Source organism: Pseudomonas sp. GL_139_B (assembly GCF_057834475.1).
In genome coordinates this window covers 3,285,422-3,343,092 of the sequence record NZ_CM174403.1, presented here as the reverse complement: position 1 = coordinate 3,343,092, position 57,671 = coordinate 3,285,422, and the positions used below count along the sequence as shown (strand labels likewise).

General features: G+C 60.0%; 46 protein-coding genes (2 of these 46 running past the window's edge). 24 read left to right on the top strand and 22 right to left on the bottom strand.

The window, feature by feature from the left end; all coding sequences use genetic code 11:
• Nucleotides 1-306: the 5' portion of an Lrp/AsnC family transcriptional regulator gene (locus AC3ISI_RS15165; protein WP_059182827.1), read on the bottom strand. The gene continues 132 nt to the left of window position 1, outside the view; 306 of the gene's 438 nt are visible here — the first part of the coding sequence; its start codon is at nt 304-306; its stop codon lies off the left edge, out of view.
• 135 nt (nt 307-441) lie between these two features.
• Here AC3ISI_RS15165 and AC3ISI_RS15160 point away from each other — a divergent pair, with 135 nt between their 5' ends.
• Nucleotides 442-1,335 (top strand): DMT family transporter, encoded by an 894-nt coding sequence (locus tag AC3ISI_RS15160; protein WP_489332652.1) that lies wholly within the window; start codon nt 442-444, stop codon nt 1,333-1,335.
• A 3-nt stretch (nt 1,336-1,338) separates the two neighbouring features.
• Here AC3ISI_RS15160 and AC3ISI_RS15155 read toward each other — a convergent pair whose 3' ends face one another.
• Complete coding sequence (locus AC3ISI_RS15155) at nt 1,339-2,382, bottom strand: FUSC family protein (RefSeq protein ID WP_489337722.1); 1,044 nt, start codon at nt 2,380-2,382, stop codon at nt 1,339-1,341.
• 41 nt (nt 2,383-2,423) lie between these two features.
• On the bottom strand, nt 2,424-4,049 hold the full coding sequence (locus AC3ISI_RS15150; protein ID WP_489332651.1) for an NADP-dependent glyceraldehyde-3-phosphate dehydrogenase: 1,626 nt from the start codon (nt 4,047-4,049) through the stop codon (nt 2,424-2,426).
• Nucleotides 4,050-4,629: 580 nt separating this feature from the next.
• Between AC3ISI_RS15150 and AC3ISI_RS15145 the strand changes: the two genes are divergently transcribed.
• The 9 genes from AC3ISI_RS15145 (at nt 4,630) to AC3ISI_RS15105 (ending at nt 13,085) form a co-directional block, all read left to right on the top strand.
• Entirely contained in the window at nt 4,630-5,517 is an 888-nt protein-coding gene (locus AC3ISI_RS15145) for a Dyp-type peroxidase (RefSeq protein ID WP_489332650.1), read from the top strand.
• Nucleotides 5,518-5,737: 220 nt separating this feature from the next.
• A complete protein-coding gene (locus AC3ISI_RS15140) occupies nt 5,738-6,484 on the top strand; it encodes a GntR family transcriptional regulator (RefSeq protein WP_489332649.1) in 747 nt (248 codons plus the stop codon).
• A gap of 1 nt (nt 6,485) precedes the next feature.
• Nucleotides 6,486-8,231: a fumarate reductase/succinate dehydrogenase flavoprotein subunit gene (locus AC3ISI_RS15135; RefSeq protein WP_489332648.1), complete on the top strand. Its 1,746-nt coding sequence runs from the start codon at nt 6,486-6,488 to the stop codon at nt 8,229-8,231.
• Between the two features lie 25 nt (nt 8,232-8,256).
• Nucleotides 8,257-8,502, top strand: coding sequence for a 4Fe-4S dicluster domain-containing protein (locus tag AC3ISI_RS15130; RefSeq protein WP_007946457.1), 246 nt, complete (start codon nt 8,257-8,259; stop codon nt 8,500-8,502).
• 226 nt (nt 8,503-8,728) lie between these two features.
• Nucleotides 8,729-10,135 (top strand): ABC transporter substrate-binding protein, encoded by a 1,407-nt coding sequence (locus AC3ISI_RS15125; protein WP_489332647.1) that lies wholly within the window; start codon nt 8,729-8,731, stop codon nt 10,133-10,135.
• A gap of 70 nt (nt 10,136-10,205) precedes the next feature.
• Nucleotides 10,206-10,988: an ABC transporter permease gene (locus AC3ISI_RS15120; protein ID WP_489332646.1), complete on the top strand. Its 783-nt coding sequence runs from the start codon at nt 10,206-10,208 to the stop codon at nt 10,986-10,988.
• On the top strand, nt 10,988-11,836 hold the full coding sequence (locus AC3ISI_RS15115) for an ABC transporter ATP-binding protein (protein WP_489332645.1): 849 nt from the start codon (nt 10,988-10,990) through the stop codon (nt 11,834-11,836). The genes AC3ISI_RS15120 and AC3ISI_RS15115 overlap by 1 nt, the downstream gene beginning before the upstream one ends.
• Nucleotides 11,833-12,795 (top strand): HEAT repeat domain-containing protein, encoded by a 963-nt coding sequence (locus AC3ISI_RS15110; RefSeq protein WP_489332644.1) that lies wholly within the window; start codon nt 11,833-11,835, stop codon nt 12,793-12,795. The genes AC3ISI_RS15115 and AC3ISI_RS15110 overlap by 4 nt, the downstream gene beginning before the upstream one ends.
• The gene (locus AC3ISI_RS15105) at nt 12,792-13,085 is read left to right on the top strand and encodes a DUF971 domain-containing protein (RefSeq protein ID WP_489332643.1); all 294 of its coding nucleotides are present in this window, start codon (nt 12,792-12,794) and stop codon (nt 13,083-13,085) included. The genes AC3ISI_RS15110 and AC3ISI_RS15105 overlap by 4 nt, the downstream gene beginning before the upstream one ends.
• Before the next feature lie 92 nt (nt 13,086-13,177).
• Here the strand turns inward: AC3ISI_RS15105 and AC3ISI_RS15100 are convergent, their stop codons facing one another.
• A complete protein-coding gene (locus tag AC3ISI_RS15100; protein WP_489332642.1) occupies nt 13,178-13,915 on the bottom strand; it encodes a TorF family putative porin in 738 nt (245 codons plus the stop codon).
• Nucleotides 13,916-14,021: 106 nt separating this feature from the next.
• A complete protein-coding gene (locus AC3ISI_RS15095) occupies nt 14,022-15,764 on the bottom strand; it encodes an amidohydrolase (protein WP_489332641.1) in 1,743 nt (580 codons plus the stop codon).
• Between the two features lie 103 nt (nt 15,765-15,867).
• Between AC3ISI_RS15095 and AC3ISI_RS15090 the strand changes: the two genes are divergently transcribed.
• From AC3ISI_RS15090 to AC3ISI_RS15060, 7 genes are all read left to right on the top strand, one after another.
• Nucleotides 15,868-16,785 (top strand): LysR family transcriptional regulator, encoded by a 918-nt coding sequence (locus AC3ISI_RS15090; RefSeq protein WP_489332640.1) that lies wholly within the window; start codon nt 15,868-15,870, stop codon nt 16,783-16,785.
• Nucleotides 16,786-16,823: 38 nt separating this feature from the next.
• A complete protein-coding gene (lexA, locus tag AC3ISI_RS15085; RefSeq protein ID WP_489332639.1) occupies nt 16,824-17,441 on the top strand; it encodes a transcriptional repressor LexA in 618 nt (205 codons plus the stop codon).
• Nucleotides 17,441-18,058: a translesion DNA synthesis-associated protein ImuA gene (gene imuA, locus AC3ISI_RS15080; RefSeq protein WP_489332638.1), complete on the top strand. Its 618-nt coding sequence runs from the start codon at nt 17,441-17,443 to the stop codon at nt 18,056-18,058. The genes lexA and imuA overlap by 1 nt, the downstream gene beginning before the upstream one ends.
• Nucleotides 18,059-18,065: 7 nt before the next feature.
• Nucleotides 18,066-19,481, top strand: coding sequence for a Y-family DNA polymerase (locus AC3ISI_RS15075; RefSeq protein WP_489332637.1), 1,416 nt, complete (start codon nt 18,066-18,068; stop codon nt 19,479-19,481).
• The gene (locus AC3ISI_RS15070; protein WP_489332636.1) at nt 19,457-22,555 is read left to right on the top strand and encodes an error-prone DNA polymerase; all 3,099 of its coding nucleotides are present in this window, start codon (nt 19,457-19,459) and stop codon (nt 22,553-22,555) included. The genes AC3ISI_RS15075 and AC3ISI_RS15070 overlap by 25 nt, the downstream gene beginning before the upstream one ends.
• Before the next feature lie 273 nt (nt 22,556-22,828).
• Complete coding sequence (locus AC3ISI_RS15065) at nt 22,829-24,940, top strand: hybrid sensor histidine kinase/response regulator (RefSeq protein ID WP_489332635.1); 2,112 nt, start codon at nt 22,829-22,831, stop codon at nt 24,938-24,940.
• Nucleotides 24,941-25,015: 75 nt separating this feature from the next.
• Nucleotides 25,016-27,652 (top strand): excinuclease ABC subunit UvrA, encoded by a 2,637-nt coding sequence (locus tag AC3ISI_RS15060; protein WP_489332634.1) that lies wholly within the window; start codon nt 25,016-25,018, stop codon nt 27,650-27,652.
• A gap of 94 nt (nt 27,653-27,746) precedes the next feature.
• On the opposite strand, the gene AC3ISI_RS15055 is transcribed toward AC3ISI_RS15060, so the two are convergent.
• The 7 genes from AC3ISI_RS15055 to AC3ISI_RS15025 all read right to left on the bottom strand — a co-directional run bounded on the left by AC3ISI_RS15055 (nt 27,747) and on the right by AC3ISI_RS15025 (nt 34,009).
• Nucleotides 27,747-29,690, bottom strand: coding sequence for a response regulator (locus AC3ISI_RS15055; protein ID WP_489332633.1), 1,944 nt, complete (start codon nt 29,688-29,690; stop codon nt 27,747-27,749).
• Entirely contained in the window at nt 29,680-30,555 is an 876-nt protein-coding gene (locus AC3ISI_RS15050) for a sensor histidine kinase (protein WP_489332632.1), read from the bottom strand. The genes AC3ISI_RS15055 and AC3ISI_RS15050 overlap by 11 nt, the downstream gene beginning before the upstream one ends.
• Nucleotides 30,548-31,558, bottom strand: coding sequence for an ATP-binding protein (locus AC3ISI_RS15045; protein WP_489332631.1), 1,011 nt, complete (start codon nt 31,556-31,558; stop codon nt 30,548-30,550). Before AC3ISI_RS15045 ends, AC3ISI_RS15050 begins: the two co-directional genes overlap by 8 nt.
• Nucleotides 31,555-31,959, bottom strand: a complete 405-nt coding sequence (locus AC3ISI_RS15040) for an anti-sigma regulatory factor (protein ID WP_489332630.1) — start codon at nt 31,957-31,959, stop codon at nt 31,555-31,557. The genes AC3ISI_RS15045 and AC3ISI_RS15040 overlap by 4 nt, the downstream gene beginning before the upstream one ends.
• Nucleotides 31,956-32,318: an STAS domain-containing protein gene (locus tag AC3ISI_RS15035; RefSeq protein ID WP_123431873.1), complete on the bottom strand. Its 363-nt coding sequence runs from the start codon at nt 32,316-32,318 to the stop codon at nt 31,956-31,958. The genes AC3ISI_RS15040 and AC3ISI_RS15035 overlap by 4 nt, the downstream gene beginning before the upstream one ends.
• A 4-nt stretch (nt 32,319-32,322) precedes the next feature.
• Nucleotides 32,323-33,174: an STAS domain-containing protein gene (locus AC3ISI_RS15030; protein ID WP_489332629.1), complete on the bottom strand. Its 852-nt coding sequence runs from the start codon at nt 33,172-33,174 to the stop codon at nt 32,323-32,325.
• Between the two features lie 313 nt (nt 33,175-33,487).
• Nucleotides 33,488-34,009 (bottom strand): DUF4142 domain-containing protein, encoded by a 522-nt coding sequence (locus AC3ISI_RS15025; protein WP_489332628.1) that lies wholly within the window; start codon nt 34,007-34,009, stop codon nt 33,488-33,490.
• A gap of 218 nt (nt 34,010-34,227) precedes the next feature.
• On the opposite strand from AC3ISI_RS15025, the gene AC3ISI_RS15020 reads away from it, so the two are divergent.
• Together AC3ISI_RS15020 and AC3ISI_RS15015 are read left to right on the top strand one after the other, a co-directional pair.
• Entirely contained in the window at nt 34,228-34,470 is a 243-nt protein-coding gene (locus tag AC3ISI_RS15020) for a DUF465 domain-containing protein (protein ID WP_489332627.1), read from the top strand.
• Between the two features lie 119 nt (nt 34,471-34,589).
• Nucleotides 34,590-34,754, top strand: a complete 165-nt coding sequence (locus AC3ISI_RS15015) for a hypothetical protein (protein WP_489332626.1) — start codon at nt 34,590-34,592, stop codon at nt 34,752-34,754.
• A 115-nt stretch (nt 34,755-34,869) separates the two neighbouring features.
• Here AC3ISI_RS15015 and AC3ISI_RS15010 read toward each other — a convergent pair whose 3' ends face one another.
• From AC3ISI_RS15010 to AC3ISI_RS15000, 3 genes are all read right to left on the bottom strand, one after another.
• Complete coding sequence (locus AC3ISI_RS15010) at nt 34,870-35,949, bottom strand: SMP-30/gluconolactonase/LRE family protein (protein ID WP_489337721.1); 1,080 nt, start codon at nt 35,947-35,949, stop codon at nt 34,870-34,872.
• A gap of 8 nt (nt 35,950-35,957) precedes the next feature.
• Nucleotides 35,958-37,103 carry a sterol desaturase/SRPBCC family protein gene (locus AC3ISI_RS15005; RefSeq protein WP_489332625.1) on the bottom strand — a complete coding sequence of 382 codons (1,146 nt, stop codon included), beginning with the start codon at nt 37,101-37,103 and terminating at the stop codon, nt 35,958-35,960.
• A gap of 97 nt (nt 37,104-37,200) precedes the next feature.
• A complete protein-coding gene (locus AC3ISI_RS15000; RefSeq protein WP_489332624.1) occupies nt 37,201-38,064 on the bottom strand; it encodes a LysR family transcriptional regulator in 864 nt (287 codons plus the stop codon).
• A 132-nt stretch (nt 38,065-38,196) separates the two neighbouring features.
• Here AC3ISI_RS15000 and AC3ISI_RS14995 point away from each other — a divergent pair, with 132 nt between their 5' ends.
• Nucleotides 38,197-40,827 (top strand): MGH1-like glycoside hydrolase domain-containing protein, encoded by a 2,631-nt coding sequence (locus AC3ISI_RS14995; RefSeq protein WP_489332623.1) that lies wholly within the window; start codon nt 38,197-38,199, stop codon nt 40,825-40,827.
• 81 nt (nt 40,828-40,908) lie between these two features.
• Here AC3ISI_RS14995 and AC3ISI_RS14990 read toward each other — a convergent pair whose 3' ends face one another.
• The 3 genes from AC3ISI_RS14990 to AC3ISI_RS14980 form a co-directional block, all read right to left on the bottom strand.
• Complete coding sequence (locus tag AC3ISI_RS14990; RefSeq protein WP_489337720.1) at nt 40,909-42,756, bottom strand: amidohydrolase; 1,848 nt, start codon at nt 42,754-42,756, stop codon at nt 40,909-40,911.
• Between the two features lie 295 nt (nt 42,757-43,051).
• Nucleotides 43,052-43,366: an SCP2 sterol-binding domain-containing protein gene (locus tag AC3ISI_RS14985; protein ID WP_053160904.1), complete on the bottom strand. Its 315-nt coding sequence runs from the start codon at nt 43,364-43,366 to the stop codon at nt 43,052-43,054.
• Nucleotides 43,367-43,430: 64 nt separating this feature from the next.
• Nucleotides 43,431-44,141 (bottom strand): histidine phosphatase family protein, encoded by a 711-nt coding sequence (locus AC3ISI_RS14980; RefSeq protein ID WP_489332622.1) that lies wholly within the window; start codon nt 44,139-44,141, stop codon nt 43,431-43,433.
• 203 nt (nt 44,142-44,344) lie between these two features.
• On the opposite strand from AC3ISI_RS14980, the gene sohB reads away from it, so the two are divergent.
• Both sohB and AC3ISI_RS14970 read left to right on the top strand, forming a co-directional pair.
• Nucleotides 44,345-45,367, top strand: coding sequence for a protease SohB (gene sohB, locus AC3ISI_RS14975; RefSeq protein ID WP_489332621.1), 1,023 nt, complete (start codon nt 44,345-44,347; stop codon nt 45,365-45,367).
• A gap of 184 nt (nt 45,368-45,551) precedes the next feature.
• Complete coding sequence (locus AC3ISI_RS14970) at nt 45,552-49,289, top strand: dermonecrotic toxin domain-containing protein (RefSeq protein WP_489332620.1); 3,738 nt, start codon at nt 45,552-45,554, stop codon at nt 49,287-49,289.
• Nucleotides 49,290-49,341: 52 nt separating this feature from the next.
• On the opposite strand, the gene AC3ISI_RS14965 is transcribed toward AC3ISI_RS14970, so the two are convergent.
• Together AC3ISI_RS14965 and AC3ISI_RS14960 are read right to left on the bottom strand one after the other, a co-directional pair.
• On the bottom strand, nt 49,342-49,836 hold the full coding sequence (locus AC3ISI_RS14965) for a DUF934 domain-containing protein (RefSeq protein WP_489332619.1): 495 nt from the start codon (nt 49,834-49,836) through the stop codon (nt 49,342-49,344).
• Nucleotides 49,820-51,478 carry a nitrite/sulfite reductase gene (locus AC3ISI_RS14960; RefSeq protein WP_489332618.1) on the bottom strand — a complete coding sequence of 553 codons (1,659 nt, stop codon included), beginning with the start codon at nt 51,476-51,478 and terminating at the stop codon, nt 49,820-49,822. Before AC3ISI_RS14960 ends, AC3ISI_RS14965 begins: the two co-directional genes overlap by 17 nt.
• Before the next feature lie 521 nt (nt 51,479-51,999).
• Between AC3ISI_RS14960 and AC3ISI_RS14955 the strand changes: the two genes are divergently transcribed.
• A complete protein-coding gene (locus tag AC3ISI_RS14955; RefSeq protein ID WP_489332617.1) occupies nt 52,000-53,073 on the top strand; it encodes an ABC transporter substrate-binding protein in 1,074 nt (357 codons plus the stop codon).
• Here the strand turns inward: AC3ISI_RS14955 and AC3ISI_RS14950 are convergent.
• Both AC3ISI_RS14950 and metH read right to left on the bottom strand, forming a co-directional pair.
• Nucleotides 53,070-53,288 carry a DUF2970 domain-containing protein gene (locus tag AC3ISI_RS14950; protein WP_046820154.1) on the bottom strand — a complete coding sequence of 73 codons (219 nt, stop codon included), beginning with the start codon at nt 53,286-53,288 and terminating at the stop codon, nt 53,070-53,072. The genes AC3ISI_RS14955 and AC3ISI_RS14950 overlap by 4 nt on opposite strands.
• 202 nt (nt 53,289-53,490) lie before the next feature.
• Complete coding sequence (metH, locus tag AC3ISI_RS14945; protein ID WP_489332616.1) at nt 53,491-57,201, bottom strand: methionine synthase; 3,711 nt, start codon at nt 57,199-57,201, stop codon at nt 53,491-53,493.
• Nucleotides 57,202-57,356: 155 nt separating this feature from the next.
• Between metH and AC3ISI_RS14940 the strand changes: the two genes are divergently transcribed.
• Nucleotides 57,357-57,671, top strand: the 5' portion of a protein-coding gene (locus tag AC3ISI_RS14940) for a fatty acid cis/trans isomerase (RefSeq protein WP_489332615.1). It continues 1,983 nt past the right edge of the window; 315 of the gene's 2,298 nt are visible here — the first part of the coding sequence; the start codon lies at nt 57,357-57,359; the stop codon falls past the right edge of the window.

The window sequence follows — 57,671 nt, the reverse complement described above, 5'->3', positions numbered from 1 at the left end:
GAAGCAGTCGTCGCCCGTGACTTTGTCGCACTCGGTGAATTCGGGGATGGCCTGAATCTGTCGCTCCACTTCCTGTAACTGACCAGGCAACGGGCGAATCCGCACGATGGCCTGGAGTTGATAACCGAAGCATTTTGGGTCGATTTCCACGGTGTAGCCTTTGAGCACACCCCGCTCTTCGAGGCGACGCAGTCGCTCGGCGACACTGGGCGAGGACAAGCCGCTGAGGTGTGCCAGCGCCTTGAGCGAGCGCCTCGAGTCTTCCATCAAGGCGCTGATCAGCACTTGGTCGATGTCGTCGGTCATGGCGCCCTCCCAGTAAGGCAATTGATTAAACCCGCCTTGAATAAAAAGGCAAAAACCGAGTTTAGCCTGATTTTTGCGCTGGAGAAGCCCCTGCGCGAATTGGCATACTTTGCGCTCAAACACAGGAGTCTGAAGATGGACAAATCAATACGTCGCGGTTCATTTGAAATGACCGCCGCCATGCTGATCTCCGGGACGATCGGCTGGTTCGTGCTGGTATCCGGGCAACCGGTGCTGGACGTGGTGTTCTGGCGCTGCTTGTTCGGGTCCGGCACCTTGCTGCTGATTTGCGCGGCCTTCGGCTTTTTGCGTCCTGATATTTTGACTCGTACCACGTTTCTGCTGGCAGTCATCAGTGGCGTGGCAATTGTCGGCAACTGGGTGCTGTTGTTTGCGTCGTATTCGCGCGCCTCGATCGCCATTGGTACGGCGGTGTACAACGTTCAGCCGTTCATGTTGGTCGGCCTGGCCGCGTTGTTCCTCGACGAAAAAATCACCTTGCAGAAGCTGTTTTGGCTGGGCATTTCGTTTCTCGGGATGTTGGCGATTGTCAGTGCCCATGGGGGGCAGGGCGAGAGCGGCAATGATTACCTGATGGGGATCGGCCTGGCACTGGGCGCGGCCTTCCTTTATGCGATTGCCGCGCTGATCATCAAGCGTCTGACCGGTACGCCGCCGCATCTGATCGCATTGATCCAGGTCTGCACCGGGGTGCTGATGCTTGCGCCGTTCGCGCACTTTTCTGCCCTGCCGCAAGCGCCGAGTGCCTGGGCCAGTCTGGTGACGCTGGGCATTGTCCACACTGGCGTGATGTATGTGCTGTTGTATGGCGCGATCCAAAAACTGCCGACGGCACTCACCGGGGCGTTGTCGTTCATCTACCCGATAGCGGCGATTTTTGTCGACTGGTTTGCCTTCGGTCATCGCCTGGAACCGCTGCAATGGCTCGGCGTAGCGGCGATTCTGCTGGCTGCCGCGGGGATGCAACAAGGCTGGGGCATCAAATCGCGCAAGTTGGCGGCACAGTAAGCGTCAGATGTTCCAGAGCGGCGCGGTCTTGGCCAGTCGCTGGCGCATCTCGCTGATATTGGCGGCGAACTGGCGGGTCAACAACCGATAGCCGTCCAGCGGGGTGTAGACCGGTGATTCGAGACTTGATGCAGCCGGCAGGTCGACGGGCCGGCTCAGTCGTTGCGAAGCGCCGGTTTTCAAGGCCCGCGCCATCCCTCTCAGTTGCACGCGGATTTGCCGATGTTCCGCGGTCATCGCGGCTTGCAAATGCGCTATGGCATACGGGTCGCTAGCATCCGGGCGGGTGTTGCCGAGGATTTCCAGAGTGCTGACGCACATCCGCAAATTGCGCTGAATCGCATCCAGTTCGGTCATGGAGATTTTCACTTCCTTGGACACTGACGGCATCAGCGAGCGCAATTGCACCATCACGGTGTTCAGGCGCCCCATGAGTTTGAGGTGCTCATCATCGCTGACCGGTTCACCATTGATGATACGTCCGTAGATTGTCGCGCAATCACGTAGCGCATCGGCAAGGTTGTAGCGCCAGGAAAACACCGCATACAGCGGCAGCGCGAAGGAAAACGCCAGTGCCAGCGCAATCCCGATCAAAATGTCCACCCCGCGCCACAGGCCAGCAGTGACCGCATTGTCGCCATGTCCCGCGACGATAAACACGGTGATGGCGGCTAGCAATGCCGTGTAACCACCCTTGCCAATGGCGTGATAAGAAAAAAACCCGCACACCACCGACATGGCGAAATAAGTCAGCCACGGCATGCCGAGCCAGGCCTGTTGCGCGACCAGGGCCAGACCGACACCCGCCCCGATCAAGGTACCAATGGCGCGCTCGGCGGCTTTTTTGCCGATATTGCCGTGGTGCTGCAAGCCACCGATCACCACCAGCATCGTCACCGACGCCCATTCGCCATGGGGCAAATGGATGCCGGTAGTCAGCAGGATTGTCGCCAGCAATCCGAGCGAGACCCGCACCGCGTGAATCAGTTTGGCGTTGCGATAGCGTCGGTACGGGTCCAGCAACGGACGCAGCAGTCGGCGCAGCAGCGGGGGCAATCGTTGGCTGAAGGTGCTCAGTCGCTGTGTCCTCAGAAAATATAATCAGTGGTCAGGAAGCTTGAACTGCGTCCGCTGATGATCTCGCTGATGAGGTCTTTATTGGTTTCCTGAAACTTGGTGGCAACCAACGTCCGGATCGAAAACACCCGCAATGCATCATGTACCGACAACGTGCCCTCGGCCGAGTTCTTGCGGCCGTTGAACGGGAAGGTGTCCGGGCCGCGCTGGCATTGGGCGTTGAGGTTGATGCGCCCGACCTGGTTAGCGAACGTGTCCACCAGTCGGCCGACTGCGACCGGGTTGGTGCCGAAAATACTCAGCTGCTGGCCGAAGTCCGACTCCAGGACGTAATCGATCACCGTGTCCAGATGGCGGTACGGCACAATCGGGATGACCGGGCCGAACTGTTCTTCCTGATAGACGCGCATTTGCGGGGTCACCGGGTACAGCACCGCCGGGTAGAAGAACGAGGCGCGGACCTGGCCGCCGTTGGGATTGACCACCTTGGCCCCTTTGCTTTCGGCGTCCGCCACCAGCGAATGCAGGTAATCGACTTTGCCTGACTCCGGCAACGGCGTCAGCGCCACGCCGCTGTCCCACGGCATGCCGGGTTTGAGGCTGGCGAGTTTGGCGTTGAATTTGTCGATGAACGCCTCGACCACGTCTTCATGGACGAAGAGAATTTTCAGCGCGGTGCAGCGCTGGCCATTGAACGACAACGAACCGGTCACCGCTTCACTTACCGCGTTGTCCAGATCGACCTCCGGCAGGACGATGCCGGGGTTTTTCGCATCAAGGCCCAACGCCGCACGCAAACGGTGCGGTTTGGGGTGAAGTTTTTTCAAGTCGCTGGCGGCTTTGTTGGTGCCGATAAACGCGAAGATGTCGATCTTGCCGCTGGCCATCAGCGCGCTGACGGTCTCGCGGCCGCTGCCATAGATCACGTTGATCACCCCGGCCGGGAAGCTGTCGCGGAAGGCTTCCAGGAGCGGGCGAATCAACAGCACGCCGAGTTTGGCGGGTTTGAATACCACGGTATTACCCATGATCAGCGCGGGAATCAGCGTGGTGAAGGTTTCGTTCAGCGGGTAGTTGTAGGGGCCCATGCACAGCGCTACGCCGAGCGGGACGCGGCGGATCTGGCCGAGGGTGTCCTGTTCCAGCTCGAAACGGCTGGAGCGGCGGTCGAGCTCCTTCAATGCATTGATGGTATCGACGATGTAATCGCAGGTGCGGTCGAACTCTTTTTCCGAGTCCTTGAGGTTCTTGCCGATCTCCCACATCAGCAGCTTGACCACCGCCTCACGCTGTTGGCGCATGCGACCCAAAAAGGCTTCGACGTGCTGGATGCGTTCGGCTACCCGCATGGTCGGCCACAGGCCCTGGCCACGGTCATAAGCACGGACCGCAGCGTCCAGGGCGGTCAAAGCCGTCTCGGCATCGAGCAAAGGCGTGCTGCCAAGTATCACTTGCTCGTCGCCATTCGCGCCAGTCAGGTACACCGGGCTGCGGACTTGGGCGAGCGGCCCGGACCAGGTTTTCAGTTCGCCATCGACCAGGTACTCACGCTGCTCGGTCTGGCCGTCTAGGCGGTATTTTTCCGGGATGTCGGCGTGGCTCGGGAACAGGTTGTCGAGAATATTGGCTGTGGTCATGTCGCTACCCCCTCTGGATTAGGTGATGCCTTGGTGAAACGTTTTAGCAGACCTCGGCCTCGCTTGTCATGACTCATCTCGGTGATTTTTGGCACTGCGTAATGGCGCGAGCGTTTCCCGGCATGTGGGGCATGGCCTCAGAAGCCCCCTTTGTTGGCCCCCAATGCCCTCAACCTGCCCACGTCGGGTGCCTTAGTGTTGAACTCTCCTTGATCACAACAAAAACAGTGCATCCGGCTGACCGGGCACCAATGAGAGGAACGTCATGCGGGCATGCCGATTCACTGAAAAGCCTAGCCTTTGTTTTGCCCTGATGGGGTGCGTCTTCGCGATGTTGCTCGCGGGGTGTGGCGAAGAGCCGAAAAACCCGGCCACCGCCAGGCCCGCACGGTGAGCCTGCTGGCCAACCCAGACATGTCCATCGAGCGCATTAGCGAAGAAGTCGGCTACACGGCGGTGCACACAATTCACGGCTGCTGTGTCCGAACGCAGCCTTGCGCTGCTCGACAGCTGCTACAGGACGCTGCACACAAACCCTCGTGCTCCGGTTAAACTCCGTGCTCATTTTCAAGGAGTTCATATGAGCTATTACCAGCCGGGCATTCTCGCCACCCCCGTTCCGCCTCAAGCCCGCCATATGTTCTTCGCCCTTGAATCCGCCGAAGCATTGCCGGTCGCGCTCAACAACTTGATGCAAGTGGTGGACGGGAAATCGGCTGTCGTCGGTTTCGGGGAGTCGCTGGTCAAGGCGTTGCACGCGCAGATTGATGGCTTGCGGGCCTTTCCGGCGTTGACCGGGGTTGGCGTCGACAATCCGTCGACGCAACACGCATTGTGGTGTTGGCTGCACGGTGTCGACCGGGGTGAGTTGCTCAATCGCAGCCAGGCCATCGAAGCTGCTCTGGCACCGGCCCTGCGTCTGGTGCAGATGAACGAAACCTTCCGCCACAAGACCGGCCACGACCTGACCGGTTACGAAGACGGCACCGAAAACCCGCACGACGAAGCCGCTGTCGCCGCTGCATTGTTGGGCGAAGGCACGGACGGTCTGGTCGGCGGCAGCTTTGCCGCGATCCAGCAGTGGCAGCATGACCTCAAAGGTTTCCACGCGATGCCGCCCCATGAAAAGGACAACATCATGGGCCGTCGTTTGAGCGACAACGAAGAACTCGACGACGCGCCGATCTCGGCTCACGTCAAACGCACTGCCCAGGAAAGCTTCGCACCCGAGGCGTTCGTGGTCCGTCGTTCGATGCCGTGGATCGAAGGTGATCGCGCGGGTCTGATGTTCCTCGCATTCGGCTTTTCCCTCGACGCCTTTGAAGCGCAGCTGCGGCGCATGAGCGGTCTGGAAGACGGCATCACAGACGGCTTGTACCGCATCAGCCGACCGATCACCGGCGGCTACTACTGGTGCCCACCGCTCAAGGACGGTCAGCTGGACCTGCGCGCCTTGCGCATCGGCTAACCCTCCAGTTCAATTGCATTCGACCCTGTGGGAGCGAGCCTGCTCGCGAAAGCGTCGGTACAGTCAGCAATGATGTTGGCTGACACTACGCTATCGCGAGCAGGCTCACTCCCACAGGGGATTGCGCTGCGAATCTAACCTTATGCTCAAACAGTATTTCTCAACCCCTGCATGGCCTCTCTAAGATCACGTCATAACTCGTTATAACAAGTGATCTGTCATGACTGATAACGTTCTATCCCTGAGCAGCGTCCCACTGCACACCCAACTGCGTGACGTACTGCGCGCCCGCATCCTCGACGGCGAATACCCGCAAGACAGCCAGATGCCTTCCGAAAGCGAACTCGGTGCGCTGTTCAAAGTCAGCCGAATCACCGTGCGCCAAGCCCTGGGCGATCTGCAGAAAGAAGGGTTGATTTTCAAGATCCACGGCAAAGGCACCTTCGTCGCCAAGCCGAAAACTTTCCAGAACGTCAGCACCCTGCAAGGCCTGGCCGAGTCCATGACCGGACGTGGCTATGAGGTGATCAACCGCCTGCGCAGCTTCAAATTCATCGCCGCCGACAAACTCGTCGCCGAACGCTTGCAGGTCTCCGAAGGTGAAACCGTGGCGCAGATCAAACGGGTGCGGCTGATCAACCGTGAGCCGATCTCGCTGGAAATCACCTACCTGCCCAAGGCCCTCGGCGAGCGGCTGGAGAAGTCTGATCTGGTCACTCGCGACATCTTCCTGATCCTCGAAAACGACTGCGGCCTGGCCCTCGGTCACGCCGATCTGGCCATCGACGCGGTCCTGGCCGACAGCGACCTGACCCAGGCGCTGAACGTCGAACCGGGCTCGCCGATCATGCGCATCGAGCGGCTGACCCACGATGCCAGCGGTCAACCCGTGGACTTCGAACACCTTTACTACCGTGGCGATGCCTTCCAGTACCGCCTGCGGATCGACAGGCAAAAAGGGGCGTGACATGACTTGCAGCTCAATAACCAGAAGCACGCTAGAACAGGAATACGACATCGTCGTGATCGGCGGCGGCACCGCAGGGCCGATGGCGGCGATCAAGGCCAAGGAACGCAACCGCGATCTGCGCGTGTTGTTGATCGACAAGGCCAACGTCAAACGCAGCGGCGCGATCAGCATGGGCATGGACGGGCTGAATAACGCGATCATTCCCGGCCACTCGACGCCGGAGCAATACACCAAGGAAATCACCATCGCCAACGACGGCATCGTCAATCAGGCCGCGGTTTACGCCTACGCCACTCACAGTTTCGAAACCATCGAGCAGTTGGACCGCTGGGGCGTGAAGTTCGAGAAAGACGAGACCGGTGACTATGCGGTGAAAAAGGTCCACCACATGGGCGCTTATGTACTGCCGATGCCGGAAGGGCACGACATCAAAAAAGTTCTGTATCGCCAGTTGAAACGGGCGCGAGTGAGCATCACCAATCGCCTCGTTTGCACCCGATTGCTGACGGACGAAGAGGGCGCGGTCAACGGTGTAATGGGCTTCGATTGCCGCACCGCCGACTTCCATGTCATCAAGGCCAAAGCGGTAATTCTGTGCTGCGGGGCCGCCGGGCGCCTGGGGTTACCAGCGTCGGGTTACTTGATGGGCACCTACGAAAACCCGACCAATGCCGGCGACGGTTACGCCATGGCGTATCACGCCGGCGCCGAACTGGCGAACCTGGAATGCTTCCAGATCAACCCGCTGATCAAGGATTACAACGGCCCGGCCTGCGCCTACGTCACCGGACCCTTGGGCGGCTACACCGCCAACAATAAAGGCGAACGCTTCATCGAGTGCGACTACTGGAGCGGCCAGATGATGTGGGAGTTCCACCAGGAACTCGAAAGCGGCAACGGTCCGGTGTTTCTCAAGCTCGACCACCTGGCCGAGGAAACCATCCAGAACATCGAAGAGATCCTGCACAGCAACGAACGCCCGAGCCGCGGCCAGTTCCACGCCAATCGCGGCACGGACTACCGCACGCAGATGGTCGAGATGCACATTTCCGAGATCGGCTTTTGCAGCGGACATTCGGCGTCCGGCGTGTGGGTCAACGAGCGGGCCGAGACTTCTGTGAAGGGCTTGTACTCGGCTGGTGATATGGCGGCGGTGCCGCATAACTACATGCTCGGCGCGTTCACCTATGGCTGGTTTGCCGGCACCAACGCGGCGGATTTTGTCGCCGGGCGCGAGTTTTCAGCGGTCGATGCCAAACAGATCGAAACCGAAAAAAAACGGGTCTACGCCCCCCTGGACCGCGAGCACGGTCTGCCACCCGCGCAAGTCGAGTACAAGCTGCGGCGCTTTGTGAACGACTATCTGCAACCGCCGAAAGTCACCAAGAAGATGCAGATCGGCCTGCAACGCTTCAGCGATATCCAGCGCGACCTCGATCAGATCAAGGCCCACAACGCCCACGAACTGATGCGCGCCATGGAAGTCAGCATGATCCGCGACTGTGCCGAAATGGCCGCCCGCGCCTCGCTGTACCGCGCTGAAAGCCGCTGGGGGCTTTACCACTATCGGGTCGATCACCCGCAACGCAACGACAGCGACTGGTTCTGTCATTGCCACCTGAAAAAGGGGGGCGACGGCCAGATGACCAGTTTCAAGAAAGCCGTCGAGCCTTACATCATCCCGCTCGATGCCGATGAAATGCAGGCCTACGACCGGCTGCGGGTCGGCGCCTTTGCCGCCTGAGCCTCACTAAAAGAGAGACCGCCCAATGGCCTATCAACCCCAGGAAATCTTCTTCCGCTCCAACGCACCGGTCACGGTCGACGAGGATCTTTGCATCGCCCACAAAGGTTGCACGGTGTGCGTCGACGTCTGCCCAATGGACCTGCTGGCGATCAACCCGGCCACGCAAAAAGCCTACATGGCCTTCGACGAATGCTGGTACTGCATGCCCTGTGAGAAGGACTGCCCGACCGGGGCGGTGAAAGTTGAGATCCCTTACCTATTGCGCTGACTGGCAGGACGCCTTCGCGAGCAGGCTCGCTCCCACAGGGAAATGCATTCCAACATGGAAATTCAATCTAAAGGTGGGAGCGAGCCTGCTCGCGAAGAGGCCAGCCCAAACAACAAAAAGCCATCCGGCAACACCGGACGCCTGATTCAAGACACCCCTCGTTTCCCACCACGCCCTGATCGTGGCGGAGACGAACATCCTATAAATGATTCGAGGGGAAACACCTATGTTGTTGCGTGCAGCATTAGCCGGTCTGGTACTGGCCTCATTTACCCTGTCGGCTTCGGCCGAAACCATCCGCATTGCCATCGGCACTCAAGACACCACGATCAACTGCGCCGCCGGCGGGCTGCTGATACGTGAGCTTGGCCTGCTCGACAAATACCTGCCTCACGACGGCCAGTACAAAGACGCGAAATACGAGGTCGAGTGGAAGAACTTCACCAGCGGGGCACCGCTGACCAACGAAATGGTTGCCGGCAAACTGGACTTCGGCGCCATGGCCGATTTTCCCGGCTCGTTCAATGGCGTGGCATTCGAAACCGCCGGTAAGCACAGCCTGTTTATCAGTGTGCTGTCGGGCAGCATCAAGGGCAGCGGCAACGGCATCGTGGTACCGAGCGCTTCGGGCGTGCAGTCGCTGGCGGAGTTGAAGGGCAAGACCATTTCCGTGCCGTTCGCCTCGACGGCCCATGGCATGTTGCTGCGCGCCGTGGCCGCTCAGGGTTGGGACCCGCTCAAGGATGTGAACATCATCGCCCAACCGCCAGAAGTCGCAGGCTCGGCGTTGCAGGCCGGGAAGATCGACGCGCATGCCGACTTCGTGCCGTTCGCCGAACTGTTCCCGAGCCGTGGTTTCGCGCGCAAGATTTACGACGGTGCCCAAGCCAATGCGCCGACGTTCCATGGCGCGTTGGTGGATCAGGCCTATGCGAAGAAGTACCCGGAAATCGTTGTCGCTTATCTGCGGGCGAGCATCGAGGCCAACCAGCTACTCGCCGCTGAACCGGAGAAGTACAGCGAGTTGATCGCCAAAGTCACCGGGGTCGATGCCGAGGTCAATTACCTGTTCCACGGGCCGCTGGGCGTGCAAACCCGCGACCTGAGCTGGAAGCCGGAATACCGTCAGGCAGTCGGCACCGCCATCGACACCCTCAAGCTGTTGAAGAAGGCTGATCGTGGCCTCGATCTGAACACCTTTATCGACGATCAATACATCCGCGCCGCCTTCAAGGCTTCGAACCTCGATTACACCGCGCAACTGGCCAACTACGCACAGACGCCGTTGAAAGCCGTGGATGCAACCAACGGGAAGGCGATTACTGACTTTAACCATGTGGCGGAAATCTGGGTGCGCGGCGAGCCCAAAGTCCGTCAATACGCCTCGGCACAGGCGGCGTTTACCGCGTTGGCCAGCCTCAAGCAGGAAGGCAAAAACATCCGCGCGGTGTATGCCCAGGCCAGCGACAGCGGGATCAAGTTGCTGGCGGATCAGGCGTGGTTTGCCAGCGATGCGAAAGGGCAGTTCAGTGCGTTCCTGCTCAAAGGCCAGGCCCAGCAATTCGCCACGGCCCAGGGCGGGAAAGTATTCGACTTTACCGAAGCCACCACCCAGGCCGTAGCCGCCCGCTAATCCCAAACACACCGCAAATCCCTGTGGGAGCGAGCCTGCTCCCACAGGGTTTCGGTTGAGAGGATGATCTATGTTCCGATCCATAACACGCTGGATCCCCAGAGCCGCTTCGCTGCTGCTCTGCCTCCTGTTTTGGCAACTTGCCGCCAGCCACCACTGGAACCTCGGCCTGGTCACCTTCGCCAACGTCCCGACACCACTCGCCGTCATCCAGGCTGCATTCGGACTCGGCGACTCCGGCAAACTCGCCCAACACCTGAGCAGCAGCCTCAGCCGCGTCTTCGCTGGTTACCTCGCCGCGCTGATCGTCGGCATTGCCCTGGGCCTGGCCATCGGCCGCTCGAAATGGGCTGAAGATCTACTGCTGCCGCCCCTGGAAGTCCTGCGCCCGATTCCCGCCGTTGCCTGGATTCCATTGGCGATCCTGATGTTCCCGTCCTCTGAACTGTCGATGGTCTTCATCACCTTCACCGGGGCGCTGTTCCCGATCCTGCTCAACACCGTGCACGGCGTCGAAGGCGTCGACCCACGCCTGATCGCCTCAGCCAGAAGCCTGGGGGCAGGGAGGCGGGCGATTCTGTTGGAGGTGATCCTGCCTGGCGCCGCGCCAAGCATCATCACGGGCCTGGCCATCGGCATGGGCACTTCATGGTTCTGCCTGGTCACCGCCGAAATGATCTCCGGGCAATACGGTATCGGCTATTACACCTGGGAGTCGTACACCATTCAGAATTATGCCGACATCGTGGTCGGCATGTTGCTGATCGGTGTGCTGGGGATGGGCAGCAGCCTGCTGATCAAACGTCTCGGCGAGCTGTTCACGCCCTGGCACCGACCACGAGGAAAAGCCTGATGAGCGTGATGCAAACCCCGGAAGGGCGGATCGATATTCGCCAGTTGTCCATTGTTCTCGGCGACGGCGCACACGCTTTTGAAGCCGTGCAAGGTCTGGATTGCCAGATTGAAGCGGGGCAGTTCGTGTGCATTCTTGGGCCCTCCGGTTGCGGCAAGTCGACATTGCTCGGCGCGCTGGCCGGGCACCTGCAACCGCGTGCTGGCAGCCTTAAGGTCGATGGTACGCCAGTGTCGGGCCCGTCGCCGCAACGTGGCATGGTGTTCCAGCATCACACGTTGTTCCCTTGGCGAACCGTGCGCGACAACGTCGCCTTCGGCCTGAAAATGCGTGGCATCGGCAAGGTCGAACGTCATCGCGCCGCTGATGAAATCCTTGCTTTGGTGGGGCTTGAAGGTTTTGCCGAGCGCTTGCCGGACCAGCTCTCCGGCGGGATGCAGCAACGGGTGGAAATCGCCCGGGTGCTGATCAATCGTCCGCGCCTGTTGCTGATGGACGAACCTTTCGGCGCGCTCGATGCGCTGACCCGCTTGAACATGCAGGAACTGCTGCTGGACATCTGGACGCGAATCCGCACCACCGTGGTGTTCGTCACCCACGACATCGACGAAGCGCTGTTTCTCGCCGATCGCCTGCTGGTGATGAGCTCGCGCCCGGGCCGGATTATCGAAGACCTGCGCTTCGACTTTCCTCGGCCACGCACCACTGAGCTGGTGACGAGCCCTGAATTTTCCCGCTTGAAGCGCCATTGCCTTGAGTTGCTGCGTCACGAAGACGGTCGGCAGTTACCGCGCCTGAACCCTCTCGGACTTCCCCCTGAAAACAAACTGCCGCGATTTGCCCTATGACCTCACTATTCGATGTAACCGATAACGACGAGATTCTCATCCTGCAACCGCGCCTGACCGATGAAGATCCCGGTGTGCGGCGCATTGCACTGATCGAGCTGGCCGACCTCGAAGAACCGGACGGCTTGCTGTGGCTGGTCAATCGGCTGGCGCAAGACTCGGCCGAAGATGTCCGCGCCGAAGCCGCGCGCTTGCTCGAAGCCTGGGAGGAGGAATCCGTGGTCGAGGCGTTGTGCCAGGCGCTGACCGATCCCTCATTGGCCGTGCAAGCGGCCGCGACGCAAAGCCTGAGCCTGCTCAAGAGTGAAGCCGCGGGCCGGGTGATTCTGCCGTGGACCGGGCATGCCGAGGCCAGCGTGCGCATTGCCGCGTTCAGGGCATTGCGCGAGTTGCGTTTCCCCCAAGCCGCCGCTGCCGCTTTAGCCGCGTTGGAGGATTTAGACGCCAGCGTGCGTCGCGAGGCGGTGGGGGTACTGGGCTGGCTCAAGCAACTCGATGCGTTGCCGGCGTTGGCGAAATTGGCCAGCGCCGACCCGGACACCGAAGTCCGCCGCGCCGCCACCGGTGCCCTCGGTCTGGCCTCTGACGCTCAAGTGCTGCCGGCGCTGCGCCAGGCCTTGCAAGACGGCGCTTGGCAAGTGCGTGAAGAAGCCGCGACCACGTTGGGCAAAGTCGGCCACATTGATGCGGGCAGTGCACTGGTCGCAGCCTTGAGCGACGACTATTGGCAAGTGCGCCTGCGTGCCACTCGCAGTCTCGGTCGATTGCGCTACGCCCCGGCCCTTGAAGCCTTGATCGAAACCCTCGGCCACCGCATCAGCAACCTGCGCAAGGAAGCCGCGCTGGCCCTTGGTGAGTTGAACGATAAAGGCGCCATCGCTGCCTTGCAGGCCGTGCAAGACGACGGCGACCCGGAAGTGCGCAAAGCCGTACGCATTGCCTTGAGTCAACTGCTATGAACCCGGTGGCGGTGGGTAATTCCCAGGGTAAACAGCAGCTGCGATTGAACTGGCCGGATGGGCGTGAGCAGTGGCTGGATCATGCGGAACTGCGGCGTCAGTGCCCGTGCTCGCAGTGCCGGGCGTTTCGATTGCAAGGGCTGACGGTGAAGGTTGATCCGCGCATCCGCGTGGTCGAGTTGAATCCCCAGGGCTACGGCCTGCAACTGATTTTCAGCGACGGCCACGAACGCGGCATCTACCCGTGGCCCTTCCTGGCACAACTCACTCCTGAATCTATACATATCTAATAATGAAATGGCTACCCCCGCCTCTCCCTGTGAAAGCTTAGCGATCACAGGGAGAGGCGGGGGCAGCCATTTCATTAGGGGATGTGGGTGGGTCAGAAGGACTTGCTGACACTCGCCACCACGGTGGCGCTGCACAGGTCGTCGTAGCCCCAGTTACTGGTGCATTGGCTTTTCGACAGGTCGGTGTCGATGTAGCTCAGGCCCAGCAACACCCCGGCCAGTTCGTGGGTCAGTTTGACTTCCCATTCGCGGTACGACTCTTCGCCATGGCCCGAGCTTGTGAACATGCGCGGGTCCTTGAAGTCCATGTTGCCGTAGCGCAGTTTCAGGCCCGTGTCGTACGGCAGTTGGGTTTCATAACCGACATAGGTGTACAGCGAGTTCTGCTTGCTATCGATGCCCGGCGCATCGTCGGAGTAATAGGCGCCGAGTTTCACACCGTAGACGCTGAGAATGCTGTATACCTCACTCTGGTTGAACTCGCTATCTTTGGGGTACGTGTACCTGAGGTAGCCGAGGTCCAGGTTGACGGCGTCGGTGGCTTCCCAGAACCAACCGGCGTAGTAGTCGAGTTCCTGACGGGTTTTCAGGCCGCCGCCGAAGTCGACGTTCGAGGTCCAGGCGCCCACGTACAAACCCGTGCTGTGGGTCAGCGTGGCACCGGCCTGCACGGCAGGGTCATTGAGTGTTTGCGAAATGCCACGGGTGCGGTAATCACTCGCCAGGGTCAAGTCCACCAGTACGGAAAAGTCGTCATTCAAGACGATGGCCTGGCTGCTCAACGGCAGCAGACTCAAGGAACCGAGGGCGAACAGGGTGAAAGCTTTCATGAGTACAGTCCCGATATTGTGATTGTTATGGGCAGTTTTTGCGGCAAAGCTGCGCCGAACCCCGGCGACGAGCGCGGGGGCGGGCAGCGGATCGAGCGGATTTTTATTAGAGGGTCGGTGCGTAGACTTCGCGCCCGGCGAACCAGGTTTGCAGCACTTGGGTATCGCTCAGGGCTTTGTTGTCGACAGTGAAGACGTCGCGGTCCAGCACGATGAAGTCAGCTTGCTTGCCTGGGGTCAAGGAACCGATCTGCTTCTCCAGCCCGATGGTGCGCGCGGCGTTCACGGTATAGGCGTAGAACATCGTTTCGCGGTCCACGGCTTCTTTGATGTTCAGCACGCCCAGCGGGCCGACACGGGTGATGGCCTGGGCCATGGCGTTCCATGGGTTGGGCGAAGACACTGGCCAGTCACTCGCACCCGCGATGGTCGCGCCCTGTTTGAGCAGCGAATGCGCCGGGTATTGATAGCGGAAGGCGAGGGCGCTGACGTAAGGCTTGATCATGTCCGTGGTGTAATCGTCGGCCGACGCCCACAGCAGTTGCATCGAGGCGATGACGTCCAGCGGTTTGAACCGCGCAAACTCTTTCGGGTTGACGATTTGCAGGTGCGTAATCGAGTGCGTCACGCCGCTCTGGCGATCCTTGCGCGCCTGTTCGATGCCGTTCAGCGACTCTCGCACCGCGCGGTCGCCGATGGCATGGATGTGCACCAGCCAGCCACGCTGGTCGATGGCGCTGACCAGTTCGCCGAAATGCTTCGGATCGATCAGCAATTCGCCCTGTTTGTGCGAGTTGTTGTAAGGGTCGATCATCGCCGCGCTTTGCGCCGGGAATTCGATCACGCCGTCGGCGAAGATCTTGACGCCAGGCAGGGTCAGGTTGGGGATGCCCTGAAATTGCTGGCGAACCTTGTCCAGCGTATCGAGATCGGCCGGTACGCTTTTCGGGTTGGCCACCAACAGGGCGGCTACGTGGACGCTCATGCCGCCGGTTTCGGCCAGGGCCTTATAGGCCGGCAACACGCCGACAGTTTTTTCCGTGGGCTTGAGCGCGAACAGCGGCTCGCCGGGCGCGGCATTGGCGGCGGGGTCCATCCACGCGGTGATGCCGAAGCTGTTGTTGTAGCGCACGGCCGATTGGGCGGCCTTGAGCATATCGGCGGTGCTCGGCACGGGCATTTTCGAGGACACCCGGTCCCAACCGGCATCCACCAGGAAGCCGTTGGGGGTGCCATCGGCACGTTTGCCAATGGTGTCCGCTTCGGCGGCGGGCAATGACTTGAGCAACGCGGCATCAATCCCGGCACGCTTGAGCATGAAGTCGTTGGCCCAGGCCGTGTGGTGGTCGCTGCCGGTGAACACCACGGGCACGTTGGCCCATTCGCCGTTGTTGAATTTTTTGCCCAAGTCTTCGGCCTTGGCCCAATACACCGAACTCATGCCGGCGATGGTCAACACATCGCCGTGTTTGGCCTTGCCGTCGTCACGCCAGCCGCGCAGGCGTTTTTCCAGTTCGTCGAGCTCGACCACCTCGTCTTCCATGTTGGCCGAGACCATTTCCAGACCGCCGAAAATCGCGTGGGAATGGGTGTCGATCAGGCCCGGCATCAGGGTTTTACCGCCGAGGTCGACCACTTTGGTGTCGGGCGTGATCAAGGCTTTGATCTGCGCATCGCTGCCGACTTGCAGCACCTTGCCATCCTGTACCGCCAGCGCCTGTGCCTTCGGTTGGGCACGGTCGGCGGTGAAAATCTTGCCATTGATCAGCACCAGATCGGTGGCGGCCATGGCTTCCATCGAGGCAAAACTAACTGCGGCCATCAACAGATTCGGGATGAATCTTTTCATTGAATGTTTCCTTGTTATTGCGTCTGATGGCCAGATTAGTGGCTGCTGGTGTGCAGCAGAACGCCTTCCTCACGAAAAACGTTTTTGCCGGAATGGAAAAAGTATGGACAAGTTGGGCGCATTGAAAATGTTCGTGGTCACGGCGCAACTGGGCAGTTTCAGCCGCGCCGCCGAGCAACTGGGCAAGACGCCGTCGGCCCTGACCAAAGCGGTCAACCACCTGGAGGCCGAACTCGGCGCCCGCTTGTTCGAGCGCAGCACCCGGCGAATTCTGCTGACCGAATCCGGGCGGCTCTATCTGGAAACCGCGCGCCAGGTGTTGCAGCGGCTGGAGGAAGCCGGCGAGGAAATCGAGCAGTTGCAGCATGGCCTGCGCGGCAACCTGAAAATCACCGCGCCACTGGCTTATGGGCAGGCGTTTCTCGATCAGGTGTGTGGCGGGTTTCTGGAGCAATACCCGCAGATCAATCTGCAGGTGGACCTGTGTGACGAGTTCGTCAATTTGCTGGAAAGCGGCTACGACCTGGCGTTGCGCGAAGGCCATGACGACTTGCCGGGGCTGATCGCCCGCGTGGTCGGCAGTAATCGCCTGGCGCTGTGCGGCAGCCCCGCCTATCTGGCGCGTAAAACATTGCCCGTCACCCCGCAGACCCTCGATGAGCACGAGTGGTTGCTGTATCGCCATCCGCTGCTCAGCCGCGAATTCTGGTGGGTCGAGCGTGACGGGCAACGCCTGAGCCTGCCGCAGCCGCCAAATCCGCGGTTGCGCAGCGACAATTACGACCTGTTGCTGGCCAACGCCCTGGCCGGGCGCGGCTTGTTGCACACGCCGCTTTGGAGTGCCGCGCCGTACCTCGCCGATGGCCGGTTGGTGCAGCTGATGGCTGACTACGACATCGACCCGGACAGCTTTGGCCCGCACATTCTGGCGGTGTACCCGAGCCATCGGCGGGCGACCGCGAAAGTGCTGGCGTTTATCGATTACATCGCAGGGTTTTTGGCGTCTCGTGGTTTGAGCTGATTGGCGGTCCTTGCCAGGAAAATGCCAAAAGAGTACAAATGTACTCCATGACGACTCTAACTCCCCGCCGTACCGCCATCCTGACCTTTATCCGCGACCGAATCGCGGAGCACGGCCAGTCCCCGAGCCTCGCTGAAATCAGCGAGGCCTTTGGTTTTGCCTCCCGCAGCGTGGCGCGCAAGCATGTGCTGGCGCTGACCGAGGCCGGTTTCATCGAGGTCAATCCCCATCAGGCTCGGGGCATCCGTTTGCTCGGGCAACCGGCGCGGCCCGAGTTGCTGGACATTCCGGTGCTCGGCCGGGTGGCTGCAGGTGCGCCTATCGGCGCCGATGCCGAAGTGCACAGCCGCTTGCTGCTGGATCCGTCGATCTTCTCGCGGGTGCCGGATTACATGCTGCGGGTTCAGGGCGATTCGATGATCGGGGACGGCATTCTCGACGGCGATCTGGTGGGCGTGCGGCGCAACCCGGAAGCGCTCAATGGCCAGATCGTGGTGGCGCGACTGGACGGTGAAGTCACCATCAAACGTTTCGAGCGGACCGGCGACACGGTTCGCCTGTTGCCGCGCAACCCGGCGTATCAGCCGATCATCGTGCAGCCCGATCAGGACCTCGCCATTGAAGGGGTGTTCTGCGGTCTGGTGAGGCAAGGGTGATGGGCGCCGTCGTTGCGCTGGATACGCTGTTCAATGGCGGCCAGGTCTGGAAGGGCCGGCCTGCGCCACCGGCCGTCAGCCCGCAACCCACCGGGCATGCCGCGCTGGATGCAGCGTTGCCCACCGGTGGCTGGCCGGAAGCGGCGCTGACCGAAATTCTCCTGGCCGGGCAGGGCGTAGGTGAATTGCAGCTGGTGTGGCCGGCGCTGGCGCGGTTGTCGGCGGCGGGTGAGCGCATCGTGCTGGTGGCGCCGCCGTACGTGCCGTACCCGCAAGCGTGGCAGAACGCCGGGGTCGATCTGCGCCAGCTGTCGATCATCCAGGCCAGCGAGCGCGATGCCTTATGGGCCGCAGAACAATGCCTGCGCTCCGGCAGTTGCGGCGCTGTGCTGTGCTGGCCGCACAAGGCCGATGATCGTGCGTTGCGCCGGTTGCAGGTGGCAGCGGAAACCGGTTCGACCCTGGCATTCGCCTACCGCTCGATCCATGAAGCGATCAACCCTTCACCTGCGGCGTTGCGCATTGCCATCGATGCCAAACCTGCGCAATTACGCGTGCTCAAGTGCCGGGGCGGGCTAGCACGTTCGGCGCCGATTGCCTTCCCCGTGGGGCATTGAGGTTGCCATGCGCTGGGTCTGTATTCTCTTCCCGCAATTGGCGCTGGACGCGGTACTGCGTCAGCGTCCCGATCCTGATGAGCCGCTGGCACTGCTGACCGGCCCGGCGCAGCGTCGGGTGTTGCAAGCGGTCAACGCGTCGGCGCGGGCGCTGGGCTTGCGTCCGGGGCAGTCGATGACCGCCGCGCAGGCTTTGAGCAAAGGCTTTGCCACGGCCGAATACGATGCCGCCGAGATCGAGCACTGGCAGCAGTTTCTGGCGGCGTGGGCCTATCGGTTCAGCTCTCAGGTCAGCGTGCATTACCCGCGTGCCGTGGTGTTTGAAATCGAATCCAGCCTGGGCTTGTTCGGGCCGTGGCCAGCGTTTGAGGCGCGGTTGCGCGCCGAGCTCGGCGAGCTGGGTTTTCGCCACCGCATCGTCGCTGCGCCCAACCCGGTGGCCGCGCGGGTGCTGGCCAACGTGTATGACGGGCTGGTGGTGCCGGACAACGACGCCTTGCAGCACCATCTCGGGCAATTGCCCATCGATCGGATCGCGTTGGAACCGATGGTTGCCACGGCGTTATCGCGCATGGGCTTGCGCACCTTGAGCCAGGTGCAGGCGCTGCCGCGACAGAGTCTGGCCCGGCGTTTCGAAGCCCAGGTGCTCAAGCATCTGGACACGTTGACGGGGGAGCGGCGACTGGCTCTGGCGTTCTACCTGCCGCCGGACCGTTTCGACGTGCGCATTGAACTCAACTTCGACGTGCAGTCGCATCAGGCGTTGCTGTTCCCGCTGCGGCGGTTGACCGGCGATCTGTCGGCCTTTCTCTGTGGGCGGGACAGCGGCGTGCAGCGTTTCGACCTGCACCTGGAACACGCCGGCTTGCCGGACTCGGTGATCAAGGTCGGCCTGCTCAGCGCTGAACGCGATCCAGCGATGCTCTTCGAACTGGCCCGGGGGCGACTGGAACAGGTTCAGGTCGAAGCCCCGGTGCGTGGTTTTCGGCTGCGTGCCGAAGACTTGCCGAGCTTCGTCCCGCAGTATCAGGAATTATTCGACGACCGCCCGCAGCAATCCTTGCCGTGGGAGCAACTGCGTGAACGGTTGCGTGCGCGGCTCGGCGATGAGGCGGTGCACGGCTTGCGCTTCCAGGCCGATCACCGGCCAGAGTGTGCGTGGCAGGCGCGGGTCGACCATCAACTGTGCGCGGGGTTGCCGGGTGTGCAGCGTCCGGGCTGGTTGCTGACGGAACCGCAGGCTATCCACGAAGGCTCGACCCGCATCCTCATGGGCCCGGAACGCATTGAATCCGGCTGGTGGGACGGCGCCGACGTACGCCGCGATTACTACCTCATCGAAACCCGCTCCGGCCAGCAGGGCTGGGCGTATCGGGCGGTGGGTGAGGGCGGTCCGCTGTGGCTGCAAGGCTGGTTCGCATGAGCGTCGGGTATGCCGAGTTGCACTGCCTGTCGAACTTCAGCTTCCAGCGTGGTGCTTCCAGTGCCCTCGAACTCTTTCAGCGGGCGAAAAAGCACGGTTATGAAGCGCTGGCGATCACCGACGAATGCACCCTGGCCGGCATCGTCCGCGCCTGGCAAGCGGCCAAAGCGGTGGAGTTGCCACTGATTATCGGCAGCGAAATCCGCATCGAGAACGGCCCGAAACTGGTGCTGCTGGTGGAGAACCTTGAGGGTTACCAAACCCTGTGCCGGCTGATTACCCGGGCACGACGCCGTACGCAAAAAGGCCAGTATCAGGTGCTGCGCGAAGATTTCAGCGAACCAATGCCGGGGCTGTTGGTGTTGTGGGTGCCGGACGCTTTTGATGGCTTCGAACAGGGCCGCTGGCTGCAACAGACCTTCGCCGAACGCCTGTGGCTGAGCGTCCAGTTGCATCGAGGCCAGGACGATACCCGGCGCCTGAACGCGTTGCTGGCCCTGGCGCGGGAGTTACGGATTCCTGCGGTGGCCAGCGGCGATGTGCACATGCACACCCGTGGCCGCCGGGCCTTGCAGGACACCATGACCGCGATCCGTCATCACCTGCCGGTGGCCGAAGCCGGGCTGCGCCTTCACCCCAATGGCGAGCGGCATGTGCGCAGCCAGGAGGTGTTGCAATCGATCTACCCACAGGCCTTGCTCGATGAAACGTTGACCATTGCCCGGCGTTGCACCTTCGACCTTGGCCAGTTGCGTTATCAGTACCCGCGGGAATTGGTGCCGCAAGGCCACAGCGCCGATTCCTGGCTGCGCGAACTGACTGAACGCGGCATTCGCGAGCGCTGGCCCCAAGGGGCGAGCGAGAAAGTGCGGAGGCTGATCAACAAGGAACTGGGGCTGATTGCCGAGCTAGGCTACGAAAGTTATTTCCTGACCGTTCAAGACATCGTCGCCTTCGCCCGGCGCGAGAAAATTCTCTGCCAGGGCCGAGGCTCGGCGGCCAACTCGGCGGTGTGTTTCGCCTTGGGCATCACCGAGATCGATCCGGACCGGATGAACATGCTGTTTGAGCGTTTTCTCTCCAAGGAGCGCAACGAGCCGCCGGATATCGATGTGGACTTCGAACACGAACGTCGCGAAGAAGTCTTGCAGTATGTATTCCAGCGCTATGGCCGCACGCGCGCGGCGTTGACGGCGGTGGTCAGCACCTATCACGCGGCCGGCGCGGTGCGTGACGTGGCCAAGGCGTTGGGTCTGCCACCTGACCAGATCAACGCCCTGGCCGATTGCTGCGGCCACTGGAGCGATGCCACTCCGCCCGTGGAGCGTTTGCTGGAAGGCGGATTCGACCCCGAAAGCCCGGTGCTGCGTCGGGTCTTGAGCTTGACGCAACAGCTGATCGGTTTCCCCCGGCACCTGTCCCAGCACCCCGGTGGTTTCGTGATTTCCGAGCAGCCCCTGGACAGTCTGGTGCCGGTGGAAAACGCCGCCATGGCCGAGCGTACGATCATTCAGTGGGACAAGGATGATCTGGACGCAGTCGGGCTGCTCAAAGTAGATATTCTGGCGCTGGGCATGCTCAGCGCGATCCGTCGTTGTTTCGATCTGCTGCGTCGCCACCGAGGCATTGACCTGAGCCTGGCGACGATCCCGTCCGAAGATCCGGCCACCTACGACATGATTGGCCGTGCCGACACCATCGGTGTATTCCAGATCGAATCCCGGGCACAAATGTCGATGTTGCCGCGACTCAAACCGCGCAAATTTTATGATCTGGTGATCGAGGTGGCCATCGTTCGCCCCGGTCCTATCCAGGGCGGTATGGTCCATCCCTACCTGCGGCGAAGAAACAAGGAAGAGCTTGAAAGTTATCCCTCCGAAGCGTTGCGGGAGGTGCTCAAACGCACTCTCGGCGTGCCGCTGTTCCAGGAACAAGTGATGCAGATTGCCATCGTCGCCGCCGACTACAGCCCCGGCGAGGCCGATCAGTTGCGCCGTTCCATGGCGGCCTGGAAACGCCACGGCGGGCTGGAACCGCACAAGGATCGGCTGGCCGCAGGGATGAAAAAGAACGGCTACACGGCTGAGTTCGCCGCGCAGATCTTCGAACAGATCAAAGGTTTTGGCAGCTACGGGTTTCCCGAGTCCCACGCCGCCAGTTTCGCCTTGCTGACCTACGCCAGTTGCTGGCTCAAATGCCACGAACCCGCGGCCTTCGCGTGTGCGCTGATCAACAGCTGGCCGATGGGTTTCTACAGCCCGGACCAGATTCTCCAGGACGCGCGCCGGCATCATTTGCAGATTCGCCCGGTGGATGTGCGTGCCAGTGACTGGGATTGCAGCCTGGAGCCGATGGCCGGTGCGCAACCGGCGATTCGCATGGGGTTGCGGATGATCAAGGGCTTTCGCGAAGACGATGCCCGGCGCATCGAAGCGGCGCGCTCGGGTGGGGTGTTTGTCGACATCGCCGACCTCGGCGAACGTGCGCGACTCGATGCCCGCGCTCAGGAACAACTGGCCGATGCCGGCGCACTGCGGGGGTTGGCCGGTGACCGGCATCGGGCGCGCTGGGAGGTGGCGGGGGTGCAAAAGCAACTCGGCTTGTTTGTCGGTCTGCCGAGTCAGGAAGAGGACGTCGTGTCGTTGCCCAAACCCACTGTCGGCGAAGACCTGCAAGCCGATTACGCCAGTGTCGGCACCACCCTCGGCCCGCATCCGCTGGCGTTACTGCGCGGTGAACTGAAAGCCCGGCGCTGTCGCAGTTCGAAAGAACTGATGGCGGTCGAACACGGGCGCCCGGTCAGCGTCGCAGGCCTGGTGACGGGGCGGCAACGTCCGGGCACCGCCAGTGGGGTGACCTTTGTGACCCTGGAAGACGAGTTCGGCAACGTCAACGTGGTGGTCTGGCGCGACTTGGCCGAAAGGCAACGCCAGGTGCTGGTCGGCTCGCAATTGCTCAAGGTCGATGGCCGCTGGGAAAAGGAAGGCGAGGTTCGCCACCTGATTGCCGGACGCTTGAGCGACCTGAGCTCATTGCTGGACGGCATCAGCGTACGCAGCCGGGATTTCCGCTGAATGCGAAAATTGTGTCTACCGCAGATCCCCCTGTGGGAGTGAGCCTGCTCGCGATAGCGGTGTGTCATTAAACATTTATGCCAACTGACACACCGCTATCGCGAGCAGGCTCGCTCCCACAATGGACCAGGGTGTCTGCAGAAGGCCCCAAGAATCAGCTAACCTCTATGAAACCATTGACGTCGGCGACGCTCGAAACAAACGGGCCCACACCGTCCTCATGTCGTTGCGACCCCCTAAGTCAATTCACTTACAGGGACTCAGAGCCAGTCGATGCAGTTTTTAGATGAAAGCCACGGGTGTACCGGCTGGTCCGGCGAAATGGCCGGGCGTATTCGTGCGTTCGACTGGTGCCAGACCGAACTTGGCCGTCTCGACACTTGGCCCGCGAGCCTGTGCAGTGCGGTGCAATTGATGCTCGCCTCGCCACTGCCGATGGTGATGCTGTGGGGGCGCGCCGGGCACATGATCTACAACGATGCCTACTCCAAATTCGCCGGTGGCCGCCATCCTTACCTGTTGGGAGTCCCGGTGGAAATGGGCTGGCCGGAAGTCGCCGAATTCAATCGGAACGTGGTCGATACCTGTCTGGCGGGTGGCACCTTGTCCTATCGCAATAAAGAGCTGGTGTTGCTGCGCGACGGTATCCCCGAAGATGTCTGGCTGGACCTCTATTACAGCCCGGTGGCTAATGATGACGGCAAGCCCGCCGGGGTCATGGCGATGGTGGTCGAAACCACGGAGCATGTCATTTCCGAACGCCGCCGTCAGACCGCCGAAGACGCCTATCGCGCCGACAACGAACGGGTGCGCCTGGCACTCAATGCCGGGGCTTTGCTCGGCTCGTTCGTCTGGGACATCAAGGCCAACAGACTTTCCGGCGACGAGCGCTTCGCCCGTACCTTCTCCTTTTCCGCTGATCAGGATCTGGCCGACCTGCCCCCGGATGTCGCCGAAGCCAGGATCCACCCCGACGACCTCAGTTGGGTGCAGGAACAGGTCAATCAATCGGTAGAAACCGGTGATGCCTTTAATGCGGAGTATCGGGTGCTGCGCCCGGATGGCAGTTATCTCTGGGTGCAAGCGAGTGGCTGTTGCGAGTTTAACGAACAGGGCGAACCGTTCCGCTTTCCCGGCGTATTGATCGACATCCATGAACGCAAGTCTGCCGAAGAATCCTTGCTCAGGTTTACACGCAACCTGGAGCAGCGTGTCGCCGATGAAGTTGAAGCGCGGCTGGCTGCCGAAGAACAACTGCGCCAATCACAGAAACTCGAAGCCATCGGCGGCCTTACCGGTGGTGTGGCCCATGACTTCAATAACCTGTTACAGGTGATCGCCGGCAACCTGCACCTGCTGGCGCGGCACGAACCGGACAACGCCAACGTGCAGCGTCGGGTCAGTGCATCCATCGCCGCCGTAGAACGTGGCGCCAAATTGTCTTCGCAATTGCTCGCCTTCGCCCGTCGCCAGCCACTGTCGCCAGCCGTCTGCAATCCAAAGCAAGTGTTCGAAGGTCTGGGAGAAATTTTGCAGCGAGCGCTGGGTGAAACCCTGCAGATCAAAGTGAACGCCCCGGATGATCCCTGGCACATCTTTGTTGACCGCAATCAACTGGAAAACGCCATTCTCAACCTGGCAATCAATGCCCGAGATGCCATGAAAGGTGAGGGGACCATCGGTCTGAGTGCCGAGCACATCACCCTCGACCAGAAGTTTTGTGCAGGCAAGGGGATCGTGGCCGGCGACTACGTCTGCGTCGCGGTGGCGGACACCGGCATTGGCATGCCGCCACAGGTGCTTGCGCAGGCCTTCGAACCGTTTTTCACCACCAAGGCCGACGGCCAGGGCACGGGGCTGGGGTTGAGCATGGTGTTCGGCTTCGTCAAACAGAGCGGCGGGCACATCGAGATTTCCAGCACCGAGGGGCAGGGTACCCGGGTGCAGGTGTACTTTCCGCGTAGCCTGCGCCCGACACCCAGTGAAACAACGCAGCAAGATGCACAGCAGCGCGGTGGCCATGAAACCATTCTGGTGGTCGAAGACAACGAAGCAGTACGCGTCTCGGCGGTGGAGTTGCTGCGCGAAGAAGGCTATCAGGTGTTGACGGCGGCCAACGGCGACCAGGCGATGCAGATGTTGCTGGAGGGCACGGCGGTAGACCTGATTTTCACTGACGTGGTCATGCCCGGCCTGATCAAAAGTGCTGACCTGGCGGCTTGGGCCAAAGTGCAAACGCCTCCAGTGGCTGTGTTGTTCACCTCGGGCCATACCCGTGACATGATCTCGCGCAATCACCTACTCAGCCCCGACACACATTTGCTGAGCAAACCCTACGACCCCGAAGCACTGACCCGAATGGTTCGCACAGTCCTCAATGGCTGACACACCGCCATCGCGAGCAAGCTCGGCTCCCACAGGGGATTGGTGTTTTTTCTAATATCTGATTAAGGTCACTCGATGACGTCCAAGCGCACCTCCAACCCTCCCTCCGGCATGGTCAGGGTGCGCGGCGCCCGAGAGCACAACCTCAAGAACATCGACGTCGACATCCCGCGCGATGCGCTGGTGGTGTTCACCGGTGTCTCCGGCTCGGGAAAGTCTTCGCTGGCATTCTCGACGCTCTACGCCGAAGCGCAACGCCGCTATTTCGAATCCGTGGCGCCTTATGCGCGACGGCTGATCGATCAGGTCGGCGTACCCGATGTCGACTCCATTGAAGGTCTTCCACCGGCCGTGGCCCTGCAACAGCAGCGGGGCACGCCGAGCACCCGTTCTTCGGTGGGCAGCGTGACGACGTTGTCGAGCCTGATCCGCATGTTGTACTCCCGGGCCGGCAGCTATCCGCCGGGACAAGCGATGTTGTATGCCGAAGACTTCTCGCCCAACACCCCGCAAGGCGCGTGCCCGGAGTGTCATGGGTTGGGACGGGTTTACGACGTCACCGAAGCGCTGATGGTGCCCGACCCGAGCCTGACCATTCGCCAGCGCGCGGTCGCTTCCTGGCCTACGGCATGGCAAGGCCAGAACCTGCGCGACATCCTCGTGACCATGGGGTACGACGTCGATAAACCCTGGCGCGATCTGCCGAAAAAACAGCGCGACTGGATCCTCTTCACCGAAGAAACACCGACGGTGCCGGTGTATGCCGGGCTCACACCGGAGGAAACCAACGTTGCGCTCAAACGCAACATGGAGCCCAGTTATCAGGGCACTTTCACCGGCGCTCGACGCTACATCCTGCACACCTTCGCCCACTCGCAAAGTGCGCTGATGAAGAAGCGCGTTTCGCAATTCATGCTCGGCAGTCCTTGCCCGTTGTGTGACGGCAAACGGCTCAAGCGTGAGGCGTTGTCGGTGACGTTTGCAGGCTACGACATCGGTGAGTTATCGCAGATGCCGCTGCTGCAAGTGGCCGCCGTGCTGAAGCCGGTGGCGGCGCACAGTTACCTTGAGCAGGCCGAGGAGGCGGGCGACGTGTTGACCCACCGGCAAACACGTGAGGCCCGTGAAGCGCGGGTTGCCCACGGTGCCAGTGGTCATGCCAATGCGCCGGATGTGCGCCACACACCCAATTTGTCGGTGGAAAAACGCCTGGCCGCGCAACGGATCGCACAGGATTTGCTGGAGCGGGTCAGCACCCTCACGGATCTGGGCCTCGGTTACCTGGCGCTGGAACGCAGTACGCCGACGTTGTCCTCCGGCGAGTTGCAGCGACTGCGACTGGCGACGCAATTGGGCTCGCAATTGTTCGGTGTGATCTACGTTCTGGATGAACCTTCGGCCGGCCTGCACCCGGCGGACGGCGAGGCGTTGTTTGAAGCGCTGCAACGTCTGAAGGCTGCGGGCAATACGCTGTTTGTGGTTGAGCATGATCTGGAAACCATGCACCGCGCCGACTGGTTGATCGACGTTGGCCCGGCGGCGGGCGAGAACGGCGGCCAGATTCTCTACAGCGGTCCGCCGTCAGGACTGGCCGAGGTGACGAACTCGCAGACCCGCGCCTATCTGTTCGCCGAACACGTCACCGAACCGCGCGTCAGTCGAGCGGCCACCGATTGGCTGCGCCTGGAGGGGATCACCCGCAACAACCTGAACAACCTCAGCGTCGAGTTTCCGCTGGGCTGTTTTACCGCTGTAACGGGCGTGTCCGGTTCCGGTAAATCGAGCCTGGTCAGCCAGGCGCTGCTGGAGTTGGTCGGCGCCCATTTGGGACGCGCCGCCAGCGACAGCGAAGCCCAAGCGTTGAGCCTTGAGGACGATGCGCCGCAAGTCAGCGGCGGACAGGTCACGGCGGGGCTGGCATCAATCAAGCGCCTGGTGCAGGTCGATCAGAAACCCATCGGCCGCACACCGCGCTCCAATCTGGCGACCTACACCGGGCTGTTCGACAACGTGCGCAAGCTGTATGCCGCCACGCACGAGGCGCAGGCCGGGGGCTACGACGCCGGGCAGTTCTCGTTCAACGTCGCCAAGGGCCGCTGCCCGACTTGCGAAGGTGAAGGCTTTGTCAGCGTCGAATTGTTGTTCATGCCCAGTGTCTACGCGCCATGCCCGACGTGCCACGGCGCGCGCTACAACCCCGAGACACTGGCGATCACCTGGCAAGGGTTGAACATCGCGCAGGTGTTGCAGCTGACGGTGGACGAAGCGGTCGAGGTGTTCGCCGAGCAGCCGGGGATTCGCCGCTCACTAGAGGTGCTACGGGATATTGGTCTGGGTTATTTGCGCCTGGGGCAGCCAGCGACCGAGTTGTCGGGTGGTGAAGCGCAGAGGATCAAACTGGCGACCGAGCTGCAACGTAATCAGCGTGGGGCGACGTTATATGTGCTCGATGAGCCCACGACCGGTTTGCATCCACTAGATGTGGATCGGTTGCTGGAACAATTGAATACGCTGGTGGTGGCGGGGCACACGGTGATCGTGGTCGAGCATGAAATGCGCGTGGTGGCGCAGAGTGATTGGGTGATCGATATCGGGCCGGGGGCCGGGGATCAGGGCGGGAAAATCGTCGTGGCCGGCACGCCGCAGACGGTGGCTAAAAGCAAGAAAAGCAGGACTGCGCCGTTTTTGGCTCGGGTGCTTGGCAGGGGTTGATGGGTTGTTTTTGCTGGCCTCTTCGCGAGCAGGCTCGCTCTCACATTGGAAGGCGGTCAACTGTGGGAGCGAGCTTGCTCGCGATGGCGATCTATCAGGCGTAACCGAGTGTGCGTCTGACCTTGTCCAGCAGTTCACTGATCTGAAACGGCTTGATCAGCATCTCCATGCCATCCCCCAAAAACACCTGCCGGTTGATCGCGTTTTCCGCATAACCGGTCATGAACAGGATCGGCAATCCCTCACGCCACCCTCGCGCAACATCCGCCAGTTCCCGGCCATTCATGCGCGGCAGGCCAACGTCCGTCAGCATCAGATCAATGGACGGATCGTTTTGCAGGCGTTCAAGGGCGGCTTCGATATCACCCGCCTGGGTGCAGCGATATCCCGCATCCACCAGCACCTCGGCGACAAACATACGCACTGAAGGCATGTCCTCGACTATCAGCACATGCTCGCCCGAACCTTGTTGATCCACAGCCTCTGATGCCACGTCAGCCGTGGTCGGGTCCGAACTGGCCGGCAGCATGATGGTCACCTCGGTGCCGCGTCGGGCCACGCTGCGGATGTGCGCATCGCCCCCCGATTGCCGGGCGAACCCGTAAATGCTCGACAGCCCCAGGCCGGTGCCTTGGCCCAGCGGTTTGGTGGTGAAAAACGGGTCGAACACCTTGTCGATCACGCTGTGTTCGATACCGGTCCCGTCATCGCGTACTGACAGCGCGACGTAGGCGCCATCCGCCAGTTTAAGGTCACCATGGGAATACGCTGCGTAGGTGCTGACCCAGATATTCCCGCCTTGTGGCAAGGCATCGCGGGCGTTGATCACCAGGTTGAGCACGGCGCTTTCCAGCTGGATCGGATCGACCAGCGCAATCGCGGCTTTGGAGGTCAGTTCAAGTTTCAGCGCAATGTGTTCGCCGATGGTGCGCACCAGCAATTCTTCTAGAGAGCGGATGTGTTCGTTGATGTCCACCGGCCGCGTATCGAGCGGTTGCTGACGGGCGAAGGCCAGCAAACGATGGGTCAGCGCGGCGGCGCTCATGGCCGAGTTCAACGCCGCGTCGGCATAGAACTGAATCTTGTCGGTGCGCGCGTCGGCGACGCGTTTCTGGATCAACTCCAGGCTGGTGATGATGCCGGTCAGCAGATTGTTGAAGTCATGTGCAATGCCGCCGGTCAGCTTGCCCAGCGCATCCATTTTCTGCACTTGCAGCAACTGGGCTTCGGTGCGCACGCGCTCGGCGATTTCACGTTCCAGCTGCGAGGTGGCGTCGTCGAGGCGGGCCAGGTGCGAGCGTTCGCGGTGGCGGTGTTCGGTGACGTCTTCGACGAACACCAGGCTCAATCCCGGTGTGCGATAGGGCGAAATCTGCCACTCGGTTTCCCGTAGTTTACCCTCCACCCGCAGGTTCAAAATGCCTTTCCAACGCTCGCCAGCGAGCAGGCGCAGGCGCAGTTCTTCGATCACCACGTCCTGTTCTTCAGCGAAGCATTCACCCAGGGTGTCCGGGTCGACGTTGTCCTGAATCAACCGGGAAAAGGCGTGGTTGCACTCGTGGACTTTGAACTGCGCGTCCAATACCGCGATGGGCGCCGACACATTGACGAAAATCTCGCGGAACCGCGCTTCGCTCTCACGCAGGGCGTTTTCGGTGTCACGGACCCGCAGCAGGGTGCGCAGAGTCGCCAGCAGCACGTCCGGGTCGACAGGGTGGATCAGGTAGGCATCGGCACCGGCGTCCAGGCCGGTGATGATGTCGCCGGTCTGGATCGAGGCGGCCGACACGTGAATCACCGGCAGCAGGGCGGTGGCGGGCTCGGAACGCAGCTTGCGCACGATGTCGAAACCGCTCATGTCCGGCAGGTTGACGTCCAGAATCAACGCATCGATCGCTTCGTTGTTGATCAGCGACAGGCCCTCGCTGCCGGTCCCGGCCTCCAGCACGCTGTAGCCGTGTGACTCCAGGCGTCGGCGCAGGGCGTAGCGCGTCGCAATGTTGTCGTCGACGATCAGCAGGCGGATGTCACGTTTCATCGGCAGGCTCCATGGCGATGGCCAGCGGGATGATCACGAAGAAGGTCGAACCGACCCCCGGTGTACTCTCAACCCCGACTTCGCCGCCCAGCAACGCGGCGAAGCGTTTGCACAACGACAACCCCAGGCCGGTGCCGCGCAAGCGCTTTTGCAAGGGCGAATCGACTTGGGAGAAGTCCTCGAACAATGCGCCATGTAGCTCGGCAGCGATACCAATTCCAGTGTCGCTGACGGCAAAGCGCACGAAGTTCGTGCCTTCGAGCCGGGCCGACACTCGTACTTCCCCGCGCGTGGTGAACTTCAGCGAATTGGCAATGAAGTTGCGCAGGATCTGTGCGAGCTTCTTGTCATCGGTGTACAAACGCGGCAAACCTATCGGTTCTTCGAAGATCAGGTCCACGGCGCTGGCGTCGACAATCGGGCGAAACATGCCGCGCAGGGCGGCGAACAAGTCCAGCATGTCGAACCAGGCCGGTGAAATGGTGATGCGCCCGGCCTCTATCTTCGCCAGGTCGAGCAGGTCGTCGACCATGTCGCTCAATTCCCGCGCGGCGGTGCTGACGAAGGTGACCTGCTTGTGTTGCTCGGGGCTTAGAGGGCCGTCGAGTTCATCGCTCAGCAGGCTGGCGATGCTCAGGATCGATCCCAGCGGCGTGCGAAACTCGTGGCTCATGTACGACAGGAAACGGCTTTTCAGGTCCGAGGCCTGACGCAGCTCTTCGGCCTGGGTGTCGAGCTCGGCGTACAGCGCGAGCACGCCCTGATTGGTTTCATCGAGCTCTTCGCGCAGGGCGGCGGTTTCACTCTGCAAGCGTGCGATCAGCGCCGTTTGTTCGTCGGGCGCGAGGGTGGGGGACTCAGCCATGGGCGGCCTCCAGGGTAATGACCAATACCGTCACATCGTCCCGGCCGCGACAGAAATCGCGGTGCAGCACGGCGGCGATCACGGCCGGATGCCGGTGCGCCAGGCCAGGGTAGTCGTGCAAGTTCCATCGGGACTGCAAGCCGTCGCTGTACATGATCAATAGATGTCCCTTCACGTGAGCATAGTCAAAGGGTTGGGCTTTTCGATACTGCCCGCCAACGATGCCTGGGTGGGACGCCAGGCCACGGGATTTGTCCGCTGCGATCACGCTGGCACCGATGTTGCCGATGCCAGTGAAGGTCAGTTTGTCGCGCTGCGCGTCGAACTGCGCAATGGCCAACGCTCCACCGCGGGTCCCGATCATAGTCTGATGAATGTCTTCGAGCAGGAGCACTGGCGAGGCGAAAGGCGCTCGCGCGAAGGCTTTTTCACCGGCGCGGGCGGCGAGTTCGGCTTCTTCGCCATGCCCCAAACCGTCAATCACCAAGGCGCTGAGGTTCGGGCCGTCAATTGCCAGGTGCCAGACATCGCCGCATGCTGGGTCACGGGCCAGAGAGTGCTGGCTGACCCCCAATCGCAGGTCCACTACTTTGTGGGTTCGCGGATACAAACGGGCCAACAGCACGGCACCCCTTGAATCGGCGAATACATCGAACACGTCGGTCTGGCGCGACACCGCACCCAGGCCAATGCCCTGAGTGCCTCCGGTGGAGAACCCATCCGCCAGGCACGCCTGCAAATCAAAGCCCTGCGCGCGATCAACCGCGAGTATTTCGATCCCTTGGCCGTGTTTAAACGGCACGGTCCGCAGGTGCAGTTCGCCACGGGCAGCATGTTTGAGTACGTTGCTCGCCAGTTCGGTGGCCACCAACGCCACACGCCCGGCATCGGTGGCGTCGAAGCCGATGTGTTCGGCGAGTTTCTGCGCGGTGCGCCTGGCATGACCGATCTGGCTGCTGTCTTCGATCAACAGCACGTCGGTGAGGGTGCCTGTAATGTTCATGTCCATCGCGTGATCGTTACGCGAGTACCTTTGCCGGGCGCGGTGTCCAGTTCGAACTCATCCACCAGCCGTTTGGCCCCGGTCAAGCCCAGCCCGAGGCCGCTGCCGGAGGTCCAGCCGTCGGTCATTGCCAATTTAATGTCGGGAATGCCCGGGCCTTCGTCGCGAAAGGTCAGGCGCAAACCCACCCTCGAATTTTCGTCGAGGATCTGCCAGTCCATATCGCCGCCACCGCCATAGACCATGGTGTTGCGCGCCAGCTCACTGACAGCGGTCACCAGTTTGGTCAGATCAATCAGACGCATGCCGCATTCGGTGGCCAGTTTGCGGGCAGCTTGTCGGGCCAGGACTACATCCTGTTCGATGTGAATTGAATGAGAGCCACTGCTGCGCACGTTCATTGCTCGCGTACTCGTGCCTGTAACAGTTTCATTCCGCGCTCGACGTTCAGCGCCGTGCTGACCCCAGGCAGGGTCAGACCCAGCTCGACCAGCGTGATCGCAACCGCCGGTTGCATGCCCACCAACACAGTTTCGGCGTCCATGATTTTCGACAAGCCGGAGATGGTTCCGATCATCCGGCCGATAAAGGAGTCGACCATGTCCAGTGCGGAAATGTCGATCAACACTCCGCGCGCCGACGTACGGCTGATGCGCTCGGACAAGTCGTCCTGAAGGGTCAGGGCGAGTTGGTCGTGCATGTCGACCTGGATGGTCACCAGCAGAAAGTCGCCCATCTGCAGAATCGGAATTCTGTCCATGCGCTTATACCGTCTTGCTGACGGTAATTCCCAGGCGGGTCAGGGCCAGTTTCAGGGCATCGGCCAGGTTGGCTTTGGTCACCACACCTTGCAGGTCCAGGCCCAGGTGTACGATGGTCTGGGCGATCTGCGGACGCACGCCGCTGATAATGCAGTCGGCACCCATCAGGCGAATGGCGGTCACGGTTTTGAGCAGGTGCTGGGCCACCAGGGTATCGACGGTCGGCACGCCGGTGATGTCGATGATGGCGATTTCCGAGCCGGTATCGACGATCCGTTGCAGCAGCGATTCCATCACCACCTGGGTGCGTTGCGAGTCCAGCGTGCCGATCATCGGCAGCGCGAGTACGCCGTCCCACAGCTTGACCACCGGCGTGGAGAGCTCCAGCAGTTCTTCTTGCTGGCGCTTGATCACCGCTTCTCGGGATTTCTGGAAGGTGCGGATGGTGTGCATACCCAGCGCATCGAGCAGTTCGGACACTTCCCAGAGCTGCTCGGCGAGCACGGCCGGACTGTCTTTGTAATGGCTTTGCAGCAGGCCAAACAGTGGGCCTTTGAGCGAAAAGATGAAACTGGCGGTCTGGTGGGAATCCTGGCCGAGCAGAGCGCGGCTGTGGGAGAGCTTTTCGAGGAACTGACGCGCCTCGTCCCAGCCCGGCGCGGTGACGTTTGGCCCGTTGCCGTTTTCCAGCCCGCTGACTACAAGGTGCAGAAACTCTGCAGTTTGCTGCTTGAGGTCGTGTTCTTTGAGGTTGCGAGTAGCGCCATTGGCTTCCAGGCCCTTGATCCATTCGGTGAGCAGTTGCGTCTGGTTATTTTTCATCGCATCGAGTGTGCTGATTTGCAGTGCTGCCATGTCCATGTGCTCCTGAATGAGTCTTTGCCGGTTCCATTGAAAAACGACCGGCGTGAGTGAGTGACCTTTGCCGAATGAAATAGTTGTTCGATTTGTGCAGGTTTTTTTCATTGCAGCCGTAAGTTGCCCGGTAACTCTAGTCGGCGTTGCTTAGATCGGCGATTTTTGGCTGAGAATCGGGGAGCCCAGTCCGGTTTCAAGGTATTCGGTGAGCAATAAAAACGCTGATGATCAAGAAGGAACAACACACCCTGTAGCAGCCGGACGCAGGCTTCGCCAGCTACTACAGGTATGTTATGGCTTCCTGATCGGGTTATTTATCAGGGTGGGCGGCCTGGAGCTTTTTCGCCATGGCCAGGTGTTTCTCAAGGGTGGGCAGCATTTGCTGTGCAAAGCCTTTCAACGCGGTGGCACCTTTGACTCGGTCGTCCGTCACTGTGTTGGCTTCTTTCTTGAATAACTCGATGGTGTCTTCGTGGGCCTTAACCTGGTTGTTCGCATACGCCGCGTCGAAGGACTCATCGCGCATGTCGAGAATTTTCTCCTTGGCCTCTTTGACCAGCGTTGTCGTGTCCGGCACCTCGATGTCATGTTTTTTCGCGAGGGCAGTCAGTTCGTCGTTGGCCTTCGAGTGATCGGTGATCATCATATTGGCGAACGCTTTGACGTCGGCAGAAGTGCTTTTTTCCAGCGCTAAACGACTGGTTTCGATCTCTGCGATGCCGCCGGCAGCTGCACTGTCGACGAAATCATTGGAGGTGGCGGCAAGTGCCGAGCCAATACTGGCGCTCAAGGCGACAGCCAGGGCGAGATGGCGCAGGGTGAATCCGTCCATTGGTTGTTCTCCACACAGGTTTTTGAAAGTGATCCAGTGATCGTTAAGCTGTGGAGGCCGGGGTTTGGGCAAAGGTTTTATCGCATTTGCGACAGGACGACGAACGGACACCGCTGGTCTGACAGGTGGTCGACAGAACCCTCAAACCAAGGCCATTCTGATAGTTGGTGAACGCAATCGATCGCGTTTGCTTCCGATCATCAAAACGGAGGTGTTCCATGCCGGTGCCCCATGACCTGTTTCAGGACTTGAAGGTTACAAAGGAAGAGATCCAGCAAAAACGCACCAAGGATCCGTTTCTGGATTCACTGATCAACAAATACTCCCAGGCGGACGCTGAAGTGGTGAAGGCCGAGACCGCGTCATCCGATGCGCCCAGTGATGACGTGTTGAAGAAGCTCAAGGAGAAGCGATTGCAGGTCAAGGACAAGATCGTCCAACAATTGCAGGCATCGTCCTGACGCGCCGTCTCGAGTTACCGACGACCGGTGTCGCATCAGTCGCATAATTTGGAACGGCGTAAAAAACGGGCACCTCGAATGTGAAGAGTCACCATTAATTACTCCCTGAGAGGTGCCTTATGTCTAATCCCAAATTTCCGAGTGAAGAGCAGGGCGGGTACGACCCGATACCGACTCATCCTGAGCCTTTGAGCCCGAACCACATCACGACCCATCCGGATCTCGACGATGATGACCCTGAGCTGGGGCATGAGGAAACAGCTGACGACGCAGATTCCGAATAACCCACGCCCGCCTGTAGGAGCCGGGCTTGCCCGCGAAGGCGTCCTTTCATTCAGTATTTTTATCGACTGACACGACGCCTTCGCGAGCAGGCTCGCTCCCACATTTTGATGTGTGTTATTTCTGGAGGGCGGTGGTGAGCGGCAACCGCGCCATGTTCATTGCTTTCAGCGAACCGAAATACAGCCAATCCCCATACTCACGCACCGTGGTGATCGGTGAATAATTACCTGTGCTGGCGTCCTGCAAATTGGCAATTACCTTGCCGTCCAGATCCAACCCCAAGGCAAAGGCGCGTTTTTCTACTGGTTTAGGTAGCACTGTCATCGCCCGAGCAATCAGCTTGCGCACGAAAGGATGCGCCGCCGTGCGGTCGAGCAGCGCGTTGCGCGGCGCATAGAGCGCCACCCAGAACCGGTCGCGGCCATTGAATGCAAGGTTGTCCGGCAATCCCGGCAAGTTGTCGATAAACACGTCATGCGTGCCTGCTTTCGGTCCGGTCAGCCAATAGCGGCTGATCCGGTAGGCACCGGTTTCGTTGACCAGTACAAAGCTGTCGTCCGGGCCCAGCGTTACGCCATTGGCGAACTCGAGCTTGTCCAGCAGTACGTTGGTTTTCCCGGTCTGGAAGTCATAACGCAATAAACGGCCATCGCCGCCATGTTCAATGATCGCCTCGCCATCCTTGCCGTAACCCCACCGGCTGGAGGCGTCGCTGAAATAGGCGAAATGCCCGGACGTGTCGATGGCCACGTCATCGGTAAAACCAAACGGTACGCCGTCAGCGGTGGTGGTCAACGGTATCAACTGGCCTTGGGCATCCAATGAAAGCAGCCCTTTAACGGCGTCCGCGATCACCAGCAAACCATTGGGGTGACGCGCCAGGCCCAAGGGTCTGCCGCCGGTAACGGCCAGCACTTTGGTTTCTTTGCCGTCGAAGCTCGTGCGAATCAACCTGCCGTCACGCAGACCGGTGATCAGCGTGTCGCTTTCCAGCAACAGCGCTTCCGGTCCTTCAATGTCAGCCGGCCCGACACGCTCCACGCCTTTGAGGCGCTGATTGTCGGCGTAGACACCGCTGGTGAGGGAGGGCGCCGGTGGCGGATTCCAGGCGACCGGGTGCACCTTGGTCGGGAACAGCAACAGGAAGGCGCAAAGGGCAATCAAGAGCAATGCCAGCAGATGCCGGAACTTGATGATTTTTCTCACACGTTGGCTCCGGTGGGTGTCAGTTGTTTTTGCGCCATCTCCCGCAAGGCCAGCATCGATTCGGCTGATTCACGCTCGATGCGCCGTTTGAGCAACAGCTGATTGGCAATGCGCATTCCGATACCTGCGAACTGATACTCCAGGGTTCGGATAAATTGCGTGCCATTACCCGCAGCCGCGCATTCGTAAGTCACCTCCAGTGACAACCCGTGATCACCCTTCGCCTGGGCACTCCAACGGCGTCCCGGCAGGTATTCGTTGACCTCCCAACTCAGGTGCCCGTCGCAGCCGCCGGCCCTGATGTTTTCCTCAAACCGTGAGCCGGCGTGCAGCGGGCCGGCCTGACCGTCGACCTTAAGGGAAGACGGATGCCACTCTGGCCAACGGGTAACGGTGCTGGCATAAGCGAGCACGTCCATCGGATTTCCAGCGATAGCGATCTGGTGCTGCATGCGGGTCATGGGCGTTCTCGTCAAGGGCCGGGGGGCATGATCCGGCTCCCGGTAGAGGGTGCCGAACAGGTAATCCATCAGCGGAAACACGATGTTGAAATTACGCTCCTGCATCAGCTCGCGGCGGTGATGCAGTTCATGCAGGCGGCGCATCTGACGAATCCACGGTAATCGCGTGACCGGGTTATCGGGCGGCAGGTGCTCGCAGGCATGAAACACTTCATAGGTCAGGTAACCCAGGACCAGACAGCCGCCCACCAAGCCGGCGACGTTGGTATCAAACCGCTTAAGCAGCCACCACAGGGGCAGGGCAATGACGCCGGTGTACACCACGATCAGCCAGGCTGGAAACAAAATCACTCGCCAGTCCCGGGCGCTGTCGTAGGTCATGTGGCCAGGTGCGAAAAAGCTGTGATGGTCGCCGGCATGGCGGGCGTAGAACATCCGCGCAAAGCTCTTTTTGTGATGCCCCAGATGTCGATGCACCCCGTACACGCCGAAGTTGAAGAACAACAACGTGACCGGCACCGCCAGCCATTCCAGCGGCGTGACCTGATGCACGGCGCTCCAGAATCCGCCGATGGCCAACACCCCGAAAACCAGCACAAAAGCACCGTGAAGCCAAGGGTTGTACAGGGGATGAATGTCGGCGCGATAGCGGTTGCGGAATACCTGGGTGGTCTGCCTCACTGCGCTCACCTCTGGTTATTGTTATAGCCAGCAGATTAGCTGATCTGCCCGCAAAGGCTTGCGCAACTAGAGGACACAAACGCCATGGTCCGGTGTACTAGCTCAGCGGATCCCAGCGCTGCGACCAGTCCTCATCAGACTCGATCACCTCACGCAGCAAATCGAATGCCCGTTGCAGGGTGACCGAGTCGCGATCGCGCGAATACACCAGGTAAGTCGGGTAATTGAATTCCGGGGCCTTGGGTACGGGTTCCAGTACACCGCTTTCCAGGTAGCTGCGGACCACGCGTGTGCGGAAGTAGCCGCTACCGCCGTTTTCCAGGATGTACTGCAAACCGAGTGGGCCGAGGTTGAAGCTCAACGCGGCTTTGGCTTTTTCCGGCAGTGCTGCATCGTGCTGGCGGCGGAAATCCGGCCCCCAGTCGATGTACACGTAGGGGTCGGGTTTGCTGGTCAACCGCACCTGCACCAGTTTTTCTTCCAGCACCTGCTCGACTTGCAGGCGCGGCCAGTATTCCGGTTGATAGACCAGCGCTGCATCCAGCACGCCTAGCTCCAGTTGCCGCAAAAGGTTTTCGCCGTCGCGGATTTCCATGCGCAGGGCGTGGCTGGGAATCTTCTCGCGCAGTTCACCGGCCCAACGGAGCATCAACGGATTGCACAAACTGACCTCGCCACCGATGTGCAGCACATCGCGGTAACCCTCAGGCAGCGGCAAATCCCGGCGTGCCGCTTCCCAGGTCTCGACCAGTTGATTGGCATACACCACAAAGGCCTCGCCATTGGGCGTCAGGCGCGCGCCGGCGCGGTTGCGCACGAACAGCGTGCTGCCCAGATGGCTTTCAAGCTTCTGCACACGCGCGGTGATTGCGGTCTGGGTGACGTGAAGCTTCTCGGCCGCCGCAGCGAGGCTGCCGTGGCGGACGATTTCAAGAAAGGTGCGAGCGAGGTCGATGTCCATGGGAAAGCCGGTGCGGGAAGTGTGGGCATTGTAGGAGCACTCCCACAGGTTTGTGCAGTTGTCATAGTTTTCACATTGCTGGTGGGGCGTGCGCACTACACTGCAAACGTCTCTAGCCCTGTGACCCCACCCATGACGGCAAAGCACACAGCAAACATCCTCGATACCACCGAAGGCCAGCGTCTGACTGGCGCTGATACCGAGGCATGGCGCGAATGGGGGCCTTACTTGAGCGAACGTCAGTGGGGCACGGTGCGCGAAGACTACAGCGCCGACGGCGATGCCTGGCGCTATTTTCCTCACGAACACGCCCGCAGCCGGGCCTATCGGTGGGGCGAGGACGGGCTTGCCGGGTTTTGCGACAAGGCTCAGCATTGGTGCCTGGGACTGGGCCTATGGAACGAGCGTGACCCGATTCTCAAAGAGCGTTTATTTGGCTTGAACAACGCCGAAGGCAATCACGGCGAGGACGTCAAAGAACTGTATTTCTACGTCGATGGCGTGCCCAGTCATGCCTACATGCGCATGCTCTACAAATACCCGCAGGCCGAGTTCCCTTATGCGGACCTGGTGGCTGAAAATGCCCGCCGTGGCTTGGCCGATACCGAGTATGAAATCCTCGACACTGGCGTGTTTGAAGACAACCGTTATTTCGACGTGACGGTGGAGTACGCCAAGCACACGGCAGATGACATCTTCATGCGTGTCACCGTGCACAATCGATCCGATCAGCCAGCACGGCTGCACGTGTTGCCGCAGTTGTGGGCTCGCAATACCTGGAGTTGGGCGGCGGATGTGCAGCAACCGAGCCTCACGCTGAGCGGCGATGAGGTCCTGGCCCGGCACCCGCAACTTGCCGATCGGCAGGCCAGCGCCTGGGGCGAGGAAGACGGCCAATGGCTGTTCTGCAATAACGAAAGCAACTTCCCCAAGCTGGAGGGTGTGGCCGCGAGTGGTCCATTCAAGGACGGTATCAATGATTTTCTGGTTGCTGGTAACAACGATGCGATTCGCCATGACACGGGAACCCGGGTGGCCGCGCATTTCACCCTGACGTTCGAGGCCGACCAAAACCGATGCGTCTACCTGCGTTTCGCCCCGACCGGTGCGGCCCGGGTCAATGCCAACATACTGTTCGAGCGGCGTCGCGCTGAAACCGATGAGTTTTACGCGGCCCTGCAAACCGGTATCGATGATTCGGACGCGCGAAATGTTCAGCGTCAGGCATTGGCGGGATTGCTCTGGTCGAAACAGCTGTATTACTTCGACGTCAACCAGTGGCTCGACGGCGACCCGGTACAACCTCCGCCACCTGCCGGACGTTTGCACATTCGTAATACGCATTGGCGGCACCTGTCGAATTTTGACATCGTCTCCATGCCCGATACGTGGGAATACCCGTGGTACGCCTCGTGGGATCTGGGCTTTCAGGCGGTGGCTTTCGGGCTGATTGATCCTGGATTTGCCAAGCATCAATTATTGCTGCTGGTCAAAGACCGCTTCATGCACCCTAACGGCCAGCTACCGGCCTACGAATGGCGTTTCGACGACGCTAACCCGCCGGTGCATGCCTGGGCGTGTTGGCGGGTGTATCAGCAGGACAAGGCATTGACGGGCGTCGGCGACATGGACTTCCTTGAACGGATTTTCCACAAACTGCTGCTGAACTTTTCCTGGTGGGTCAACCGTAAGGATGCGGAAGGTCGCAACCTGTTTCAGGGTGGATTTCTGGGGCTGGACAACATCGCATTGTTCGACCGTTCGGCGTTGTTGCCCTCCGGGTATCAACTGGACCAGGCCGACGGCACGGCGTGGGTGGCCGCTTATGCGCTGGACCTGATGCGCATCGCGCTGGAGTTGGCCAAGCGCAACAGTGTGTACGTCGACATTGCGGTGAAGTTCTTCGAGCATTTCCTTTACATCGCCGGGGCAATCAATCGGGTCGACTCCGACGTCGAAGGGTTATGGGACGAACAGGACCAGTTTTTCTACGACGTATTGCACCGACCTGACGGGGTCAACGAACCGCTGCGTTTACGCTCGATTGTCGGCCTGATGCCGCTGTTTGCCGTGCAGGTGCTGGAGCAACACGAGCATGAAGGTTTACCCGGGCTGCGTGAGCGTTTGCTCGGTTTCATGCGTCACCGCCCGGATCTCGCGAGCCTTGTTTCTCGCTGGACCGAACCGGGTGAAGGCAACCGGATGCTCCTGGCATTGTTGCGTGGCGAGCGCACCAAGGACCTTCTTAGGCGCATGCTCGATGAAAGCGAATTTCTCTCTCCGTTCGGGATTCGTTCGTTGTCCAAAGCCTTTGCTGAACAGCCCTTTGGTTTGCTGATCAACGGTGACCGACTGTGTGCTCATTACGAGCCGGCAGAATCAGAGTCCCGGCTGTATGGCGGCAATTCGAACTGGCGCGGGCCGGTGTGGATGCCGATCAACTACATGCTCATCGAATCCTTGCGCGAGTTTCATCGCTATTACGATCAGGACTTTTCAGTGGAATACCCTACGGGGTCGGGGTTCCTGGCGTCACTGGAAGAGGTCGCCGACCGCTTGAGCCAGCGACTGACCAGGCTTGTCCTGCGCGATGAAACGGGCAATCGGCCGTCAATGGCGTCGTATCCGCAGTTGCAGGCAGACTCCGCAAGCCGCGATCTGGTGTTGTTCCATGAGTATTTTCATGGGGAAACCGGACGTGGGATGGGGGCGAGCCATCAGACGGGATGGAGTGCCCTGATCGCGTTGTTGTTGCAGCCATGATTTCCGGCCGGACACGAAACCCCTGTAGGAGCGAGCAAGCTCGCTCCTACATTCGAATGTCTGCGTCCGCCAGATCGTTGTTCAAAACGCAAAACACGAACAGCCAAACGCTCCCCAGAATCCCTGAAAGTCACTGACCGGCGCTGACGACAGTCGAGCCCGCTCATGGCTGTGCGCATGCACCGCGCAAGCACCTGCACATTGATGCACCTGCGCTGTCATCGGCATCAGATGTTTCCAGTGCCCCGGCACCTTGGTAACAGGAGACCATTCAGGCACCACAGGAATTGACGGCGGCCCGAGTTTTTCGAACTCATGGGTGCCGTGGACAATCTTGCCGTCGACAATGGTCAGCACCGACTCGATCCATTTGATCGCTTCATCCTCGATGTGGAAATAATCCGCCGACAGCGCAATCAAGTCAGCCAGTTGCCCGACTTTGATCATGCCTTTCTTGCCCTGCTCTGAAGAGAACCAGGCGCTGCCGTGGGTGAACAGTTCCAGCGCCGTATCGCGGCTCAAGCCTTGCGGATACAGCTCCAGTCCGCCGACGGTGCGGCCGCTGACCAACCAATACATCGAGGTCCAGGGGTTGTAGCTGGAAACGCGGGTGGCGTCCGTACCGGCGCCGACCGGAAGGCCCTCGGCGAGCATGCGAGCAATGGGCGGCGTGTGTTCGGCGGCTTTGGCACCGTAACGGTCGACGAAATACTCGCCCTGAAACGCCATGCGGTCCTGGATTGCAATGCCGCCGCCCAAGGCTTTTACCCGTTCGATGTTTTGCGGCGTAATCGTTTCGGCGTGGTCGAAAAACCACGGCAGACCGTTGAAAGGAACGTCGCGATTTACCTTCTCGAACACATCAAGCATGCGGCTGATCGATTCGTTATAGGTGGCGTGCAAACGGAACGGCCAACGCTGTTCTACCAGATGCCGCACGACCGGTTCCAGTTCTTGTTCCATGGTCTGCGGCAAGTCCGGACGCGGTTCGAGGAAGTCTTCGAAATCCGCTGCCGAGAACACCAGCATTTCCCCGGCCCCGTTGTGCCGCAGGAAATCGTCGCCCTGGCCGTAGAGAGAAGTACTGGTCCAGTTTTTGAAGTCGGTCAGTTCTTCCTTGGGTTTCTGGGTGAACAGGTTGTAGGCGATGCGTACGGTAAGTTGTTGGTCTTTGGCCAGTTGCTGGATGACCTGATAGTCGTCGGGATAGTTCTGATAGCCGCCGCCGGCGTCGATGGCGCTGGTGATGCCCAGGCGATTGAGTTCGCGCATGAACTGGCGGGTTGAGTTGAGCTGGTATTCCAGCGGTAACTTGGGGCCTTTGGCCAGGGTTGAGTAGAGAATCATCGCGTTCGGCCGGGCGATCAGCATGCCGGTGGGATCGCCATTGGCATCGCGCTGGATTTCACCGCCTGGCGGGTTCGGTGTGTCGCGAGTATATCCGACCACTTTCAACGCCGCGCGATTGAGCAGGGCGCGGTCGTAGAGGTGCAGGACGAACACCGGGGTGTCCGGCGCTGCTTTGTTCAGTTCATCGAGGGTTGGCAGGCGCTTTTCGGCAAACTGGAACTCGTTCCAGCCCCCGACCACCCGCACCCATTGCGGCGTGGGGGTGCGATCGGCCTGGTCCTTGAGCATGCGCAAGGCATCGACCAGTGACGGCACGCCTTCCCAGCGCAGTTCGAGGTTGTAATTGAGGCCGCCCCGGATCAAATGCAGGTGCGAGTCATTGAGGCCGGGAATCACCGTGCGACCGTGCAGGTCGATGATTTGTGTACCGGGGCCTTGCAGGGCCATGGCCTGGGCATCGCTGCCGACCACCACAAAGCGTCCGTCCTTGATCGCGACGGCGCTGGCCTGGGGTTTTTTACGATCAACGGTGTGCAGGCGTCCGTTGTACAGAATGAGGTCGGCCGGGGTATCGGGCATCGTCTTACTCCCTGCGAATAGCGGGCTGATCCAGGCACCGACAGCACCTGCCGAAAGGCCTTGCAGTACACGTCGGCGGTTAAAACCGTCAGAGTCGTCAGGCGGGCTCATGGCCGTGCTCCGCGAAAAATCAGTCGGGGGCAAACAGCTGATGTCTGACACATGCGGCCAGAAGGAATATAGACGGTGAATCTGCAGTGGGGCGTTTTCCAGGGGCGGAAAACGACGAATCCCGCCACAAAGGGCGGGATTCGTTGATAGCCAGACAGGTCCCCGAAGGTCGGGAGCCGCCGTCTTAGCTTGGGAACAGCTCGGACAGTTTCATCGCCAGCATCATGTCGCCTTCAGCGCGCAGTTTGCCGCCCATGAACGCTTGCATGCCGTCGGTTTCGCCGCTGACGATGCCTTTCAGGGTTTCTTCGTCCATCACCAAAGTGACCTGGGCGTCAGGGTTTTCGCCTTCTTGCAGCTCGCAGGTGCTGTCTTTGACGATCAACGAGAAGTTCTTGGTGTCGTCGATGCGGAAACCGAAAACCAGGTCCAGACCGGCAGCAGCGGCTGGGTTGAACTTGGCTTTCATTGCTTGTACGGCATCAGCTACGGAGGTCATGGTTCGATCCTTTCTTGGGTAATTAGAGCTGGGTGATTACAGCCAGGGTCACAATAGTCCGGACTCAGCGAAACGTGATGAGTTCCGGGGCCTTCAGCAGTTGCAGGTGTGCATGACTGTTGAAGGAAGCCAGCGCCACCTCGCGACCACGGAACTTCAGGTGGTGAAGCGAGGTGTTGACGATTTGCCAGTTCAACTCAAATGCCTGCTTGGCCGGCATTTGTGTAATGAGGTGGAGCAGGGCCGTGATGGTGCCGCCGGAAGTAAACACGGCGATTTTCTGATGGTTGTCGGCGCTTTCCAGAATTCGTTGCAGTCCGCCATGTACACGCTCCACAAAGCCCAACCAGCTTTCCAGGCCCGGCGTGTCATAGGAGCCGGTGAGCCAGCGTTCGATGATCAGGGCAAAGATGCGCTGGAATTCGGCACGGTTTTGCGCGGCGTTGCGCAGGATGTCCAGAGCCTCGGGCTCGTCATCCAGCATGGCCGGCAGCAGCGCGCGGATCGCCGCGTCGGCGTCGAACTCATTGAACGCGGGATCGATTTCCAGTGTCGGCACTGGCAGTCCTGCGGCTGCGTACTGCTCCATCGCGCTATTGGCGGTGTGTTGCTGGCGGCGCAGGTCGCCCGAAAGGCAGCGATCGAAGCTGATACCCAGTTCGATTAGATATTGGCCGAGGATTTCTGCCTGGCGAATACCGGTCGGCGACAGGACGTCATAGTCGTCTGCACCAAAGGAGGCCTGGCCATGTCGAATCAAATAGATACTGCCCACGTCCGCGTCGTCCCGGTACGTTGAAGGTTTGGCGAGGTTATGAGGATGGCAGTGAGCTGTCAATGAAAAAACATACGCTTGTTTGAAATGGTTGTTGCAGGGCTGTTGCCAGAGGTTTCACGGCTGGTCGCCGGGCTGGCGCATGGGTATGCTGAACACATCCCGCGCGTGTTTAAGCCGCGCATCGTTATGAAGGAGTCACTGTGGAGTTTTTCACCGAGTACGCCAGCTTTCTGGCCAAAACCGTGACACTGGTGATCGCCATTCTGGTGGTCCTGGCCAGTTTTGCGGCGTTGCGCAGCAAAGGTCGACGCAAATCGGCCGGCCAGTTGCAAGTCAGCAAACTGAATGATTTTTACAAAGGGTTGCGCGAACGCCTGGAGCAAACCTTGCTCGACAAGGACCAGCTCAAGGCTTTGCGCAAGTCCCAGGCTAAATCCGAGAAGAAACAAAAGAAAACCCCTGAGGCCAAACAACGCGTGTTCGTGCTGGATTTCGACGGCGACATCAAAGCCTCGGCCACCGAGAACCTGCGCCACGAAATTACTGCGCTGCTGACGCTTGCCACGCCCAAGGATGAAGTGGTGCTGCGTCTGGAAAGCGGCGGCGGCATGGTTCACAGCTACGGCCTGGCGTCCTCGCAACTGGCGCGGATTCGCAATGCTGGCGTGCCATTGACCATCTGCATCGACAAGGTCGCGGCCAGCGGCGGTTACATGATGGCGTGCATCGGCGAGAAGATCATCAGCGCGCCGTTCGCGATCCTCGGCTCGATCGGTGTCGTGGCACAGTTGCCTAACGTCAATCGCTTGCTGAAAAAACACGACATCGATTTCGAAGTGCTGACGGCCGGCGAATACAAACGCACCCTGACCGTGTTTGGCGAAAACACCGAGAAAGGTCGTGAGAAGTTCCAGGAAGACCTGGACATTACCCATCAGCTGTTCAAGAACTTCGTCGCCCGCTATCGCCCGCAACTGGCCATTGATGAAGTGGCCACCGGTGAAATCTGGCTCGGTGTCGCCGCCCTCGACAAACAACTGGTCGACGAGCTCAAAACCAGCGATGAATACCTCGCCGAACGGGCAAAAAATGCCGAGCTCTTTCACCTGCACTATTCCGAGCGCAAAAGCCTGCAAGAGCGTATTGGCATGGCGGCCAGCGGTTCGGTCGATCGCGTATTGCTGACCTGGTGGAGCCGGTTAACCCAGCAACGCTTCTGGTAAACGTCAGCGCCTGTCGTCTTTAATAAACAACCGGGGCTCATGTCCCGGTTTTTTTTAATTTGGCGCCGTCCACATTCCTTCCTGAAATGGCGAAATCTCCTAAGTCGGTCGTCGTCGCTGTCCTGCATCCGATTGGATAGCGACTGGTTAGGGTGGTGTTCCAAATGTTCGCAATGGAATGCACATGACCGACCTCCATCATGACAATGTCGCCGGCCCGCTACGAATGCGCGACGAGCTCAACGCCGCCGTGCACATCGCGCTGCCACAAACCCCAGGCCAATTCGGGGCACGCCTGATCAAAGAAAAATGGGGGGCGGATATCGATCCGCAGACGGCCTTGCTGGTCACGCTCGATTACAACTACAAGGGCCATCCTGCAAAGGACGGCCTCCAGCAGGGGCAAGTGGCGAGCTCGCAATCGCTGTTGCAAGCGTTGCTTTCGAATTATCAAACCGTGGGCGACGGACGTTTTGCGGAAAGCGCGTTTGGCTTTTACACACCGCCGGACATCGGACCGTCCGTTCAAATCGTGCAGAAAGTCGACGAGTTCGCTGACCACGGCAGCGGTAATCATCAGACCTATGAAGGCATTTATTGCCTGACGTCCCCGCAAACCTATGGGCCGTCGACGCAGCTCGGCATAAAACCTGCACATTTCAAGAAGTGGGTCTGGGAGCTGGATTTGCAGGGTTTGTACAAGGCATATCTCGATCAGGCCTGGCCGTCCGACGACGTGCTCGTTGCACCACAACCCTATGCGCTGAGGACCTCGGTCAAAGCGGCATTTGTCATGAGCGCCTGGCTGCAGCGGCATGAGCAACGCCTGAGTAAAAAGGGGTTGGAACTGGCCATGCAGGTAGCAGGTTTGCCGGTGAGTCAGGCATGGGAAACGCTGACGATCGAACCATTGCAAGCACCGACCCGAATCGCCTCCACGGTTACGGCGAGCCGTTTAAAGCTGTATCGCTACACCGCAACTGACATCTGGACCTTTCGTGTCGCCGCCAGCCCCCGAGTGTTGATGTACATCCCGGGCAACTCTTCACCGCTACATGACTTCGCCGACGTATCGCAGTTGCACCAGTGGGTGGTGAAACAGAGCCATGCCAGTGCCACGAAACAGGCGCTGGCTGCTCATTTTGCCGACGACGACCGACAGGACGGCACGTTCCACGCCGGTGTGCTGACGGCGCTGGACGCCATGGCGATTTACCCCCGAAAGCACTGGCTGACCAACAATGCCGGGTTCTTCAACAATGATGGCTATTGGGATCCCGCCGAGTACATCGGCTTCGACGATCAGCCACCCGCGACTGATCCGTTTGCACAATTGGTTTTGACCATGAAGCAGGCTGCCCGTGAAAGCGCCAAAACCATCCGGGACGATGCACAAGTCAACCGCGACAATTTGAGCGCGGTTGTCGAACCGGTCGTGAAATGGATAAACCGGTTCGGGCCACTGGCCTTGTTTGTGCCAGGAGGAGAGGGTGTATTGGCACTGGCCGGGCTCATCGACGCCGGTTATGGGCTGGACGAGGCGGTGAACGGTGAAACCTCGGTTCAGCGTAAAGAGGGCATAACCCGCACGGTATTTGGCTTGCTCAATGCACTGCCGCTGGCAGGAGCTGTACGGGATGCCGTTGTTGAAGGGGCTGAGGCCCAGACGCTGTCGCCAGGTGAACACATCGTCGTAACACCGACGGAGGCGGTTGTGGCTGTGCCTTTCGGCCTGTCGCGGATGGAACTGATCCGCGGCATTGGCCCCTCGGTGGCGTCATTCAGCGATGAAGTTCTGGCACAGATTGGCAAGGTCAGCGCGGTCGAAGACGACATGCTGCGCTTGATGCACACCGGCCGGCCACCGACGCCGTTGCTGGCCGATACGATCAGCCGCTTCAAGCTCGATCAGGAATTGGGTGGGGCTGGGAAAACCACGTTATTCAACAGTCGTTATGCCGCGCTGCAGCAATCGGAGCATGAATGGGTCCGGCTGTTTCAGCACCAGTATCCCGGGCTTCCCAAAAGCGCCATCGAACAAATGCTCGACCGCTACGGCGTAGATATCCGCACGTCGCCCGACGCTGTGGAGGTCAGGCAAGTGATCAAGCGTCTGGACAGCAAGGCCCGGCAATATCAACAGCATGTCCGGCTCAACCGTGCCTACGAAGGCTTTTACCTTCGCTCGATCGACAACCCCGAGACAGACACACTGGCACTGCATTCGCTGCCGCATCTGCCGGGATGGCCCAAAGATCTTCGAATAGACATTCTTGATGGCTCGTCTGCTGGCCGTGTGCTGGACCGCAGTGGTCCACTCGATGCCGCTCACTGTCGAAGCATCATCAGGACGGGAAATCGCTATCAGCAACAAGGTACACAATCGGACCTCTACGAAGCTGTCCTCGGAATCCTGTCAGATGATGAGCGCTCGGCGTTACACCTGGTGTCTGATAATCCTGTCAATGAATTTCGGCTCAAGATCGGCGCCGTGGCACTGCCTCGTTCGCAAGCACTGCTGGGGTTACAAAGGATGGACAGCAGACTGACGTTCGAGGCTCAGGGACTGCGCGGCGGTGGTTATCCGTCGACACCTCAAGGCGCAGCCATGACCCACGAAATGATGCGGTTGCAACTCAAGGATATTTATCCCGACTTCACAGCTGCGCAGGCCGATGAGGCACTGCAGCGCGCGGGCAATAATACGCAGGCTTACATCGATGGGTTGAAACAGCAGTTACAGCAACTCAACACCGACCTGAGCAGTTGGGTAGATCAGGTTGTCGATGATGTGCATGACATGGACCTTCCGTTTCTGACGTTTGGCCATGAGGCCGCGCAGGGTTTGAGCCCGGCACAAGTTGCGACCTACAACGTCCAGCTCCTGATGGAGGAGATGGAGGACGAGCGTGCGCTCAGGACTGAGCTTGCGGAGGAATTGACTGCGATTTGGCAGAAGCGGGGAACGGGACCGCGCACCACGCTGGATATGAACTTCGAAAACTATCACCGATTGCCTGCGTTGAATGTGAGGTTCGACGACGTGACCGAGTTGTTGATGAAGGGCTTCCACCTGACCGAACAAGACAGTCTGAACGGGTTTATCGAGAGTTTCCCCAATCTGGAAACTTTGAATCTGGACAATGTGGACTTGCGTCATTTCTTCGTGGCAGGCGACGCGGGTCGTTCCTTACCTTCGGCGATTGGTCGATTGACACGTCTTCGTACACTCAACCTGCAAGCAACACAGCTGGTATTCACTGACAGTGCCGCCTCACAACTGCGTGATCTGACCCATCTGCAAACGCTGGACTTGAGCGACAACCCCTTGGTCGTGCCGCCGTTGGTGATCGGCATGAACGATCTGCGTCAGCTCAACCTGAGAAACACTCAAATCACCCGATGCCCGATCGGTATCAGGGAGGAGCCCTATCTGACGTCGCTGGATTTGCGTGACAACCAGATCACCCGGGTACCGCCAGCGGTCATAAACCAGGCAGTCGAAGATGATCGTGTGCTGCTATTGGGCAATCCGCTGACAGACGAAGACACGCTGCGCCGATTGGTCAGCCATCGAGAGCAAACGGGCATTAATTTATGGCTCAGCGCGCCCGGCGCCGGCAATGGCTCGCCGAGGGTATGGCTGCGAGACTACGACGCAGCGTTGCAACAGTCACGACAAGCCCTTTGGCAGCGACTGGCAGGCAAGCCCAATGGCACACGGTTTTTAGCGATCATGGACAGGCTGAGCCTGACGGCCGACTTTCAAGTCCGCTATCTGTCGCTACAAACACGAGTCTGGCGATTGTTGGACGAGGCGGACGCTTCGCAGGAAATGTGGGATCGATTGAGCAGCAGCAGCGGACGCTTTGATCATCCGATGGCGGCTTTCAAGGCGCTGGAGGATCGTGCCAATCTTTAACTTAAAGCTGGAGGGGAGCCTTGAACCCCGAAAGGGGTTCAAGGCTTGACCATCAGCGACGACGGAACAGCGGCAGCGGTTCGTCGGTGGCGGCCTGATACGTTACCGAGAAGTCCTTGAGACCTTCCAGGGCTTCGTACGGGTCTTTGTCGGGGCGGACCGCGAACGCATCGAAACCGCAGCGATGCATGTAGAACAACTGATCGCGCAGCACATCGCCAATGGCCCGCAATTCGCCTTTGAAACCGTAACGGTCACGCAGCAGGCGGGCGTTGGAGTAGTTGCGGCCATCGGTAAAGGCCGGGAAGTTCAGGGCGATGACCTGGAACTGCTCCGCGTCTTCACCGATTTCTTCGGCTTCTTCATCGGCATCCAGCCACACGCCCAAGCCACCGTCGCGGGCCTTGAGCATACGGCTGTGTTCGCGCCACAGCTGCAGGGGGACGATGAGGTCGTCGCAGTTGCTGATCTCGTCGATGTTGAAATCCTTGGGCAGCAGGTGCCAGGTTTCGTCGACGACTTCGTTGTTCTTAATGATTCGCTGCATAGACGCGCTCCTTGAAGAGGTCGATGCCAATACGCTGATAGGTGTCGATGAAGCGTTCGTCTTCGGTACGTTGTTCGATGTACACGTCGATCAGCTTTTCGATCACGTCAGGCATGGCTTCCTGGGCAAAGGACGGGCCGAGGATCTTGCCCAGGCTGGCGTCACGGCTGGCGCTGCCACCGAGGGACACCTGGTAAAACTCTTCGCCTTTCTTGTCCACCCCGAGGATGCCGATGTGGCCGACGTGGTGGTGACCACAGGCGTTCATGCAACCGGAGATGTTCAGGTCCAGTTCGCCGATGTCGAACAGGTAGTCCAGGTCATCGAAACGACGCTGGATCGATTCGGCAATCGGGATCGACTTGGCGTTGGCCAGCGAGCAGAAATCACCGCCAGGGCAGCAGATGATGTCGGTCAGCAAGCCAATGTTCGGCGTGGCGAAACCTTGTTCGCGCAACTCGCCCCACATCGCGAACAGTCGGGACTGTTCAACGTCGGCCAGAATGATGTTCTGTTCGTGGGATGTGCGTAGTTGACCGTAGCTGTAACGGTCGGCCAGGTCGGCCACGGCGTCGAGCTGCTTGTCGGTGATGTCGCCCGGTGCAACGCCGGTCGGCTTCAGGGACAGGGTCACCGCCACATAACCCGGTTTCTTGTGGGCCAAGGTATTGCGGGTGCGCCAACGGGCGAAGCCTGGGTGCTGCTGGTCGAGCTCGGCCAGTTCGGCGGCCTGGTTGTCCAGGGCCTTGTAGTCCGGGTCAACGAAGTGCTTGGCGACGCGATGCACTTCAGCCTCGGTCAGCGTTGTCTGGCCACCACGAAGGTGTTCCATTTCCGCGTCGACCTTTTGTGCGAAGACTTCAGGCGTCAGCGCCTTGACCAGAATCTTGATTCGCGCCTTGTACTTGTTGTCGCGACGGCCATAGCGGTTGTAGACCCGCAGGATGGCGTCGAGGTAGCTCAACAGGTCTTGCCACGGCAGGAATTCATTGATGAACGCACCCACCACCGGCGTACGGCCGAGACCACCACCGACCAATACACGGAAGCCCAACTCGCCTGCGGCGTTGTGCACCGGCTCAAGGCCAATGTCATGGACTTCGATGGCGGCACGGTCAGACGTCGAACCGTTGACCGCGATCTTGAATTTACGCGGCAGGTAGGCGAATTCCGGGTGGAACGTAGTCCACTGACGGACAATTTCGCACCATGGGCGCGGATCGATCAATTCATCGGCGGCGACACCGGCGAACTGGTCGGTGGTGACGTTGCGCAGGCAGTTGCCGCTGGTCTGGATCGCGTGCATCTGCACGGTCGCCAGTTCAGCGAGAATGTCCGGAATGTCTTCCACGGCCGGCCAGTTGAACTGCACGTTCTGCCGGGTGCTGATGTGGGCATAGCCCTTATCATAGTCGCGGGCAATTTTGGCCATCATCCGCACTTGGCGCGAAGTCAGTTGGCCGTAAGGCACCGCCACTCGCAACATCGGCGCGAAACGCTGGATATATAGCCCGTTTTGCAAGCGCAGGGGGCGGAATTCTTCTTCGCTCAGCTCCCCTGCCAGATAGCGTCGGGTCTGATCACGGAACTGCTTGACGCGGTCCTCGATGATCCGCTGATCGTATTCGTCGTATACGTACATATAAGTCCTGTTCTCAGGCTTGGGTCGCTCGGATACCGCTGCGTTTTTGTGTTTGCCGCAGTCCAAGAACCTCTGCAATTCTGCGCGCACGGCCGCGCTCTCCCTACGGAGCCGGGGCAAGATACCAGTTTGCGGTTATGCGCAAAAGTGATGTTTGAGTATATGTAAAGAACCAAAGTGACTAACAGGAAGCGTTATGACCAAACCCTTATTTGTGGTGCGGGCAATCGTCGTCTTTACTGTGGTCGAGTCTTTGTGCAATCACCGATAAAACCGACAAGAGGCGATGCAATGAGCAACCCTACCAAAGCTACAAAGCCTGACAGTACGGTCGATGCTTGGGCGATCTTGTTTCTGATCATCCTGGTCGTGGGCACGGCGGTATTCTGGGTCAGCCATCAATAACCGACCCCGTCCGGGTCCCATTCCGACGATTGTCGGACAAAAACCGTAATAAACGCCGTTTTACGGAACCTCACTGGCTATAATGCGCGGCGGTGTTTCCGGGGGCTCGGACGTTAATGTTGAAAGTTTTCTACATCTTCCTGCTGATGCTGGGCGTGGGTTATGGACCGGCTACGCGTGCGGAGTCGGTGTTGTTCCTGAGTCCGGGGAAGGCCCAGGAAGGCTTCTGGATCAGCTACTCGCAATTCATGCAGGCAGCGGCCCGCGATTTGGGCATCGACTTGCAGATTCTCTATTCCCAGCGCATGCCCGAACTCACCGTGGCGCAAGCACGCCAGGCGTTGCAGGGGCCCGACCGGCCGGACTATCTGGTGTTCGTCAACGAACAGTACGTTGCACCGCAGATCCTGCGACTGGCACAGGGCAGCGGCGTGAAGTTGTTTATGGTCAACTCGTCGCTGACCGCCAATCAATTGAGCCTGCTGGGTGACCGTCCCGATCGCTTGGGCAGTCTGGTGCCTAATGACGAGGAGGGCGGCTACCTGATGCTCAAGGAGTTGATTCGCCAGCATCCACCGGCCGCACCCGGTCAGGACATCGAACTGCTGGCCTTTTCCGGTCTGAAGACCACGTCCTCGGCGCAACTGCGCGAGCAAGGCATGATGCGAGCGCTGGCCGAACATCCGGAAGTGCGTTTGCGGCAAATGGTTTACAGCGGCTGGACCCGTGAACGCGCCTATGAACAGGCGAAACTGCTGCTTCGGCGCTATCCGAAGGTCTCGCTGATATGGTCAGCCAACGACGAAATGGCCTTCGGCGCAATGCAGGCGTTTGCGGAAACGGGCGGTGTACCCGGCAAGGACGCCTTGTTCAGCGCAATCAATACCTCGCCCGCCGCATTACAGGCGAAAGTCGATGGCACGCTGAGCGTGTTGTTGGGCGGGCACTTCACGTTGGGCGGCTGGGCGCTGGTGCAGTTGCATGATGTGGATCAGGGCGTGGAGCTCAGCCAGTACGGCGGCCGTGATCGGCAGGTGTCGCTTCTGCAACTCGTGGACAAGGCGACAGCCAAGCGAATGCTGGCCAAGGGTGATTCGCCAGAATACGGTGTGAATTTTCGTCGTATGTCGGCTAAAGGACAGCCAACGTCCTATCGTTACCCGTTCAACCTGCAAACGTTGATGCGCTAAACCCCGGCCAGATGCACCACCAGCTGGACGATGCCATACAGGGTCAACGCGAACACTGCGGTGAATAAAATCCCCAGAATCACGAAATGACTCGGTTTGCCGTGAGTGAAATCCCGGGCCCGGTTCTTTCCGCTCTGCACCCCGAACGCGGCGGCCATGACGCTGTGCAGCATCTGCCAGAAGGTTGGCGGCTTGTTGTCGACTGGATCGTCCATAAATCCCTCGTCACGTGTGTTTGAGCCATAAGCATAGACCTACGGCTGACACAAACAAATGTGGGAAACAACTGGGAGCGGGCCTGCTCGCGATGGGGCCCCTTCAGTCAAAACAATGTTGACTGTCAGGCCGCTTTCGCGAGCAGGCTCGCTCCCACAGGGGGATCTCCGCTGGCCACAGTAGTGTGGCCAGGTAGCTGACTTAGTTGTCGTAACCAAGGTTTGGCGCCAACCAACGCTCGGTCACGCTCAGCTCCTGACCTTTACGCGACGTGTAGCTCTGCACCTGATCCTTGTCGATCTTGCCCACGGCAAAGTACTGCGCCTGCGGGTGAGCGAAGTACCAGCCACTGACCGCTGCCGCCGGGAACATCGCGTAGTGCTCGGTGAGGAACACGCCGCTACGACCGGCCTTCATCTCTTCAGCTTCCGGATCCAACAGTTTGAACAGCGTGGACTTCTCGGTGTGATCCGGGCACGCCGGGTAGCCCGGAGCAGGGCGGATGCCGGTGTATTGCTCTTTGATCAGCGCCTCGTTGTCGAGCGTCTCGTCCTTGGCGTAACCCCAGTAGTCTTTACGCACCTGCTGGTGCAGCCACTCGGCGCAGGCTTCGGCCAGACGGTCGGCGAGTGCCTTGACCATGATCGAGTTGTAATCGTCGCCGGCGTCCTGATAGGCCTTGGCCACTTCTTCAGCGCCGATGCCGGCGGTGGTGATGAACCCGCCCACATAGTCGATGACTTCGCTGTCCTTCGGCGCGACAAAGTCGGCCAGGGAGAAGTTCGGCTTGCCATCGGTCTTGATGATCTGCTGACGCAGATGGTGCAACTTGGCAATTGCCTTGCCATCATCGCCGTAGACTTCAATGTCATCGTCTCGCACCTGGTTGGCCGGCCAGAAGCCGAACACTGCACGGGCGCTGATGAGTTTTTCGTCGATCAGCTTGGCGAGCATTTCCTGGGCATCGGCGTACAGCGAGGTCGCGGCTTCACCGACGACTTCGTCTTCGAGAATGCGCGGAAATTTGCCGGCCAGGTCCCAGGAAATAAAGAACGGCGTCCAGTCGATGTATTCGGCCAGAACCTTGAGGTCGATGTTGTCCAGCACTTTGGAGCCGGTAAACCTCGGTTTGACCGGTTCGTAAGTACCCCAGTCGAACTGTGGCTTCTTGGCGATGGCCGCCGGGTAGCTCAGGCGTTCGGTGCGTGCACTGCGGTTGGCCGTGCGTTCGCGAACGTCGATGTATTCCAGGCGGGTTTTTTCGACGAACGCCGGTTTCAGTTCCTTGGACAGCAATTGTGTCGCCACGCCGACGGCGCGGGAGGCATCGGTGACGTAGATCACCGCGTCGTTGCTGTACTTGGGCTCGATTTTCACCGCCGTGTGCGCTTTGGAGGTGGTCGCGCCACCGATCATCAACGGCAGGTAGAAGTCCTGACGCTGCATTTCGCGGGCGACGTGGACCATTTCATCCAGCGAAGGCGTGATCAGGCCGGACAGGCCGATGATGTCGCACTTCTGCTCCTTGGCTACTTGCAGGATCTTTTCTGCCGGGACCATCACGCCAAGGTCGACGATGTCGTAGCCGTTACAGCCCAGGACAACGCCGACGATGTTCTTGCCGATGTCGTGCACGTCGCCTTTGACCGTCGCCATCAGGATCTTGCCCTTGGCTTCCGGTTTGTCGCCTTTTTCCAGTTCGATGAACGGGATCAAGTGGGCCACGGCCTGCTTCATCACGCGGGCGGATTTCACCACCTGCGGCAGGAACATTTTGCCGGCGCCGAACAGGTCGCCGACAATGTTCATGCCGGACATCAGAGGGCCTTCGATCACTTCGATCGGACGAGCGAACGACTGGCGCGATTCTTCGGTGTCTTCAACGATGTGCGTGGTGATGCCCTTGACCAGTGCATGCTCCAGACGCTTGTTGACTGGCCAGCCGCGCCATTCTTCGGTCTCGGCTTCCTTGACGCTGCCGTCGCCCTTGTACTTGTCGGCAATGGCGAGGAGGGAGTCGGTGCCTTCCGGAGTGCGGTTGAGGATCACGTCTTCGACGGCATCGCGCAGCTCTTGCGGGATCTGGTCGTAGATCTCCAGCTGACCGGCGTTGACGATGCCCATGGTCAGGCCGTTGCGGATCGCATACAGCAGGAACACCGAGTGAATCGCCTCACGCACCGGGTTGTTGCCACGGAACGAGAACGACACGTTGGACACGCCGCCCGAGGTCAGCGCGTACGGCAGTTCGTCGCGGATGTAGGCGCAGGCGTTGATGAAGTCGACGGCATAGTTGTTGTGTTCTTCAATGCCGGTGGCCACGGCGAAGATGTTCGGGTCGAAGATGATGTCTTCCGGCGGGAAACCGACTTCGTTGACCAGAATGTCGTAGGAGCGTTTGCAGATTTCTTTCTTGCGCGCTTCGGTGTCGGCCTGGCCGGCTTCGTCGAAGGCCATCACGACCACCGCAGCACCGTAGCGCTTGCACAGTTTGGCGTGGTGAATGAACTGCTCGACACCTTCCTTCATGCTGATCGAGTTGACGATGCCCTTGCCCTGGATGCATTTCAGGCCGGCTTCGATCACTTCCCATTTCGAGGAGTCGATCATGATCGGGACGCGGGAGATGTCCGGCTCGCCGGCAATCAGATTGAGGAAGGTCACCATGGCCTTCTTCGAATCGAGCATCCCTTCGTCCATGTTGATGTCGATTATCTGGGCGCCGGCTTCGACTTGCTGCAGGGCGACTTCCAGGGCTTCGGTGTAATTGTCTTCACGGATCAGGCGGGCGAATTTGGCGGAACCGGTGATGTTGGTCCGTTCGCCGACGTTGACGAACAACGAACTGCGATCGATGGTGAACGGTTCCAGCCCCGAAAGGCGGCAGGCCTTGGGGATTTCGGGAATTTGACGCGGTGCATAACCGGCCACGGCTTTGGCGATGGCTTCGATATGCCCCGGCGTTGTGCCACAGCAGCCACCGACAATGTTCAGGAAGCCACTTTGAGCGAATTCTTCAATGACCTTGGCGGTGTCCACCGGCAGTTCGTCGTACTCACCGAATTCGTTCGGCAGACCGGCGTTCGGGTGCGCGGACACATGGGTGCCGGCCTTGTTCGACAGCTCTTCCAGGTACGGACGCAGTTCGCTGGCACCGAGGGCGCAGTTCAGGCCGACCGAGATCGGCTTGGCGTGGGCCACGGAGTTCCAGAACGCTTCGGTGGTCTGGCCGGAGAGGGTACGGCCGGAGGCATCGGTGATGGTGCCGGAGATCATGATCGGCAGCTCGATGCCCAGCTCTTCAAACACGCCTTGCACGGCGAAGATCGCCGCTTTGGCATTCAGGGTGTCGAAGATGGTTTCAATCAGGATCAGGTCCGCGCCGCCTTCGATCAGGCCCTTGGTGGATTCGGTATAGTTCTCCACCAGTTCATCAAAGGTCACGTTGCGGTAGCCGGGGTTGTTCACGTCTGGCGACAGTGAGCAGGTGCGGCTGGTCGGGCCCAGTACGCCGGCAACGAAGCGCGGCTTGTCCGGGGTTTCCCGGGTCTTGGCGTCGGCGATCTTGCGGGCCAGACGGGCGCCTTCGACGTTTAACTCGTAAGCCAGGCCTTGCATGCCGTAGTCGGCCAGGGAAATCTGGGTGGCGTTGAAGGTGTTGGTTTCCAGAATGTCGGCGCCGGCATCCAGGTAGGCTTTCTCGATGCCACCAATCACGTCCGGGCGCGTCAGCACCAACAGGTCGTTGTTGCCTTTGACATCGCTTGGCCAGTCAGCAAAGCGTTTGCCACGGTAATCCTGTTCTTCGAGCTTGTAGCTCTGGATCATTGTGCCCATGCCGCCATCGAGAATCAGGATGCGCTCTTTGAGGGCGTGCTTGAGAGCTTGAAGGCGAACACTGCGATCGGACATTTGGACTACTCGGAAAGGCCATGACGAAGGGGCGGAATCATAGCAAACCTGTGCGCTTTTAGAGCATGCGCCGGATTTGCATGAATATCGTTCATGTTGGTACGGGCGTCCACCCGGTAGAATCGCGGCGATTTTTCATGATTGGGACCAGGGATATGTCGTATCGCGTCATCATCAGCATGTTTATGCTGCTTCTAAGCTGGGACGCCGCTGCGCAAGGTCCGGCCATTTCCTCTGCCATTTCCTACAGCCGTGACATACAACCGATCTTTACCGAAAAGTGCGTGGCCTGCCATGCATGCAACGATGCCGCCTGTCAGCTCAACCTCGGCAGTGGAGAAGGGGCGGCGCGTGGCGCGACTAAAGTCCCGGTCTACGACGGTGATCGCCGCGCCGCCGCAGCCCCGACCCGGCTGTTTTACGACGCCTTTGGCAAGCACGCCTGGCAGCAGAAGGGCTTCTTTCCCGTG

Excerpts from the sequence above, each read along its gene's own strand:
- AC3ISI_RS15160 (WP_489332652.1), top strand. The coding sequence starts at position 442 with ATGGACAAATCAATACGTCGCGGTTCATTTGAAATGACCGCCGCCATG.
- AC3ISI_RS15150 (WP_489332651.1), bottom strand. The coding sequence starts at position 4,049 with ATGACCACAGCCAATATTCTCGACAACCTGTTCCCGAGCCACGCCGAC.
- AC3ISI_RS15145 (WP_489332650.1), top strand. The coding sequence starts at position 4,630 with ATGAGCTATTACCAGCCGGGCATTCTCGCCACCCCCGTTCCGCCTCAA.
- AC3ISI_RS15140 (WP_489332649.1), top strand. The coding sequence starts at position 5,738 with ATGACTGATAACGTTCTATCCCTGAGCAGCGTCCCACTGCACACCCAA.
- AC3ISI_RS15135 (WP_489332648.1), top strand. The coding sequence starts at position 6,486 with ATGACTTGCAGCTCAATAACCAGAAGCACGCTAGAACAGGAATACGAC.
- AC3ISI_RS15130 (WP_007946457.1), top strand. The coding sequence starts at position 8,257 with ATGGCCTATCAACCCCAGGAAATCTTCTTCCGCTCCAACGCACCGGTC.
- AC3ISI_RS15125 (WP_489332647.1), top strand. The coding sequence starts at position 8,729 with ATGTTGTTGCGTGCAGCATTAGCCGGTCTGGTACTGGCCTCATTTACC.
- AC3ISI_RS15120 (WP_489332646.1), top strand. The coding sequence starts at position 10,206 with ATGTTCCGATCCATAACACGCTGGATCCCCAGAGCCGCTTCGCTGCTG.
- AC3ISI_RS15115 (WP_489332645.1), top strand. The coding sequence starts at position 10,988 with ATGAGCGTGATGCAAACCCCGGAAGGGCGGATCGATATTCGCCAGTTG.
- AC3ISI_RS15110 (WP_489332644.1), top strand. The coding sequence starts at position 11,833 with ATGACCTCACTATTCGATGTAACCGATAACGACGAGATTCTCATCCTG.
- AC3ISI_RS15105 (WP_489332643.1), top strand. The coding sequence starts at position 12,792 with ATGAACCCGGTGGCGGTGGGTAATTCCCAGGGTAAACAGCAGCTGCGA.
- AC3ISI_RS15100 (WP_489332642.1), bottom strand. The coding sequence starts at position 13,915 with ATGAAAGCTTTCACCCTGTTCGCCCTCGGTTCCTTGAGTCTGCTGCCG.
- AC3ISI_RS15095 (WP_489332641.1), bottom strand. The coding sequence starts at position 15,764 with ATGAAAAGATTCATCCCGAATCTGTTGATGGCCGCAGTTAGTTTTGCC.
- AC3ISI_RS15090 (WP_489332640.1), top strand. The coding sequence starts at position 15,868 with ATGGACAAGTTGGGCGCATTGAAAATGTTCGTGGTCACGGCGCAACTG.
- lexA (WP_489332639.1), top strand. The coding sequence starts at position 16,824 with ATGTACTCCATGACGACTCTAACTCCCCGCCGTACCGCCATCCTGACC.
- imuA (WP_489332638.1), top strand. The coding sequence starts at position 17,441 with ATGGGCGCCGTCGTTGCGCTGGATACGCTGTTCAATGGCGGCCAGGTC.
- AC3ISI_RS15075 (WP_489332637.1), top strand. The coding sequence starts at position 18,066 with ATGCGCTGGGTCTGTATTCTCTTCCCGCAATTGGCGCTGGACGCGGTA.
- AC3ISI_RS15065 (WP_489332635.1), top strand. The coding sequence starts at position 22,829 with ATGCAGTTTTTAGATGAAAGCCACGGGTGTACCGGCTGGTCCGGCGAA.
- AC3ISI_RS15060 (WP_489332634.1), top strand. The coding sequence starts at position 25,016 with ATGACGTCCAAGCGCACCTCCAACCCTCCCTCCGGCATGGTCAGGGTG.
- AC3ISI_RS15055 (WP_489332633.1), bottom strand. The coding sequence starts at position 29,690 with ATGAAACGTGACATCCGCCTGCTGATCGTCGACGACAACATTGCGACG.
- AC3ISI_RS15050 (WP_489332632.1), bottom strand. The coding sequence starts at position 30,555 with ATGGCTGAGTCCCCCACCCTCGCGCCCGACGAACAAACGGCGCTGATC.
- AC3ISI_RS15045 (WP_489332631.1), bottom strand. The coding sequence starts at position 31,558 with ATGAACATTACAGGCACCCTCACCGACGTGCTGTTGATCGAAGACAGC.
- AC3ISI_RS15040 (WP_489332630.1), bottom strand. The coding sequence starts at position 31,959 with ATGAACGTGCGCAGCAGTGGCTCTCATTCAATTCACATCGAACAGGAT.
- AC3ISI_RS15035 (WP_123431873.1), bottom strand. The coding sequence starts at position 32,318 with ATGGACAGAATTCCGATTCTGCAGATGGGCGACTTTCTGCTGGTGACC.
- AC3ISI_RS15030 (WP_489332629.1), bottom strand. The coding sequence starts at position 33,174 with ATGGCAGCACTGCAAATCAGCACACTCGATGCGATGAAAAATAACCAG.
- AC3ISI_RS15025 (WP_489332628.1), bottom strand. The coding sequence starts at position 34,009 with ATGGACGGATTCACCCTGCGCCATCTCGCCCTGGCTGTCGCCTTGAGC.
- AC3ISI_RS15020 (WP_489332627.1), top strand. The coding sequence starts at position 34,228 with ATGCCGGTGCCCCATGACCTGTTTCAGGACTTGAAGGTTACAAAGGAA.
- AC3ISI_RS15015 (WP_489332626.1), top strand. The coding sequence starts at position 34,590 with ATGTCTAATCCCAAATTTCCGAGTGAAGAGCAGGGCGGGTACGACCCG.
- AC3ISI_RS15000 (WP_489332624.1), bottom strand. The coding sequence starts at position 38,064 with ATGGACATCGACCTCGCTCGCACCTTTCTTGAAATCGTCCGCCACGGC.
- AC3ISI_RS14995 (WP_489332623.1), top strand. The coding sequence starts at position 38,197 with ATGACGGCAAAGCACACAGCAAACATCCTCGATACCACCGAAGGCCAG.
- AC3ISI_RS14990 (WP_489337720.1), bottom strand. The coding sequence starts at position 42,756 with ATGCCCGATACCCCGGCCGACCTCATTCTGTACAACGGACGCCTGCAC.
- AC3ISI_RS14985 (WP_053160904.1), bottom strand. The coding sequence starts at position 43,366 with ATGACCTCCGTAGCTGATGCCGTACAAGCAATGAAAGCCAAGTTCAAC.
- AC3ISI_RS14970 (WP_489332620.1), top strand. The coding sequence starts at position 45,552 with ATGACCGACCTCCATCATGACAATGTCGCCGGCCCGCTACGAATGCGC.
- AC3ISI_RS14965 (WP_489332619.1), bottom strand. The coding sequence starts at position 49,836 with ATGCAGCGAATCATTAAGAACAACGAAGTCGTCGACGAAACCTGGCAC.
- AC3ISI_RS14960 (WP_489332618.1), bottom strand. The coding sequence starts at position 51,478 with ATGTACGTATACGACGAATACGATCAGCGGATCATCGAGGACCGCGTC.
- AC3ISI_RS14955 (WP_489332617.1), top strand. The coding sequence starts at position 52,000 with ATGTTGAAAGTTTTCTACATCTTCCTGCTGATGCTGGGCGTGGGTTAT.
- AC3ISI_RS14950 (WP_046820154.1), bottom strand. The coding sequence starts at position 53,288 with ATGGACGATCCAGTCGACAACAAGCCGCCAACCTTCTGGCAGATGCTG.
- metH (WP_489332616.1), bottom strand. The coding sequence starts at position 57,201 with ATGTCCGATCGCAGTGTTCGCCTTCAAGCTCTCAAGCACGCCCTCAAA.